The organism is Clostridium sp. chh4-2 (assembly GCF_002899675.1).
Lineage (GTDB): Bacteria > Bacillota > Clostridia > Lachnospirales > Lachnospiraceae > CHH4-2.
The window spans coordinates 1-57,671 of sequence record NZ_PKUU01000010.1 but is presented as its reverse complement, the minus strand read 5'-3'; the positions used below and the strand labels follow the sequence as shown (position 1 = coordinate 57,671).

General features: G+C 45.6%; 51 protein-coding genes, 3 tRNA genes and 1 rRNA gene (1 of these 55 running past the window's edge). 29 read left to right on the top strand and 26 right to left on the bottom strand.

Going from position 1 to position 57,671, the window contains the following annotated elements:
* The 17 genes from C0033_RS12330 to C0033_RS12250 all read left to right on the top strand — a co-directional run.
* A protein-coding gene (locus tag C0033_RS12330) for an SLC13 family permease (protein ID WP_180994705.1) crosses the window boundary here: on the top strand, positions 1-828 show its 3' portion. It extends 327 nt beyond the left edge of the window; 828 of the gene's 1,155 nt are visible here — the last part of the coding sequence; its start codon lies off the left edge, out of view; it ends in the stop codon at positions 826-828.
* A gap of 308 nt (positions 829-1,136) precedes the next feature.
* Entirely contained in the window at positions 1,137-2,066 is a 930-nt protein-coding gene (locus C0033_RS12325; RefSeq protein WP_103228171.1) for a DUF6017 domain-containing protein, read from the top strand.
* A 36-nt stretch (positions 2,067-2,102) separates the two neighbouring features.
* On the top strand, positions 2,103-2,576 hold the full coding sequence (locus C0033_RS12320) for a PcfB family protein (protein WP_103228170.1): 474 nt from the start codon (positions 2,103-2,105) through the stop codon (positions 2,574-2,576).
* A complete protein-coding gene (locus C0033_RS12315) occupies positions 2,573-4,354 on the top strand; it encodes a VirD4-like conjugal transfer protein, CD1115 family (RefSeq protein ID WP_103228169.1) in 1,782 nt (593 codons plus the stop codon). The genes C0033_RS12320 and C0033_RS12315 overlap by 4 nt, the downstream gene beginning before the upstream one ends.
* Before the next feature lie 67 nt (positions 4,355-4,421).
* Complete coding sequence (locus C0033_RS12310; RefSeq protein WP_002604482.1) at positions 4,422-4,637, top strand: Maff2 family mobile element protein; 216 nt, start codon at positions 4,422-4,424, stop codon at positions 4,635-4,637.
* Between the two features lie 73 nt (positions 4,638-4,710).
* Positions 4,711-5,574 carry a VirB6/TrbL-like conjugal transfer protein, CD1112 family gene (locus tag C0033_RS12305; RefSeq protein WP_242984487.1) on the top strand — a complete coding sequence of 288 codons (864 nt, stop codon included), beginning with the start codon at positions 4,711-4,713 and terminating at the stop codon, positions 5,572-5,574.
* 10 nt (positions 5,575-5,584) lie between these two features.
* A complete protein-coding gene (locus tag C0033_RS12300; protein WP_103228168.1) occupies positions 5,585-6,133 on the top strand; it encodes an MT-A70 family methyltransferase in 549 nt (182 codons plus the stop codon).
* 1 nt (position 6,134) lies between these two features.
* Complete coding sequence (locus tag C0033_RS12295) at positions 6,135-6,527, top strand: PrgI family protein (RefSeq protein WP_103228167.1); 393 nt, start codon at positions 6,135-6,137, stop codon at positions 6,525-6,527.
* Positions 6,487-8,883 carry a VirB4-like conjugal transfer ATPase, CD1110 family gene (locus C0033_RS12290; protein WP_103228166.1) on the top strand — a complete coding sequence of 799 codons (2,397 nt, stop codon included), beginning with the start codon at positions 6,487-6,489 and terminating at the stop codon, positions 8,881-8,883. The genes C0033_RS12295 and C0033_RS12290 overlap by 41 nt, the downstream gene beginning before the upstream one ends.
* Positions 8,880-9,836: a site-specific DNA-methyltransferase gene (locus tag C0033_RS12285; protein WP_103228165.1), complete on the top strand. Its 957-nt coding sequence runs from the start codon at positions 8,880-8,882 to the stop codon at positions 9,834-9,836. The genes C0033_RS12290 and C0033_RS12285 overlap by 4 nt, the downstream gene beginning before the upstream one ends.
* A complete protein-coding gene (locus C0033_RS12280) occupies positions 9,833-11,803 on the top strand; it encodes a C40 family peptidase (RefSeq protein WP_103228164.1) in 1,971 nt (656 codons plus the stop codon). Before C0033_RS12285 ends, C0033_RS12280 begins: the two co-directional genes overlap by 4 nt.
* A 20-nt stretch (positions 11,804-11,823) precedes the next feature.
* A complete protein-coding gene (locus C0033_RS12275; RefSeq protein WP_074089157.1) occupies positions 11,824-12,090 on the top strand; it encodes a DUF4315 family protein in 267 nt (88 codons plus the stop codon).
* Complete coding sequence (locus C0033_RS12270) at positions 12,080-12,829, top strand: DUF4366 domain-containing protein (protein ID WP_103228163.1); 750 nt, start codon at positions 12,080-12,082, stop codon at positions 12,827-12,829. The genes C0033_RS12275 and C0033_RS12270 overlap by 11 nt, the downstream gene beginning before the upstream one ends.
* Positions 12,826-14,901 carry a type IA DNA topoisomerase gene (locus C0033_RS12265; RefSeq protein WP_103228162.1) on the top strand — a complete coding sequence of 692 codons (2,076 nt, stop codon included), beginning with the start codon at positions 12,826-12,828 and terminating at the stop codon, positions 14,899-14,901. The genes C0033_RS12270 and C0033_RS12265 overlap by 4 nt, the downstream gene beginning before the upstream one ends.
* Positions 14,898-15,266: a cysteine-rich VLP domain-containing protein gene (locus C0033_RS12260; protein ID WP_103228161.1), complete on the top strand. Its 369-nt coding sequence runs from the start codon at positions 14,898-14,900 to the stop codon at positions 15,264-15,266. The genes C0033_RS12265 and C0033_RS12260 overlap by 4 nt, the downstream gene beginning before the upstream one ends.
* A gap of 125 nt (positions 15,267-15,391) precedes the next feature.
* Positions 15,392-18,421 (top strand): antirestriction protein ArdA, encoded by a 3,030-nt coding sequence (locus C0033_RS12255; RefSeq protein WP_103228160.1) that lies wholly within the window; start codon positions 15,392-15,394, stop codon positions 18,419-18,421.
* 4 nt (positions 18,422-18,425) lie between these two features.
* Positions 18,426-18,635, top strand: a complete 210-nt coding sequence (locus tag C0033_RS12250; RefSeq protein ID WP_002584960.1) for a transposon-transfer assisting family protein — start codon at positions 18,426-18,428, stop codon at positions 18,633-18,635.
* Positions 18,636-18,836: 201 nt separating this feature from the next.
* Here the strand turns inward: C0033_RS12250 and C0033_RS12245 are convergent, their stop codons facing one another.
* From C0033_RS12245 to C0033_RS12235, 3 genes are all read right to left on the bottom strand, one after another.
* Positions 18,837-20,171, bottom strand: a complete 1,335-nt coding sequence (locus C0033_RS12245) for a relaxase/mobilization nuclease domain-containing protein (protein WP_002584959.1) — start codon at positions 20,169-20,171, stop codon at positions 18,837-18,839.
* On the bottom strand, positions 20,132-20,461 hold the full coding sequence (gene mobC, locus C0033_RS12240) for a plasmid mobilization relaxosome protein MobC (protein ID WP_002584958.1): 330 nt from the start codon (positions 20,459-20,461) through the stop codon (positions 20,132-20,134). Before mobC ends, C0033_RS12245 begins: the two co-directional genes overlap by 40 nt.
* 201 nt (positions 20,462-20,662) lie before the next feature.
* Positions 20,663-21,019, bottom strand: coding sequence for a helix-turn-helix transcriptional regulator (locus C0033_RS12235; protein WP_002584957.1), 357 nt, complete (start codon positions 21,017-21,019; stop codon positions 20,663-20,665).
* A 398-nt stretch (positions 21,020-21,417) separates the two neighbouring features.
* Here C0033_RS12235 and C0033_RS12230 point away from each other — a divergent pair, with 398 nt between their 5' ends.
* The 9 genes from C0033_RS12230 (at position 21,418) to C0033_RS12185 (ending at position 28,629) form a co-directional block, all read left to right on the top strand.
* The gene (locus C0033_RS12230; RefSeq protein WP_003431289.1) at positions 21,418-21,603 is read left to right on the top strand and encodes a cysteine-rich KTR domain-containing protein; all 186 of its coding nucleotides are present in this window, start codon (positions 21,418-21,420) and stop codon (positions 21,601-21,603) included.
* 16 nt (positions 21,604-21,619) lie between these two features.
* Complete coding sequence (gene rlmN / locus C0033_RS12225) at positions 21,620-22,603, top strand: 23S rRNA (adenine(2503)-C(2))-methyltransferase RlmN (protein ID WP_002584956.1); 984 nt, start codon at positions 21,620-21,622, stop codon at positions 22,601-22,603.
* 473 nt (positions 22,604-23,076) lie between these two features.
* Positions 23,077-23,514 carry a sigma-70 family RNA polymerase sigma factor gene (locus C0033_RS12220; RefSeq protein WP_103228159.1) on the top strand — a complete coding sequence of 146 codons (438 nt, stop codon included), beginning with the start codon at positions 23,077-23,079 and terminating at the stop codon, positions 23,512-23,514.
* Complete coding sequence (locus C0033_RS12215) at positions 23,498-23,740, top strand: helix-turn-helix domain-containing protein (protein WP_003431293.1); 243 nt, start codon at positions 23,498-23,500, stop codon at positions 23,738-23,740. The genes C0033_RS12220 and C0033_RS12215 overlap by 17 nt, the downstream gene beginning before the upstream one ends.
* A 497-nt stretch (positions 23,741-24,237) precedes the next feature.
* Entirely contained in the window at positions 24,238-24,492 is a 255-nt protein-coding gene (locus C0033_RS12205; RefSeq protein WP_103228158.1) for a DUF6870 family protein, read from the top strand.
* A gap of 96 nt (positions 24,493-24,588) precedes the next feature.
* A complete protein-coding gene (locus C0033_RS12200; protein WP_006774445.1) occupies positions 24,589-26,271 on the top strand; it encodes a recombinase family protein in 1,683 nt (560 codons plus the stop codon).
* A gap of 32 nt (positions 26,272-26,303) precedes the next feature.
* A complete protein-coding gene (locus C0033_RS12195) occupies positions 26,304-26,486 on the top strand; it encodes a hypothetical protein (protein ID WP_180994704.1) in 183 nt (60 codons plus the stop codon).
* A 105-nt stretch (positions 26,487-26,591) separates the two neighbouring features.
* A complete protein-coding gene (locus tag C0033_RS12190) occupies positions 26,592-27,728 on the top strand; it encodes an enolase C-terminal domain-like protein (RefSeq protein ID WP_180994703.1) in 1,137 nt (378 codons plus the stop codon).
* A 49-nt stretch (positions 27,729-27,777) separates the two neighbouring features.
* The gene (locus C0033_RS12185; protein WP_103228155.1) at positions 27,778-28,629 is read left to right on the top strand and encodes an MBL fold metallo-hydrolase; all 852 of its coding nucleotides are present in this window, start codon (positions 27,778-27,780) and stop codon (positions 28,627-28,629) included.
* Positions 28,630-28,805: 176 nt separating this feature from the next.
* Here the strand turns inward: C0033_RS12185 and C0033_RS12180 are convergent, their stop codons facing one another.
* From C0033_RS12180 to C0033_RS12125, 12 genes are all read right to left on the bottom strand, one after another.
* Positions 28,806-29,738, bottom strand: coding sequence for a transporter substrate-binding domain-containing protein (locus C0033_RS12180; RefSeq protein WP_180994702.1), 933 nt, complete (start codon positions 29,736-29,738; stop codon positions 28,806-28,808).
* 50 nt (positions 29,739-29,788) lie between these two features.
* The gene (locus C0033_RS12175; RefSeq protein WP_103228153.1) at positions 29,789-31,045 is read right to left on the bottom strand and encodes an amidohydrolase; all 1,257 of its coding nucleotides are present in this window, start codon (positions 31,043-31,045) and stop codon (positions 29,789-29,791) included.
* Positions 31,046-31,059: 14 nt separating this feature from the next.
* Positions 31,060-32,043: a D-isomer specific 2-hydroxyacid dehydrogenase family protein gene (locus tag C0033_RS12170; protein ID WP_180994701.1), complete on the bottom strand. Its 984-nt coding sequence runs from the start codon at positions 32,041-32,043 to the stop codon at positions 31,060-31,062.
* The gene (locus C0033_RS12165) at positions 32,043-32,786 is read right to left on the bottom strand and encodes an amino acid ABC transporter ATP-binding protein (protein ID WP_103228151.1); all 744 of its coding nucleotides are present in this window, start codon (positions 32,784-32,786) and stop codon (positions 32,043-32,045) included. Before C0033_RS12165 ends, C0033_RS12170 begins: the two co-directional genes overlap by 1 nt.
* 12 nt (positions 32,787-32,798) lie before the next feature.
* Positions 32,799-33,467 carry an amino acid ABC transporter permease gene (locus C0033_RS12160; protein WP_103228150.1) on the bottom strand — a complete coding sequence of 223 codons (669 nt, stop codon included), beginning with the start codon at positions 33,465-33,467 and terminating at the stop codon, positions 32,799-32,801.
* A gap of 71 nt (positions 33,468-33,538) precedes the next feature.
* Positions 33,539-34,702, bottom strand: coding sequence for a pyridoxal phosphate-dependent aminotransferase (locus C0033_RS12155; protein ID WP_103228149.1), 1,164 nt, complete (start codon positions 34,700-34,702; stop codon positions 33,539-33,541).
* A 413-nt stretch (positions 34,703-35,115) separates the two neighbouring features.
* Complete coding sequence (locus C0033_RS12150; RefSeq protein WP_103228148.1) at positions 35,116-35,967, bottom strand: DUF4179 domain-containing protein; 852 nt, start codon at positions 35,965-35,967, stop codon at positions 35,116-35,118.
* Positions 35,964-36,650, bottom strand: a complete 687-nt coding sequence (locus C0033_RS12145; RefSeq protein WP_347501101.1) for an RNA polymerase sigma factor — start codon at positions 36,648-36,650, stop codon at positions 35,964-35,966. The genes C0033_RS12150 and C0033_RS12145 overlap by 4 nt, the downstream gene beginning before the upstream one ends.
* A gap of 386 nt (positions 36,651-37,036) precedes the next feature.
* On the bottom strand, positions 37,037-40,033 hold the full coding sequence (locus C0033_RS12140) for a glycosyl hydrolase (RefSeq protein WP_103228147.1): 2,997 nt from the start codon (positions 40,031-40,033) through the stop codon (positions 37,037-37,039).
* 4 nt (positions 40,034-40,037) lie between these two features.
* Positions 40,038-40,895, bottom strand: a complete 858-nt coding sequence (locus tag C0033_RS12135; RefSeq protein WP_103228146.1) for a carbohydrate ABC transporter permease — start codon at positions 40,893-40,895, stop codon at positions 40,038-40,040.
* Positions 40,895-41,821: a sugar ABC transporter permease gene (locus C0033_RS12130; RefSeq protein ID WP_103228145.1), complete on the bottom strand. Its 927-nt coding sequence runs from the start codon at positions 41,819-41,821 to the stop codon at positions 40,895-40,897. The genes C0033_RS12135 and C0033_RS12130 overlap by 1 nt, the downstream gene beginning before the upstream one ends.
* Positions 41,822-41,837: 16 nt before the next feature.
* Entirely contained in the window at positions 41,838-43,175 is a 1,338-nt protein-coding gene (locus C0033_RS12125; RefSeq protein ID WP_103228144.1) for an extracellular solute-binding protein, read from the bottom strand.
* A gap of 212 nt (positions 43,176-43,387) precedes the next feature.
* Here C0033_RS12125 and C0033_RS12120 point away from each other — a divergent pair, with 212 nt between their 5' ends.
* Genes C0033_RS12120 through C0033_RS12110 form a run of 3 tightly spaced genes read left to right on the top strand, consistent with a single transcriptional unit; the run spans position 43,388 to position 47,881 of the window.
* Positions 43,388-45,214 (top strand): histidine kinase, encoded by a 1,827-nt coding sequence (locus C0033_RS12120; RefSeq protein ID WP_103228143.1) that lies wholly within the window; start codon positions 43,388-43,390, stop codon positions 45,212-45,214.
* A 32-nt stretch (positions 45,215-45,246) separates the two neighbouring features.
* Positions 45,247-46,773, top strand: a complete 1,527-nt coding sequence (locus tag C0033_RS12115) for a response regulator (RefSeq protein ID WP_103228142.1) — start codon at positions 45,247-45,249, stop codon at positions 46,771-46,773.
* Positions 46,763-47,881: a glycoside hydrolase family 88 protein gene (locus C0033_RS12110; RefSeq protein ID WP_103228141.1), complete on the top strand. Its 1,119-nt coding sequence runs from the start codon at positions 46,763-46,765 to the stop codon at positions 47,879-47,881. The genes C0033_RS12115 and C0033_RS12110 overlap by 11 nt, the downstream gene beginning before the upstream one ends.
* A 120-nt stretch (positions 47,882-48,001) precedes the next feature.
* Here the strand turns inward: C0033_RS12110 and C0033_RS12105 are convergent, their stop codons facing one another.
* The 11 genes from C0033_RS12105 to C0033_RS12055 all read right to left on the bottom strand — a co-directional run.
* Entirely contained in the window at positions 48,002-48,580 is a 579-nt protein-coding gene (locus C0033_RS12105; protein WP_347501100.1) for a class I SAM-dependent methyltransferase, read from the bottom strand.
* A gap of 245 nt (positions 48,581-48,825) precedes the next feature.
* Positions 48,826-51,696, bottom strand: coding sequence for an InlB B-repeat-containing protein (locus C0033_RS12100; RefSeq protein ID WP_103228139.1), 2,871 nt, complete (start codon positions 51,694-51,696; stop codon positions 48,826-48,828).
* 258 nt (positions 51,697-51,954) lie between these two features.
* Positions 51,955-53,415: a Na+/H+ antiporter NhaC family protein gene (locus tag C0033_RS12095; protein ID WP_103228138.1), complete on the bottom strand. Its 1,461-nt coding sequence runs from the start codon at positions 53,413-53,415 to the stop codon at positions 51,955-51,957.
* Positions 53,416-53,435: 20 nt separating this feature from the next.
* Entirely contained in the window at positions 53,436-54,704 is a 1,269-nt protein-coding gene (locus C0033_RS12090; protein WP_242984486.1) for a pyridoxal-phosphate dependent enzyme, read from the bottom strand.
* Positions 54,705-54,731: 27 nt separating this feature from the next.
* Complete coding sequence (locus C0033_RS12085; RefSeq protein ID WP_103228137.1) at positions 54,732-55,106, bottom strand: RidA family protein; 375 nt, start codon at positions 55,104-55,106, stop codon at positions 54,732-54,734.
* A 92-nt stretch (positions 55,107-55,198) separates the two neighbouring features.
* Positions 55,199-56,101: a LysR family transcriptional regulator gene (locus tag C0033_RS12080; RefSeq protein ID WP_103228136.1), complete on the bottom strand. Its 903-nt coding sequence runs from the start codon at positions 56,099-56,101 to the stop codon at positions 55,199-55,201.
* A gap of 16 nt (positions 56,102-56,117) precedes the next feature.
* Positions 56,118-56,768 (bottom strand): trimeric intracellular cation channel family protein, encoded by a 651-nt coding sequence (locus tag C0033_RS12075; RefSeq protein ID WP_180994700.1) that lies wholly within the window; start codon positions 56,766-56,768, stop codon positions 56,118-56,120.
* A 314-nt stretch (positions 56,769-57,082) separates the two neighbouring features.
* A tRNA-Cys gene (locus C0033_RS12070) sits at positions 57,083-57,153 on the bottom strand.
* 46 nt (positions 57,154-57,199) lie between these two features.
* Positions 57,200-57,271, bottom strand: a tRNA-Glu gene (locus C0033_RS12065).
* 61 nt (positions 57,272-57,332) lie between these two features.
* Positions 57,333-57,405: transfer RNA gene (locus C0033_RS12060), tRNA-Asn, on the bottom strand.
* 110 nt (positions 57,406-57,515) lie between these two features.
* Positions 57,516-57,671 (bottom strand): 23S ribosomal RNA (locus tag C0033_RS12055); the annotation flags it as partial.

Sequence of the window (57,671 nt, the reverse complement as noted above, 5' to 3'; positions counted from 1 at the left end):
GGAACAACAACACTCACCATACTCATTCCTCTCATCATTACAGTATGCAAAGAAAATGACCGTCCGGTCAGCAAATTCATGCAGAGCTGCGCGATCATCGCTCAGGTTTGGGCAGGCTTGATCCCTTTAGGCGGCAATGCCGGCGGCTACAACATGATTAACCAGGTGATCACAGAGTTAGGCGGAACCGGGGAATTTACTTTTTTCACCCAGATGATCGCTAAACTCCCAATAGGAATTGCGGTTGCCGCAGGAGCCGTATTCGTGAACCACCGATTTGCCCCTACGATTGATGCGGACTACACTGCACAATCCAGGGAAGAGAAAAAAGTCAATCTGACTGAAAAACAGGAGAAAATCACGATCATCATTTTCGTTCTCACCATCTTAGGGCTGGTATTCATGTCCCTGACAGGAGGCGACAATGTGGTTCCGCCGCTGATCGGCGCGCTGGCAATGGTTCTGTTTGGGATCATCGGCCCGAAAGAAATTCCAAACCACATGGGGCTGACCGTAATCATGATTCAGGTCGGCATGCTGCCTCTGGCAACCGCTTTAGCGAAAACAGGCGGCGACAAGGTCATTGGAAATATCGTTAATACGCTTCTTGGCGGGTCAGACAACAAATACTTCGTGCTGTTCGTCTTCTTTGCGGTAACTTCTGTGTTAACCCAGTTTATGTCCAACAGCGCCGTGAATAACATTTTCCGCCCCATCGCAGTCATTACGGCAATCACAAATGGATGGAGCGCAACCGCGCTTGTGCTGGCAGTTCTCATCGGCTCCAACCGCCCCGTCAATATATGCACAACAAGGAAAATGCCGTAACCATGCGGCTTTCAGCACCTTAAAGACAATTAAACAACCCCTATAATTACACCTAAAACGCCGTAGCAAGGTTGGACAAGCCTTGATATGGCGTTTTTAAGTGAATAGGATATGTCGCCGCAGCTTGAAAAGAGTTGCGGTTTTTTTATGCCCGAAAACAGGCGGTAACGTGGAACGTTAGGCGCGAAAAAGCCCTTGCAATACAAGGCTTTTCAGACGCAAAAACGGCAAAGGCATACTGCAATACCAAAAACGCCAAAAACGGCTTTCTAATATTCCACGCAAACCGAGAAAGGAAGTGATAAAAAATGGCAGTTTTCCGAGTTGAGAGAAATACGGGCTATACCGTTATGAGCAACCACCACTTGCGCAATAAGGAACTCACCTTAAAGGCAAAAGGCTTGCTTTCGCAAATGCTGTCCTTGCCCGAAGATTGGGATTATACACTTGCGGGCTTATCTCACATCAACCGCGAGAAGATCGACGCAATCCGCGAAGCGGTCAAAGAACTTGAAAAAGCCGGATATATCGTCCGCAGCCGGGAACGCGACGAGAAAGGACGTTTGCGCGGCGCGGATTATGTCATATATGAGCAGCCGCAGCCCAAAGAGCCGGAAGCAGCTACCAGCAGCGAAAAGCCGCCTACATCGGATTTACCTACATTGGAAAATCCAACGTTGGAAAAACCTACGTTGGAAAAACCTACGCAGGAAAATCCAATGCAATTAAATAAAGATATATCAAGTAAAGAACAATCAATTACTGATCTATCAAGTACCCATTCCATTCCTTTCCATTCCCCAAACCCCTTGCCCTTTGCACAGGGCGAAGCGGCTACGCTGCCGGAAAGGAAAAGAACGGAAGCGAAAAGCAATAGCGCAGTAGAGATTTACAGGGAGATTATCAAGGACAATATCGAATACGACCATCTCATTCAAAACTGCAAAATCGACGCAGACCGCCTAAATGAGATTGTTGACCTTATGCTGGAAACCGTCTGCACAGCCCGAAAGACAATCCGTATCGCCGGGGACGACTACCCCGCCGAACTGGTGAAATCCAAGTTTATGAAGCTGAACAGCAGCCACATTGAGTTTGTTTTGGACTGCATGAGGGAAAACACAACCAAAGTGCGCAACATCAAGCAGTATCTAAAAGCGGTGCTGTTCAACGCGCCGAGTACCATTGACAGCTACTATACCGCCCTTGTCAATCACGATTTTTACGGCGGCGAATGAGCATAGCCACACTTTACCGGGAAAGGAGTTGATACCTTGCAGGAGGAAGTAACCCAAAAAACGATTGCCCTATACGTCAAAGTGGGAAAAGGCGCGGCGCGGCTTACCGAACAGGCGTTGCAGAAAGCAATCCGAAAGTTTTTGGAGCAGAAAAGCAAGCCCGCGCATGGGAAACAGACCATGCGCCAGCTTATGAAGCAGAATGCGGGCGTTTCCAACATCGAGATCACCGACGCGAATATCAAAGCCTTTGAGAGTACGGCGAAGAAATACAACATAGATTTTTCGCTGAAAAAGGTTAAGGGCGAGCAGACCCGTTACCTTGTGTTTTTCAAAGGCCGGGACGCGGACGTTATGACCGCAGCGTTTCAAGAGTTTTCCGCAAAGAAGCTGAACCGGGATAAAAAGCCATCTATCCGCAAAGCCCTTGCCGCTGCAAAGGACAAGGCAAAACAGCTTAACGCCGCCCGCGACAAGGTAAAGAAAATGGACAGGGGGCGCGAGATATGAAGCAGATTAACTACAAAAAGCTGATACTTCCGAATATCCCCTATGTGTTCTTTGTCTATCTCTTTGATAAAGTCGGACAGGCGGTGCGGCTTGCCCCCGGCGCGGATATTTCCGCAAAGATACTGAATATCACGCAGGGATTTTCCGCAGTCTTTGAAAACGCCTTGCCGAGCGTGTACCCGCTGGATTTGCTTGTCGGCATTATTGGCGCGGTGATTATCCGCTTGATAGTCTATGTCAAAGGGAAAAACGCAAAGAAATACCGCAAGGGCGCGGAGTACGGCTCTGCCCGATGGGGAAACGCCGAAGATATTAAGCCCTACATAGACCCGGATTTTCAAAACAACATCATTTTAACGCAGACGGAACGGCTTACCATGAACAGCCGCCCGAAGCAGCCGAAGTACGCAAGAAATAAAAACGTCGTCGTGATCGGCGGCAGCGGCAGCGGAAAGACAAGGTTTTTCGTCAAGCCTAATTTAATGCAGCTTCATTCTTCCTACGTCTTGACAGACCCGAAAGGTACCGTCCTAATCGAGTGCGGGAAGCTGCTGCAACGGGCGGGCTACCGCATTAAGGTACTGAATACGATTAACTTCAAAAAATCCATGCACTACAACCCCTTTGTGTATATCCGCAGCGAAAAGGACATTTTGAAGCTGGTAAACACGCTGATAGCGAATACCAAAGGCGAGGGCGAAAAAAGCGCGGAGGATTTTTGGGTAAAGGCAGAACGGCTTTTGTATTGCGCGTTGGTGGGCTACATCTGGTACGAAGCCCCCGCAGAGGAAATGAACTTTATTACCCTGTTGGAACTTATCAACGCCAGCGAAGCCCGCGAGGACGACGAGGAATACCAAAGCCCCGTCGATCTGTTGTTTGCCGACTTGGAGGAACGCGACCCCGACCATTTCGCGGTGAAGCAGTACCGAAAATATAAATTGGCGGCGGGCAAGACCGCAAAATCAATCCTCATTTCTTGCGGTGCGCGGCTTGCCCCCTTTGATATAAAGGAACTCCGCGATCTTATGTCCTACGACGAATTAGAACTTGATACGTTAGGCGACAGAAAGACCGCGCTTTTTCTCATAATGAGCGATACGGACAGCACTTTCAATTTTGTTATCGCTATGCTGCAATCGCAGCTTTTCAATTTGCTTTGCGACAAGGCCGATGATGAATACGGCGGCAAACTACCTGTTCATGTGCGGTGTTTGCTGGACGAGTTTGCCAACATCGGCCAAATCCCGCAGTTTGAAAAACTCATTGCTACAATCCGCAGCCGGGAAATCTCGGCTTCTATCATTCTGCAATCGCAGAGCCAGCTAAAAGCCATTTACAAGGACGCGGCAGAAATCATACTGGACAATGCCGACAGCACCTTGTTTTTGGGAGGACGTGGGAAAAATGCAAAGGATATTTCGGAAAACTTGGGACGGGAAACAATCGACAGTTTCAACACTTCCGAAAATCGCGGCACGCAGGTTTCTCATGGCCTCAATTATCAGAAATTGGGAAAGGAGTTGATGACACAGGACGAAATCGCAGTTATGGACGGAGGAAAATGTATTTTGCAGTTGCGCGGCGTGCGCCCCTTTTTCAGCGATAAGTACGATATAACGCAGCACCCGAACTACAAATACCTTTCCGACTTCGACAAGAAAAACGCTTTTGACGTTGAACGGTATATGTCCACCCGTCCGGCAATCGTAAAGCCCGACGAACCCTTTGACATATACGAAATAGATTTGTCCGACGAGGACGCAGCCGCCGAATAAAAACGGCGGCATTTTTATTTCCAACAACATTTTTTGAGCCGTTTTAGCGGCAGAAAGCGAGGTTTATATGGATTTTTTCAACAGCGCAGTTGACGTATTGCAGACTTTGGTAATCGCGCTTGGCGCAGGACTTGGCATTTGGGGCGGCATTAACCTCATGGAGGGGTACGGCAACGATAACCCCGGCGCGAAATCGCAGGGCATGAAACAGCTTATGGCGGGCGGCGGCGTTGCCCTCATTGGGCTTACCCTTGTCCCGCTGCTCTCCGGCCTGTTTGGATAATGCCACAAACTAACACTACCCGCCGCGCTCTCCCGCTTCACGCGGGAGAGCGCGGGAAAGGAGGGATTAGCTTTTGATATGGCAGATGATTGAAGATTGGTTTCGCGGCATTTTGACAGACGGAATACTCTCTAATCTCTCCGGGCTGTTCGACAGCGTAAATACAGAGGTTGGAGAAATCGCAACGCAAGTCGGCACAACCCCTGCCGGGTGGAACGCGGGCATATTCAACATGATACGCAGCCTTTCGGAAAACGTCATTGTGCCGATTGCGGGCGTTATCATTACCTTTGTCATGTGCTACGAACTAATCCAGCTTGTAATTGAGAAAAACAATCTGCACGATCTCGACACTTGGATTTTCTTCAAGTGGATTTTCAAAACCTTTGTTGCGGTGCTGCTGGTAACAAATACTTGGAACATCGTCATGGGCGTATTTGACATTACACAGAGCGTCGTCAACGACAGCGCGGGCGTTATCATATCCGACACAAGCATAGATATTGCAACCGTTATCACCGATATAGAAGCAAAGCTGGAAGCTATGAGCGTCGGCGGGCTTTTGGGACTATGGTTTCAATCGCTCTTTGTGGGGCTTACGATGAAAGCGTTGTCTATCTGTATTATGCTGGTGGTATACGGGCGCATGATTGAAATATACCTTGTAACGAGTATTGCCCCTATCCCCGTTGCGACAATGGTAAATCGTGAATGGGGCGGCATGGGACAGAATTACTTAAAATCCTTGCTTGCACTTGGTTTTCAGGCTTTTCTAATTCTCGTGTGCGTCGGCATTTACGCGGTTTTGATACAGACAATCGCGGCAACCGACGATATATCCGGCGCGATCTGGTCTTGCATGGGCTATACCGTCCTTTTGTGTTTTACGCTTTTCAAGACGGGAAGCCTTGCAAAATCCGTATTCAGCGCGCATTAAGGGGGCGCAGATGAAGAAATACAAAATCATTTACGCCGATCCCCCGTGGAGATACGCGAGAAGCAAGGTACAGGGCGCAGCAGAAAAACACTATCCCACTATGAGCATTGAGGAACTTTGCGCTTTACCCGTCAAAGAAATTGCGGATAACGACTGCATTTTATTCCTATGGGCGACGTTCCCGCAGCTTAAAGAAGCGTTGCAGTTAATCAAGGCTTGGGGATTTACCTATAAATCTGTTGCCTTTGTATGGTTAAAGCAAAATCGGAAATCGCCCACTTGGTTTTATGGCTTGGGTTTTTGGACGCGAGGAAATGCGGAAATCTGCTTGCTTGCTACCAAAGGACACCCAAAGCGACAATCAAACAAGGTACATCAATTTATTATTTCCCCTGTTGAGCAGCACAGCAAAAAGCCGGATATAACGCGGGAAAAGATACTTGCCCTTATGGGCGATCTCCCGCGCATTGAACTGTTTGCAAGACAGCATACCCCCGGTTGGGACGTGTGGGGAAATGAAATTGCAAGCGACATACGGTTTGCCGGAAAGGAGGTTTGAAATGGCATATGTAACCGTCCCAAAGGATTTAACCAAAATCAAAAGCAAGGTAATGTTCAACCTTACCAAACGACAGTTAATTTGTTTCAGCGCGGCGGTGGCTATCGGGCTACCGCTATTCTTTTTGACAAAGGACAGCGCGGGAACGACAACGGCGGCTTTGTGCATGGTGCTTGCCATGCTGCCTATGTTCCTACTCGCTATGTACGAGAAGAACGGGCAACCGCTGGAAGTGATTATACGGCAATTTGTGGAAGTGAAGTTTCTTCGCCCCAAAGAGCGACCTTATCAGACCAACAATTTTTATACTGCCCTTGCGCGGCAGGAGCGATTAGATAAGGAGGTACGGGCGATTGTCAAAGGAAAAGGGAAAGACCCAAAACGAAAAGCGTAAACTTACGCGGCAGGAAAAGAAACAGATCGACGCGCTTATCCGGCAGGCAAAGGGCGACGGGAAGCCCCATACGGCGCAGGGCAGCATACCTTTTGAGCGAATGTATAAGGACGGGATTTGCCGCCTTGCAAACGGGCGGTATTCCAAGTGCATTGAGTTTGAAGATATTAACTATCAGCTTGCGCAGCCGGACGATAAGACCGCCATTTTTGAAGCCCTTTGCGATATGTATAACTCTTTTGACGCTTCGATTGGCGTGCAGCTTTCCTTAATCAGCCGCCATGCGAACAAGGAAGATTTTAAGAGCAGTATCACGATTGCCCCGCAAAATGATGACTTTGACAGTATCAGAGCCGAATACACCGAAATGCTGCAAACGCAGCTTGAACGCGGCAACAACGGGCTTATCAAGACAAAGTTCCTCACCTTTACCATTGAAGCAAAGGACATTAAATCGGCGCGGGCGCGGCTTGCCCGTATCGAAACGGACACCCTCAACCATTTTAAGGTAATGGGGGCGGCGGCGCGGGTGCTGGACGGGAAGCAGCGTCTTGAAGTGCTGCATGGGCTTTTCCACCCGGACGGGGAACGTTTCAACTTTGCGTGGGAATGGCTACCCGTAAGCGGCCTTTCCGTCAAGGACTTTATCGCCCCGTCCTCTTTCCACTTTGGCGACGGGCGAATGTTCCAAATGGGCGGGAAGTTTGGCGCGGTTTCCTTTTTACAGATCGTCGCGCCGGAACTTTCCGACCGTATGCTTGCCGACTTTATGGAAGCGGAAAACGGGATTGTCGTCAATTTGCACATTCAGAGTATCGACCACAACGAAGCGATCAAGACCATTAAGCGGAAAATCACCGACCTTGACCGCATGAAGATTGAGGAGCAGAAAAAGGCAATCCGCAGCGGCTACGATATGGACATAATCCCGTCCGACCTTGCCACCTATGGCGGCGAAGCGAAAAACCTTTTGCGGGATTTGCAGAGCCGGAACGAGCGAATGTTCCTTTTGACGCTGCTTGTCCTGAATATCGCAGACACCAAGCAGAAATTGGACAACGATATATTTCAGGCCGCAAGTATCGCGCAGAAATACAACTGTATGCTCACCCGCCTTGACTACCGGCAGGAACAGGGGCTTATGTCCTCTATCCCACTGGGGGAAAACCTTATCCAAATCCAGCGGGGCTTGACGACTTCCAGCACCGCTATTTTCGTCCCCTTTACGGTGCAAGAGCTGTTCCAAAACGGCGAAGCGTTGTATTACGGCTTAAACGCCCTTTCCAACAACATGATTTTGTGCGACAGGAAACGGCTAAAAAACCCCAACGGCTTGATTTTGGGTACACCCGGCAGCGGCAAGAGTTTTTCCGCAAAGCGCGAGATCACCAACGCTTTTCTCATTACGGCAGATGATATTATCATTTGCGACCCCGAAGCCGAGTATTACCCCCTTGTGGGGCGGCTAAAAGGACAGGTTATCAAGGTTTCGCAGAACAGCACGCAGTACATAAACCCGATGGATATAAACCTCAATTACAGCGAGGGCGACACGCCCATAGCCTTAAAGAGCGATTTTATCCTTTCCTTTTGCGAACTCATTATGGGCGGCAAAAACGGGTTGGAAGCGGTTGAAAAGACCTTGATTGACCGCGCCGTAATCAGCGTGTACCGCAGCTACCTTGCAGACCCCAAGCCGGAGAATATGCCGATTTTGGGCGACCTCTACAATGAAATCAAGAAGCAGCCGGAAAAGGAAGCCCAGCGTATCGCGTCGGCGTTGGAACTCTATGTAAACGGCAGCTTGAACGTGTTTAACCATAGGACAAACGTTGACATTCATAACCGCCTTGTCTGCTTTGATATTAAGGAACTCGGCACACAGCTTAAAAAACTCGGTATGCTCATTGTGCAAGATCAGGTTTGGAACAGAGTTACCATAAACCGCAGCGAGGGCAAGGCGACGCGGTATTACATCGACGAGTTTCACTTGCTGCTCAAAGAGGAACAGACCGCAGCATACAGTGTCGAGATTTGGAAGCGTTTTCGCAAATGGGGTGGTATTCCGACAGGTATCACCCAAAATGTCAAAGATTTATTATCGTCCCGCGAGGTGGAGAACATCTTTGAAAACTCGGACTTTGTGTATATGCTCAACCAAGCGCAGGGCGACAGGGAAATCCTTGCAAAGCAGCTTAATATCTCGCAGCAGCAAATGACCTATGTAACCCACTCCGAAGCGGGCGAGGGGCTTATTTTCTACGGCAACGTGATTTTGCCGTTTATTGACCGTTTCCCGCAGGATACGGAACTGTACCGCGTCATGACGACCAAACCCGGCGAGGTGTCGGCATGAGGATAGAAACGGATAAAATCTATTGCGGCGACAGCTTGCAGGTGCTTCAAACCTTGCCGGAAAACGCAGTTGATTGTTGCGTAACGTCCCCGCCCTACTATGCCTTGCGGGACTACGGCGCAGACGGGCAGATCGGACGGGAAGCAACGCCGGAAGAATATGTTTCCCGCATTACGGCGGTATTCCATGAGGTAAAGCGGGTGCTTACACCAGAGGGGACTTGTTGGCTCAATATCGCGGACACTTATTGCGGCACAGGCAGCAAAGCCGGACACCAAGACCCCAAATACCCCAAAGGCAGGAACGGGCAGCAAGTGGCGTTCAACCACCGCGCCCCCGGCTGCAAGCCGAAAGATTTAATTGGTATTCCGTGGCTTGTAGCCCTTGCCTTGCGGGGCGACGGTTGGTATTTGCGCAGTTCTATCATTTGGTACAAAACAAACCCCATGCCGGAAAGCACACGGGACAGGCCGACCCGCTGCTATGAGTATGTGTTTCTGCTCACCAAATCGAAAAAGTATTACTACGATTGGCAGGCGGTAGCGGAGCCGATAGCTCCCGCAACGACGGGGCGGCTGAAAAGCGGCGTTGGCAAAGGCAACAAGTACAGCGTTACCGTTCCAGGGCAGAACCAGCCGCAGAAAATCAACTGCACCCGCAAAAAGGGCGCATACGCCGACGAGATGATTTCCCCCGTCCGCAGCCGTCGCAACGTTTGGCAGATCAACAATGTTGCGTATCATGGCGGGCATTTCGCAGCTTTCCCGCCGAAACTTGCGGAAACGTGCATTTTGGCGGGCTGTCCCGTCGGCGGAATTGTCCTTGACCCCTTTTTAGGCAGCGGCACAACCGCAGCGGCGGCAAAAAACCTTGACCGCCGCTATATCGGCATTGAATTAAATCCCGACTATTGCGACCTTGCAAAACAGCGGATTGGAGGTGAAAGCCCATGAGCAAGGAATGGAAAGCTCCCGACAAAGTAACGCAGAAAATGACCCGCGACGGTGCGGTTGCGGAAAACCTCACGACGGGCGAAGCGTCCAGTATCAGCGAAAGGCCGCAGGAGGAAAACTATGCAGCCCCCACAGGGGCGGCAGCGGAAAAGGCTTTTCAGCATATCGGCGCAGAGGTTGAGCGACACGCGGCAAAGGGTGCAGAGAAAAAAGCCCTTGACGCAGCGCAGCTAAAAAACCATACTTCCCGCTTGCAGTTTTCCGAAGCGGAACGGGCATCGCCGAAATTGCAGAAATCTATCCGTAAATCCGAGGAAGCGGCAGACCGTTTAGACAAAGCGCGGGCGGCTATCCCCAAGCAGACCAAAATCAAGAAAGAGCGCGTTTTTGACGAAGCGAAAGGCAAGGCAAAGACGCGCCTTTCCTTTGAAAAGACCGATAAGCCCCCAAACGGCAAGTTGCGTCATAACCCCTTATCCCGTCCGGCGCAGGAGTTAAACAGCACCGTACATGGGAAAATCTACGAGGTAGAGAAAGAAAACGTCGGTGTGGAAAGCGGACACCGGGTAGAACTCGCGGGCGAGAAAGCGGGCGGCATGGCGGCGCGGGCAGCAAAGCGCAGCATACGCAGCCATAAGCTGAAACCCTACCGGGCAGCGGCGGCAGCGGAGAAAAAAGCGGTAAAGGCAAACGCCGATTTTCTCTATCAAAAGGCGTTGCACGATAACCCCGCCCTTGCGCACTCAAACCCCATTTCCCGTTTTTGGCAGAAGCAGCGCATTAAAAAGCAGTATGCAAAGACGTTGAAAGCGGGCGGCAAGGTCAAAAAGACCGCCGAAGCCACCGCAAAGGCGGCGAAGAAAACCGCGCAGGAAACCAAACGGGCGACGTTCTTTGTCGTCCGGCACTGGAAAGGCTGCTTGATTGTGGGCGGGATTGCCTTTATCGTGCTGCTGCTTTTCGGCGGCTTGTCCTCTTGCTCCCTCTTTGGCGGCAACAGCGGCAGCGGCTTGATTGCGTCGTCCTATCTCTCCGAGGACGCGGATATTACGGGCGCGGAAAGCGCGTATGCCGCTATGGAAGCCGAGTTACAAGATATGCTGGATAACATCGAGCGCGAATACCCCGGCTACGACGAATACCGGGTAAACGCGGACGAGATCGAGCATGACCCCTATGTGCTAATCTCTATCCTTTCCGCGCTGCATGAGGGCGTGTTTACCCTTGATGAAGCGCAAAGCACCCTTGAAATGCTCTTTGAGAAACAGTATATCTTGACCGTTGAGGAAGAAGTACAGGTACGCTACCGCACCGAAACGAGGACGGACAGCGAGGGCAACGAATATGAGGTTGAAGTACCCTATAACTATTACATTCTTCATGTGGATTTGGAAAACTTCAACCTTTCCCATGTCCCCGTCTACATCATGGGCGAAGAACAGCTATCCATGTACGCTATGTATATGTCGTCGCTGGGAAACCGCCCCGATTTGTTCCCGTCGTCCGGCTATGTATCAAAATACTATGAAAACCCGCCCGCCGATTATGAAGTACCCGCCGCGCTCCTTAATTCCGATGAAAAGTTTGCGCGGCTCATTGAGGAAGCGGATAAATATGTCGGCTTTCCCTATGTGTGGGGCGGCAGCACCCCGGAAACCTCTTTTGATTGCAGCGGCTTTGTGAGTTATGTATTGACGAACAGCGGCCTATACAATACGGGCAGACTTGGGGCGCAAGGGCTTTACAACATTTCAACCCGCGTTTCCAGCCCGCAACCGGGCGACCTTGTGTTTTTCGTTGGTACATACGATACCCCCGGCGTTTCCCATGTGGGGATTTATGTGGGCGAGGACGGGGACGGAAGCCCCGTCATGCTGCATTGTGGCGACCCCATCCAGTATTCAAGACTGGACACCAGCTATTGGCAATCCCACTTTTACGCCTACGGGCGGTTAAATTACAACTAATTTGAAAGGAGTAAATGACTATGGCGAACACAAAACTTGACCGTATCGAAAGGGATATTGAGAAAACGAGGGCGAAAGTCCTTGAATACCAAAAGAAGCTGAAAGACCTTGAAGCGCAGAAAGTCGAGGAAGAAAACGCGCAGATCGTGCAAATGGTTAAGGCGGTACACCTTGACGGGACGCAGCTTGCCGCGTTCCTCTCCGCTTACGCCAGCGGCGAAATCACCTTGCCGCAGCCGGAAGCGGCCTACCCCGCCGAACAGGAGGACAGCGACGATGAAGAATAAAAAGCTAATCCGAAAGTTTACCGTACTGCTTGCCGCGCTGGTTGTCATGTGCGGCTTTTCTGTTACCGCATACGCGGGCGGCGGGTCTGAAAGCGACTTGCCGCCTACCCCTGTAACCGAGGAAACGCCCCCGCCGGAAACCGAGCCGGAAGAAACGACGGGCGGCTATGAGCCGCAGCCCCTTACCCCGGACGGTAATATGTCCCTTGTGGACGATATTACGGGCGAAGCGTCCGGCGACAAGCAGTTTATCACCGTCGTTACCAAAAGCGGCAACTATTTTTACATCATCATTGACCGCGCCGAGGACGGAGAAAACACCGTCCATTTCCTTAACCAGGTGGACGAAGCGGATTTAACCGCCCTTATGGAGGACGGGCAGACCGAAGCCCCCGTTTGTAGCTGCACCGATAAATGCGTTGCCGGAAGCGTCAACACCGATTGCCCGGTTTGCAGCGTCAACATGAGCGAGTGCGCGGGCGTGGAAGCCGAGCCGGAGCCGGAAGAAACCGAGCAGCCGCAGGAGGAAGAAAAAGGCGGCGGCATGGGTATTCTGCTTGTGGTGCTGCTTGTTGCCGCAGCGGGCGGCGGCGCGTTCTATTACTTTAAGATTATGAAGCCCAAAAAGGACGCGGCAAAAGGCAGCAGCAGCCTTGACGACCTTGATTTTGACGAGGACGACGAGGAAACGGAAGAAGTCGAAACCGAACAGACCGAGCAGGAGGACGATAATCTATGAAACTTGTAATTGCAGAAAAACCGAGCGTCGGGGCGGCGATTGCCGCCGTTATTGGCGCGAATGAAAAGCGCAGCGGATATTTTGAGGGCAGCGGCTACCTTGTGTCGTGGTGTATCGGGCATTTGATTAGCCTTGCAGACGCGGCGACCTACAATGAACAATTCCGTAAATGGAAGTACGACGATCTCCCCATTGTCCCGCAGGAGTGGCAGTTTTCCGTTGCCAGCGGCAAGGAGCAGCAGTTTTCTATTCTCAAAGACCTTATGCACCGCAGCGACGTTACCGAGATTGTCAACGCTTGCGACAGCGGGCGCGAGGGAGAACTCATTTTCCGCTTTGTCTATGAACAGGCAAATTGCAAAAAGCCCTTTTCCCGCCTTTGGATTAGCAGCATGGAAGCAAGCGCAATCCGCGAGGGCTTCTCTAATCTCAAAGACGGGCGCAGCTATGACAACCTGTATCAATCCGCGCTTTGCAGAGCAAAGGCCGATTGGCTCATTGGCATTAACGCGACCCGCCTTTTCTCTATCCTCTACCATAAAACATTGAATGTCGGCAGAGTGCAAACGCCCACCCTTGCTATGCTGGTAAACCGCGACTATGCGATCAGCAGCTTTAAGAAAGAAAAATATCATGTCGTCCGGTTGGACGTTGGCGGCGTTGCCGCCCTTTCCGAAAGGCAGGACGACGAAGCGGCGGCGCAACAGATGAAAGCGGCTTGCGAGAAATCGCAGGCCGTTTGTACTTCCCTCAAAAAAGAGAAAAAGACCGCAGCCCCGCCGAAACTGTTTGACCTTACTTCTTTGCAACGGGAAGCAAACCGCTTATATGGATTTACGGCGAAACAGACCCTTGACTATGCGCAAGCCCTCTATGAAAAGCGGCTTTTGACCTATCCCCGCACCGACAGCAAATATATCACTTCCGATATGGAGGGCAGCACAAAAGAACTCATTACCGGGCTTTGTTCTCTGCTTCCCTTTATGCAGGGCGTGAAGCTGCAAGCCGACCTTACAAGGATTTGCGACAACAGCAAAGTAACCGACCATCACGCCATTTTGCCGACAGCGGAGTTTTTGAAAAACGGTTTTGCGCCCCTTGCCGAGAGCGAGAAAAAGCTAATGACCCTTGTATGCGCAAAACTGCTTTGCGCCGTTGCCGCGCCCTATACCTATGAAGCAGTTACGGCGGTTTTCACTTGCGGCGGCTATGCCTTTACCGCAAAGGGCAGGACGACGCTTTGCGAGGGTTGGCGCGAGATTGAAAGACTGTCCCGCGCCGCGTCCGGGGAACAGGACGAGGACGCAGAGCCGGAAGCGGTTTTGCCCCCGCTTGCCGAGGGACAGGCCTTTGAAAATCCGGCAGCGGAGATCTCCGAGCGTTACACGCAGCCCCCAAAGGCATTTACCGAAGATACGTTGCTTTCGGCTATGGAGAACGCGGGCAAGGAGGAAACGCCGGAGGACGCGGAACGCAAGGGATTAGGCACCACCGCGACGCGGGCGGGTATCATTGAAAAGCTCATTTCAGCGGGCTTTGCCGAGCGCAAGGGCAAGAAGCTAATCCCCACAAAGGACGGGTATAACCTTGTCGCCATTCTGCCCGAAAGCCTTACGTCCCCGCAGCTTACGGCAGAATGGGAAACGCGCCTTACCGGGATTGCAAAGGGCAGCGACAGCCCCGCCGACTTCATGCGCGGGATTGAGGAAATGACAGCGGGGCTTGTTAAAACCTATTCCGCGATTTCCGAGGATAAAGCGAAGCTGTTTACCCCGCAGCGGGAAGCAATCGGCACTTGCCCCCGTTGCGGCGCAGCGGTTTACGAGGGCAAGAAAAACTTTTATTGTTCCGACAGGGCTTGCAGCTTTGTCATGTGGAAGAATGATCGCTTTTTTGAGCAGCGCAAAAAGGCTTTCACAAAGGCGATTGCCGCCGCCCTTTTGAAAGACGGAAAGGTAAAAATCAAAGGTATGTACTCCACCAAGACGGGCAAGACCTTTGACGGGGTTGTGCTGCTTGCCGACACAGGCGGCAAGTATGTAAACTTCCGCGTCGAGCAGAACCGAAAATGATAAGGCTTGATGAAAAGCAGTACCGCGCCGTAAAGAAAATGACCCGCGCCGCTTGTGCAAACAACGATTGCGGGAATTGTCTGCTGCTGGACGACGGGGAAACTTGCGTTTGTGTGCAGAGTATCAGCTATTCGCTGCTATGCCGCTATTTCCGCGAAGCGGTATTACCCGCCGACAGGCAGCTTTGCGAACAGATCACCCGCAGCGGGGAAACCGATTTGAAACGTTGCGCGGTATGCGGCAGCACGTTTGCGGCGGGCAGCAACCGGGCGAAATACTGCCCCGATTGCGCGGCAAAGATACGCCGCAGACAGAAAGCGGAGAGCGAGAGAAACAGGCGTTTACGGAGTAAAACAACTACATAGCAAGCACAGCAAACGAGTACCCGTTTGCGAGAAATGCCCGCGCTTCCCATAGAGAGCGCGGGCATTTTGCTTGTTGGGATAGTCCCAAACCCTTATATGACCGAGAAAGGACGTGATGAAACAATATGCCGTACACCTCATACGACCATGACAAATTAGAAGCCGCCGAAACCATGCGGATAGAACGCCGGATATATTTTGAAGCAAAGGACGGGGATATTGCCCCTTATGCTTCCTTGCCGATTGCGCAGCTACTTTCCATGCGCAGCGAAAGCGCGGCGGCAGAACAGACGTTTTTTGACGACCTTAAAGAACGCGCCGCCGCATGGGAAGAACAGGCGGGGAAAACGCTTTTGCTGGATAAAGCACTTGAATATGTGAGAACGCCGCACGTCCAGCACACCGCGAACGAGTGGCAGAAAAACGAGTATAACCGCCATACCCGCAGCAACCGGGTATATCAGATGAATTACTACATTTACGAGAATACCCGCTACAACCAAGAAGCGCAGAAATCTATCCCGTATTCATGGACGCTTACATGGAGCGTGCGAACCAACAGCCCAAGCAGAACCCAAGCGAAGATCGCCGGACAGGACAGAAAAGTTTTCACCGATAAGGCGGCTATGGAAAAGTATCTGAATGGGCGTATCAAAGCGTATGACCGCTTGTTTACGGAAATCTCCCCGCCTATCCCGCAGGAGTACGCCGAGTATTTCAAAGTAAACGGTATGCTTATGCCGGACTACATCATAGAGGGCGAGGAACCCCCGCAGCAGCAACAGGCGGCAGCTATCCCCGAAAATACCGGGCAGGAAAAGGAGCGTGAACACATGAGCGAACAGTTTTCTATTATGATAGGCAACCGCAGCCGCTTTGAAGCGGGCGACCCAAGCGGCTATTGGTTGGATATGCCCGCCACAAAGGAGCAGTTACAGGGCGCTATGCAGAGCGTCGGCATTACCGCCGATAACCCGCAGGATTTTTCCATTCGCGGCTATTCCGACGACCCGGAGAAACATATTGCCTTGCCTTATGAAATGGTATGCGCCGCCGACGTGGACGAACTCAATTTCCTTGCGGCGCGGCTGGAACAGCTTGACCCCGCCGAGGTTGGCAAGCTAAACGCAGCTTTGCAGCAGAAAAACGGGCTTGCAAATATTGGACAGGTAATTGACTTCACCTACAACGTGGATTTTTACGTCCATATCCCCGAAGTACATACCTACCGCGATTTGGGCGACTATTACTTAAATCAATCCGGCATGGTACAAATGCCCGAAGAATGGAAAGGCGGCATTGACCTTACTACTTTCGGAAGAAATGCCGCCGCGCAGGAAAAAGGCGCGTTTACCGAATACGGCTATATCGTGGAAAGCGGCGACGAGTGGGAACGGCAGTTTGAGGGGCGCGAAGTGCCGGAGGAATATAAGATTATGAGTTACCCGCAGCCGGAGCGCGGCGAACAGGACAAAGCCTATATGGACGCAGCCGAAACGCAGCAAGCAGCCGTACAAACCGCAGAGCCGCAGCAGCCCCGCCCCGTCGTCCCCATTATCCTTACTTCCGAAAAGCCCGCCGAAAAGGTAAAGGAGATTACCGCCCGTTTGGAGCAAGGCGTACAGGCGATTTTTGACAGCGACCGCTACAAAGAGTTTTTAACCGCTATGTCAAAGTTCCATGATTACAGTCTGAACAATACGATTTTGATTGCCATGCAGGGCGGCAATCTGGTAATGGGCTTCCGTCAATGGGAAAAGGAGTTTGATCGCCATGTAAAGAAAGGCGAGAAAGGCATTAAAATCTTTGCCCCCGCACCCTACAAGGTGAAAAAGCTGGTTGATAAAATCGACCCCGAAACGAGAAAGCCCATGCTTGACCGCGAGGGAAAAGCGATTAAGGAAGAAAAGGAAATCACCGTCCCCGCCTTTAAGGTTATAACCGTCTTTGATATTTCGCAGACCGAGGGCAAGGAGTTTCCCGACCTTTCCGTTAAACCGCTGCTTGCCGATGTGGAGCAATACGAGGATTTTTTCGCCGCCCTTGAAAAAGCGTCCCCCGTCCCGATTGCATTTGAGCAGATCACAAACGGCGCAAACGGGTATTTCAGTTTAACCGATAAGCGGATTGCCATTAAAGAGGGTGTAAGCGAGTTACAGGCGGTAAAGACCGCCATTCACGAAATCGCCCATGCGAAGCTGCACGATGTAGACTTGAACGCCCCGCCGGAGGAACAAAACCGCGTTGACCGCCATACCCGCGAGGTAGAAGCGGAAAGCGTCGCTTACACCGTCTGCCAGCATTTCGGCCTTAATACGTCCGATTACTCTTTCGGCTATGTGGCGGGTTGGAGCAGCGGCAAGGAAATGACCGAACTAAAAGCGTCCCTTGAAACGATACAGGCCACCGCAAAGGAACTCATTACCGAGATTGAGGGGCATTTTACCGAGTTGCAGCAGCAGCGGCAAGCCGAGCAGGAGCAGCAGCCCCCCGTATTTGACAAGTTACCGCCCGAACAGCAGCAAGCCTTGTCCGATACTGTAAAAGATACCTTGCAAATGCTGGTTGACGCAGACAAGCGGATTTACGGCGACGTTACAGGCAAGACCCTTGAAGCAATCGCGGCGCAAGGCTATTCCTACAAGGACGGGCAGCTTGAAAAGCAGCAGCCGGAAGCGACCCCCGACAGCCTTATGACGGGTGAAACCGTTAGAACGCCGAGGGGCAATTTTCATATTACCGATATGACCCGCGAACAGATCGAAGCGGCGGGCTTTGGTTTTCACCATGCGTCGGAGGACGGGAAGTATCTCATTATGGGGAATGGCACACAGGCTTATGCCATAGCCGCCGAGCAGCCGCAGCGGGATAATCCCTTAAAGCACGTCGAGGACACCATAGAGCAGAACGACAACAATTTTGACGGGCTTATCAACAATACGCCGCAAACGCCCACCGTTGCAGATTTTGAGCAGCGGGCAAAGGCGGGGGAAGCGATTTCCGTTACCGACCTTGCAAAAGCGGTAAAAGCCGAGAAACGGGAACAGCCGCAGAAAAAACCGTCCATTTTGAAGAAGCTGGACGAATACAAGAAACAGGCGGCGCAGCAGCCGAAAGATAAACAGAAAGAGCATAAAAAGGATTTGGAGGTTTGATAGCATGAATACCCGCTTTACCATTGAGGAAGAAAACATTGTTGCGATCTACGCCGAGGACAGCCGGGAAACAACGCTTGAAAATATCCTTGCCGCCATGCCCTACATGGACGAGGATATGCGCCAGCTTGCCGCCGCAGCGGTGAACAAGCTGCAAGCCATGACGGACAGCGAGTTTTCCGAAAGGGAGTTTATCTTGACCGACGAGGAATAGCCCATAGAGAACAGGGGCGCGGTTGCCGATTTCCGGCACCGCGCCCCTGTTCTTTTTTTGTCCTTGCGTGGACAATTAGAAAGCCGTTTTTGCGGGTTTGAATATACTTTATCGTCTATGTCGTTTTCATGCGCTGGAAGCCGCAGAAACACAGGCGTTTTCAGCCCTTAACATTCCACTTGCCACCCCATGTTTTGCGCCTTATCGCTCCTGCTCCCGCGCCCTGCTTTGGGACGGGTAAAGAATACTATCGACGTTCTTTTTGACAACGCCGTATTCCTGCATTTGCTTCTTGGCTTGCCGATAATCTTCATACAATTTGGTTTTCCTGTCGTTTAAGCTTCTATACTCCTTGCGCAGCGCGGCGAGATCGGGCAGCTTCTTTATCTGCATTTCCTTTAATGCCCTTGCCGCAGCTTCAAACAGGATAATTTCGCTTTCATGCCCCCGCAGATACTTTTCCTTGTCCGGCGATTTTCGGTATTCATCGTAAATCGGTTTTAACTGTCGGTATGTGGTGGTGTGCTTGATAAGCAGCGACAAATCAGACATACGCTGTTCCACTTCCTTAACCGCCTTTGCCGCCGCGTCATGAGCGGTCATAATATCGGCTATCTTGCTTTCAAGTTCGCTATAATACTCAATCTTGTTTTCGGTTAGGAAGTTCATGCTTTTAGCAGCCTGTTTCAGATTATGGATTTTTGCCCACCGTTCATAGCCCGCCGACTGTTGGGCTTTGATACTGTTTTCAAGATCGACGACAAGCCGGATTTTCTTATCTTCCCGCAGCGTTTTTGTTTTGGCAACATACACGCCCTTGATACGCTCCTTTATCGCTTCTTCCGTATAGGCCGCGCCGAGCGTCTTTGTGCGGGTAAACCGTTCCTGTCCGGCAGCGCGAAAGGAAATGTATTTGCCCTGTTTGATTTCATACCCCATTTCCTGCAAGCGGCGCAGCAGTTCGTCAAAATCTTTCACTTGGGGAATGAGAGTATCTATCGCCGTTTTCAGCTTTGCTTTGTAGCTTGTCCCTTGCTTTTCGGCGGTGTATTCTGCATAGCTTTTTCCCTTGTCCTGTCCCGGTACGACGACGGATAGCCCATGCTCTTTACATATCCTGTCGCTGGTGCGCCGGATAAAGTGATAGCTTTGCTTGTTGGAATGGTACTTTTTGTAGTCAACGAAGCTAACCGCGTTGAAAATCAAGTGATTATGCAGATGGTCTTTATCGACGTGAGTTGTCAAAACAAACTCATACTTGCCGCCTAATACCGCCCCGGCAAGTTCCATGCCGATTTTGTGCGCTTCTTCCGGTGTGGTTTCTCCCACCGCAAAGGATTGTATCAAGTGCCGCCCTAAATGTGTGCCGCGATCTCCGGCAGCTTCCCGCGTCCATGCAAACTCAATATCGGCGGTTTCCAGCCCGCAGCCGAAAGAGGACGCAAGCAGCTTCCCGTCTGTCTTTTCGGGATTTAAGATATAGTCTATCGCAGCCTTTAAGGTTGATTTAATAGGGTGCGTCTTTGTAACCGCCATATCTCGTCCACCGCCTTTTTAATGTCCTCTATATCCTGCCTGTAAACCGTCCCCGTCGCATTGGCGCGTTTTGCAATTTGGTTGATGTTCCGGCTCACCGCTTGCAGTTCCCGGATATATGCTTTTGTGTCGCTTCGGTCAACGACAAGAATATACCCGTCTATCGCCATTTTACGGAAGTATGCCCCATACTGCTTTATGGGAAGCTGCTTCATCTTCTCGTCGATCAGCCGCTTTTCTTCTTCCGTAACGTAAAACTTCATCTGTATATTTCTCTTTCGGTTTTCCATTTCCGCACCGCCTTTCGGTATAAGGGTTTGGGATTATCCCAACAAGCATTTTCCGCAAACGGGTACTCGTTTGCTGTGCTTGCTATCTACTCCATACCCCCACCGAAAGGCGGTATTTGTTGCGCGTTCCTTTGATTTTGGACGCAAAAAAAGATTGCAGCCGCCATGCGCTGCAATCTCCCGATTTCTCATATTGTGAGGTTAATCCTCTGCTTTTTCGACTTCCGTTATCTCCCTTGCTGTTGCGGTTACAATCCGTATGCCTTTATCGCTCATACCGTCCAGCAGCGCGTCAAGCTGCCGCCGCCCGGTGGATTTCTCCGCATTGCTGTTCGGGAAGAAAAATTGATCTACCGAAATATGATACCGGGTTACAAGGTCATAGAATACCTGTAAACTCGGCTGTTGTCCCTTGTTCTCGATATTCGCAAGGTAGCGCGGGGAAATATATAACTCGTCGCTTACCTTTTTGCGGCTCTCGCCGTATTCATTTCTCGCGGCTTTTATAGCTGCCCCGAAAGCCTTAAAGTCGTACAATGGTACGGGTCTTTTTGCCATTTTCATTCACCCTGTTACATTTTACAGTTCACCTTTCTTTTTGGATATGTCCACACAATTCATATCATTAGGTTAAATACTTCCTGTTGTGTATTGACAGTAGACTGATTTTCTGATAAAATAAAATTTATGTAAAAGGAGGCGGCGTTTATGTTGCATAGCATGCGTATTAGATAAGCATTGAAAAAAAGGATTTTCCCATTTTCAACATGGGCTTTTTTGTCATGCTTATTTTGCGGATGCTATACAAAAAACTAACGACGTATAGATATAGTATAGACATAGTGTAAGCTATGCCTTAGTTTTGTTGTACTGCTCTGTGCATTATAAATGCAGGTCAATGCTCATGTTGAGGATTGACCTGCATTTTTTTGTGTAAAAAGGACGAGTGAAATATAATGCTTAAAAAATATTGGATAAAATGTCCGATTTGTAACGGAAAGACGAGAGTTCAAGTATTTCATAATACTGTATTAAAAGATTTTCCTCTTTTCTGCCCTAAATGCAAATTGACGCATATCATTGATGTAGAAAAATTAGAGATTGTAATCAAAAATACAGAAAAACAAACTTTTATTATTTAGAAGAAAGGATATAAAAATGAAACGTTTACCTAAATATACGCCTGCGGAAGTACGGAATGATCCATACGGATTTACTTACAAAGAAATGTCGGAAGTTATTGGCGAGAATGAAGCAAAAGCCTTATATGAAGAATTATATAAGCAATTACCACGCAAAAAAAATCTATCAATGTTGGTAAAAAATATTTGCAAAAGCAGTGATACTGAAAAGTATGTTTACGAACTGAAAGACAACAAATACATTGAAACGGTTTTTATCAAGCGGCGAGATGGTGGAACTGTTTGCGTGAGCACACAAGTCGGTTGTCCTGTTGGTTGTATTTTTTGTGAGTCCGGGCGAAATGGCTTTGTTCGTAATCTAACATCGTCAGAAATCGTACAACAGATTATATTGTTGCGTCGAAAAGTAAACCGTATCGTTTTTATGGGTATGGGAGAGCCTTTATTCAATTATGACAACTTGATAAAAGCAATCCATATTCTCCGAGATAGATATGGGCTCAACTTTCCAACCGACGGCATTACCATATCAACAGTTGGTCCGGTCGATCAATTAAAAAAATTGCGCGAGGAACATCTTAAAATTCAGTTGACAATATCTTTACACGCAGCAACACAATCTGCAAGAAATCGTATTATTCCTCACATGCGCATATATGCTATTGAAGATGTTGTTAAGCAAGCCTTATCCTATTCTGAAAGGCATAATCGCAAAATTGTCTTTGCGTATTTGCTTTTACCGGGTATAAATGACCGGCCCTCAGATGTAAGACAACTTGCAAAATGGTTTCGGGGCAAAAAAGTTATGATTAACGTGTTACAATACAACCCAACAAGCAATTCAAGAATTAAAGCACCACAGAAACGGGAAATAGTTGCATTCAAACATCAATTAGAGCAAGCAGGACTTGAAGTTACTATGAGAGTTTCTCATGGCAGAGAGATTAACGCGGCTTGTGGACAGTTAGCTAACACATATAATAAATTCAAAAAAAAATGATTAAAAGTGCCAGACGCATAGACGCAGAGCCGATAACGCATTAGGTCAAAAAACCTATGTGTTATCGGCTTTTTTATTTAATATTGCGCAAAAGCCGCTGTTCCCTATTATAGAATGGATTGCGGGTAGTGTATTAAAGTCGCCCTTTTTTAAGGATACGGCGGTATCGGGGAGGTATCGCCGTGTCCATTTTTATTTACTGTAACCCGCCTAATGCTTTGCGGTCAAAAAAAGCTATGCTCCGCAAGCGGGATATTCCGGCTATGAGTATGAACTGTCAATACATCTAAATACTTCTTACATTTCCTTTGCGCTCGTCCGCGTCTTGCGGACGGGCGCATTTTGCTTTTTTCAACTTTTTTCTGAAAAACGCACTCAAGAGCCATCTCCCGAACGGGTACGGAGCGAAAGGGGCAGAGAGGACAAGCCCTTAACTCCCGTCCTCTACTCCACGCGGGAAGGAGGTGAACTCTATGGAGCTATCTTCTTCCGACAAGGAAAGAATACAACATCAGTACGACGCATTAGCAAAGAAAACTTTGGTTGGCGAAGCGAAAAGCCACCGCCGCACTCTTGCGAAACGCGCAGCACGCGAAGTACCTTTTTCGGATTTGAGCGAAAGCGAACTCGCGCAGCTTTTCACGACGGACGAATACGAAAGCGATTATTACCGTTTTCAAGTGTCCGGCTTTGATGTACTCGTCAAAAATGAACTGCTTGCCGAAGCCCTTAACGCTTTGCCCGAAAGGAAACGCGATATTGTTCTCTTGTCCTACTTCTTGGATATGAGCGACGCGGAAATTGGCGAACTGCTGAATGTTGTACGCACGACAGTTTTCCGGCATAGGAAATCCGCGCTTGCGAAGATCAAACAGTATTTGGAGGGAAAAGCAGATGATGAACACCGTTAGGAAATCTGAAAATCTGTTGCCGTTCCCTGTCATTTCCGCAGCGGCAAACGGCGACACAAACGCCATGTGCGCGATCTTGAAGCATTACGAGGGTTACATAGCGAAACTTTGTACCCGAACGCTGAAAGACGACGCGGGCAATACTTACTCCTATGTGGACGAAGAAATGCGTAACAGGCTGCAAGTGCGCCTTATTACCCGCACTCTTGCGTTTCATGTAGGCTAACTCTTTAAGCCCATGCGGGGAGCGTGTACCCCTTTCCACGCTTCCCGTTATGGGCTGTTTGTCGTTCCGTAAAAGCATATCGGAAACGGTATGCTTTTACAGGCTGACAAAGCCTTATTGTTCCTTGATAAAGAAAGCCCGCAAGATAACGGCGGCGCAGTATAACAGGCAAACGAATACATACCGCTTATATCGAGCCGAACAGCGGGTACGCCAGAACAGCTTTTCACACAGGGAAAGCCGAGCGAGAAATACCGCGCTGCAAAACAGGTTTAGCAGCTTGTGGGCGACGACATATAGGCGGGACGAAACGCCTTTATAGCCATAGTCCGAGCGTTAAGAGCGTCGCAGGCATTGGGTAAAGCTGCCTTAAATGAGCAGGGGTGAAACTCCCGCGGTGCTGCCGCTGACAGCCGTTCGTTTCTGCCTTATTTCTCATATCGTACAAGCCGGAGCGCATATTCTGTATTATGTCGCTATACCGGGAGGGAAAGAAGATGATTAACAAGGTACAGCTTCAACAAATGAGAAGCGTTGATATAACACAGGTAGACCGTAGCACTTTGGTTGATATTCGGAATATCCATATCGACAGTTCTTTGCCAGCGGCAAAGAAAATGCAAAGTTACTTTGAGCAGATCGTAAATCCTTACTGTTTTCTTTGCGGCGACACACCCGTAAAAATACGGTTTGTGGCAGAGGATAAAACATTGAAACAATCATTGTGCGACTACTTTTTAAGTCTGAAATGACTTGCCTACTTTCCCTACCCCAAAGGGTAAAGACCTTGTGATTATGGGGCTAAAATGGTATAATAGACCCGTAATTATAGGGGGAAAGGAGGTATTATGCCCCGCATACGCAAAGACAAAACGGCACGCAGCTACGCAGAGCCGTTTTGGAAAATCGGGCTATACATTCGACTATCCAAAGAGGACGATAACGAGGACGAAAGCGAGAGTGTTATCAATCAAGAAAAGATACTCCGCGACTTTGTAGACAGCTATTTTGAGCCGGGTACTTTTGTCATTGTAGACGTGTTTGCCGACGACGGATTGACAGGCACAGACACAGCGCGACCAAACTTCAAACGGCTTGAGGGCTGCATTGTCCGTAAAGAAGTAAACTGCATGATTATCAAATCCCTTGCACGCGGTTTCCGCAACCTTGCCGACCAGCAGAAGTTTTTGGAGGAGTTCATACCGATTAACGGCGCAAGGTTTATTTGCACAGGCACGCCATTTATTGATACCTACGCTAACCCCCATTCGGCAAGCGGGCTTGAAGTACCTATAAGGGGAATGTTCAATGAACAGTTTGCCGCCACCACTTCCGAAGAAATCCGCAAAACTTTCAAGATGAAACGGGAGCGCGGCGAGTTCATCGGTGCATTTGCCACCTATGGTTATAAAAAAGACCCGAACGACAAAAACAGCCTATTGGTAGATGAAGAAGCAGCGGAAGTTGTGAAAAGCATTTATCATTGGTTTGTGAATGAGGGGTACAGCAAAATGGGGATTGCCAAAAGGCTTAATCAAATGGGAGAGCCTAACCCCGAAGCCTACAAAAAGAAAAAAGGATTGAAGTACAACAATCCTAATTCCGGCAAAAATGACGGGTTGTGGTCTGCCAGCACGATTGCAAGGATATTGCAGAACGAAATCTATACGGGCGTAATGGTACAGGGCAGACACCGCGTTATCAGCTACAAAGTACACAAGCAGATCAGCGTCCCGGAAGATGAATGGTTTGTCGTCCCCAACACACACGAAGCGATCATTGACCGAGAAACATTTGAGAAAGCGCAAGCCCTACATAAGCGCGATACAAGAACGGCACCGGGCAAACAGGAAGTCTATTTAATGTCCGGCTTTGTCCGTTGTGCAGACTGTCAAAAAGCCATGCGGCGAAAAACCGCCCGCAATATTGCCTACTATTCTTGCCGCAGCTACACAGACAAAAAGATTTGCAGCAAACATTCTATCCGGCAGGATAAATTGGAAAACGCGGTTTTGGCAGCTTTGCAAATGCAAATTGCCCTTGTAGATCAGCTTGCAGAAGAAATTGAACGTATCAACAACGCGCCTGTAATCAATAGGGAAAACAAACGGTTATCCTATTCATTGAAACAGGCAGAAAAGCAACTAAAACAGTACAATGACGCTTCCGACAGCTTGTACCTCGATTGGAAAAGCGGCGAAATCACAAAAGAGGAATACCGTCGCTTGAAAGGCAAGATTGCAGAACAGATACAGCAGCTTGAAGCGAATATCTCTTATCTGAAAGAGGAAATGCAAATCATGGCTGACGGTATCGGAGCCGACGACCCGTATCTAACCGCCTTTCTGAAATACAAAAACATTCAGAGCCTAAACCGGGGAATTGTAGTTGAACTTATCAAAGCGGTTTGGGTGCATGAGAACGGGGAAATAACGGTTGACTTCAATTTTGCCGACGAGTACCAGCGAATTATTGATTACATCGAGAACAACCACAACATCATTACGGTGATTGAGAGCAAGGCGATATGACGGGCTTTCTACTCACCGCAAAACAAAAGCTAATGTTGTGCATAAATAAACGGCTCTACTGCGCCATGTGCACCCCGATGGCCTCAACGGTAACGGTTCTTGGTTATGAACACGGTAAATACAACACAAAACAGTACTGGCTCGGCGGCCTTTTCTGCTGGCTGATCTACCTCATTGTATTCATGATCTGGATTCCATTTATGTTTCCGCTGTAAAATGAACCCGGAACTGAAAAAGAGCTGTAATCATCAAAAATAATCAGAAAGGAACCGCTGTATATGATTTATAAAATTGACGGTACAATCGAACAAACTATTTCAATGAAAATAAACGAGGATCTGGCATTTCCCGACAAGATCAAGATTAACAAAGCAGTTTTATACAGCTTCAACAGAAAACCCAGAGAAAAGGTCTGGAAAGACGGAACCGGGAAAGTCAGCCGCGACTGGGCATTTCCCAATTGGATGAAGATTTACGATGAAGACGGAAACTGCGGGGAAGGTCTTGTCTCCCCTGCCGTCTGGCAGATATTCATACCCATGATGCTGCAGGATGAAACGCCCAGGACAAATCTGGAATGGAGAAAGCTTTTCTATTGGAAAGAGCGGGCCGGAGCACAGTTTTTCGGCGCCATGTATCAGACGGAAATGCTGATCTATGATTTAATCGCCAAAAAGCATGAAATTCCGCTCCACCGGATGCTGGGAGCATCAAGAGACTGGTGTGATGTATACAAAGGCGGCGGATCTGTACTGCGTTCTGACCAGGAGCTGGCAGAAGAATTGCTGTCTATTAAAGAAGCCGGCTTTCGCGGCACAAAATTTAAGATCGGGATCGGGGATGTGGAACGGGATGTGCGCAGAATGGAGCTGGCCCGTAAAACGCTTGGCGATGATTTTAAGATAGCTGTGGATGGCAATCAGTCCTGGGACGCCGAAACCTGCATGCGGTTTGTACGGGCCGCCCATCCGTATGGAATCGAATGGTATGAGGAACCCATTCAGGCACAGGAAATGGAGGAAATTAAAACATTTGCGAACATGATGAAGGCAGAAAATATCGAAGTCCCCATTGCCATGGGCGAATCCGCCAAATCTTTCGATACCTTCAAATCCTACATCCGTTCAGGCGTAAAGGTGCTTCAGCCCGTACCATTTCTCTATACACTGGCAGAATCTCTCCGAGTTATGGAATACGGCCGCAGCCAGGGATGCCGGATCACCAGCGGCCAGGGATATCTGCCCGGCGTATTGGTAGGAACGCTTATGAAAGAAGGGGAATTGATCGAATTCCATAAACCGAACCAGGATTACGTTGAAGATTATTACTCCGTCCACAGCGATCTCAGGGACGGCAGAATGTACCTTCCCGATATTCCCGGCATCCCGGTACGGGTTAATTTTGAAAAGCTTGAAAAAGACGGCTGTCTGGCCGGAATCCAGTATTTTTACCGTTAATTGTAAGGATACTGACCAATTATGAACTTTAATTTAAGGAGGAATTAACATGGAAGAAAAAAGATTTTTTTACGCGCCGGTAAAAGAGAATCGCGCCCTGAAAGAGATTGATAAAATCTGGGAACATACGGTAAAACCGTTCCGCGTGGCTCCCCATGTCTGGAGCATCGGCTGCAATGACGATGTCAGTGTTCATCTGTTAGATTCAGGCGAAGGCCTGATATTGCTGGATACAGGAATGGAACAATATCTTCATCTGGTAATCAACGCCATCTGGAGCCTGGGATTCAATCCTAAGGATATAAAAATGATTCTGCTGGGACATTTCCACGGCGACCATACCAACGGGGTCAGACTCTTAAAAGAGATGACAGGCGCAAAGGTCTATCTATCAAAAGAGGATGAAGAACAGCACCAAATCCATAAGGATGATACCAAACCAATGCGGACCCTTCCTTACCAGGTAGATGCATTCTACAATGATAATGAACCCATTCAGCTTGGACGCTTCCGTATCGAAACAAAACTCGTTCCAGGCCATACGCCGGGCTGTACCGCATTCTTTTTCGATGATACGGACGATGAAACCGGCGAAACCTTTCATGTAGCGATGCACGGCGGCCTGGGCGCCCCCACCATGAAGCCGGAAGCGCTGGCCCGCAATAACTACTCTGAAGATTTGGCCCATATCTTTATCAAAGACTGCTATGAACTGGCAGACCGCCATGTGGACATCGCCTTAGCAAGCCATCTAAACCATGGCAATATTGAACCAAACATACCGGAAGATTCAAACGATTACCGTGTATTTATAGCGCCTTACGCCTGGCATGATATTCTGATCGACCGGGCAGACTGCGTCAAGAGTTATTATCCTGATAAATATCCTAATGTGAATTAAAACCTCTAAAAATACATATTGTTATATTATCCGGGTTTTTAAAAAAGACTGCGGAATATCTCCCGGGAAATACCAGGATGGATTGAAAGAAGAAGGAAAAACTATAATTTAACACCAGAAGCCCCGGTTAGCTGCCCCGGGGCTTCTGGTGTTAAATCTATCTTGTGATCCCCTGCTTACTTTGCAGGCTCCTGGGTCACATCCTGGCCGAACCACTTGACGGATAGTTCTGCAAGGGTTCCATCCTCTTTCATGTCCTTTATGATGCTGTTAATTGTTTTCATAAGCTGCTTGTTATCCTCTGTTTTCGTCAGCGGATAACAGATGGGCAGCACCTTATACTGTGGGTCAAACTGCTCCAGATCCATTCCCAGATCGTCAATTCCGATCTGAGCCGCCGTCTTAATCATAAAGGCTCCGTCATAGGTTCCGTTGTCCACGGCCGGAAGCAGTACGCTCTGAGTGTCCAGATATCCGATCTCCATTCCCATAGCCTTTTCCTCATTCATATCCTCCAGCACAAGTCTGGGATTGGTTGCCGCTTCCACACAGATTTTCTTGCCCTTAAACCAATCCAAACTGTCAGGAGCCGTTCCCTTTTTTACCACAAATACATAACCGTCATAGGCATATGTGTCGGTAAAATCATATTTTTCCAACCGTTCCGGATTAGTTGTCACCTCATTGGCAATGGTGGTAATATCGCCATTGTCCAACATACCGAACAAGGCCTGGAATTCCGCTACCTTCCACTCCAATTCAAAGTTGCCGCGCTTTGCAATTTCATTCCATACATCTATGTCGTATCCTTCCAGACCGCCGTTTTCCTTGCTGCCCTCTGCCGTCTGGGTCCATTTGGCCAGTACACCGGTAGAGCCAAGGATAATCTTCTGCTTTTCACCCGTCGGCTGGGTGCTCTCTGATGCAGCTTCGCCCGCTACAGAAGAATCCGCAGCAGTGGTTTTCTCAGCTTCCGTGGTTTTTCCGGCTTCCGCCGTTGTCTGAGGCGCCGTATCCCCGGCCGCCTCCGCCTTGCCGCAAGCCGAAAGCGCCAGCACCATTCCACATGCACACAGGGCTGCCGCCCATCTCTTCACATTTTTTTTCATAATCGCACTCTCCTTTTTCATATATTAAAACCCGGACTGTCCGGACTTTATCAGATACTGCGGTTCACCAGGTCCTCCAGCGAAATAATATCCCGCCTGAAACGGACCGGCTCCCTATTTTCCAAAAATTCTATGGCAAATGCCGCTGCCGCCGCGGTTCCGCTGATTAATCCACGCTCATCCACATCAAACTCCGGAGTATGGTGATTGGCCCCTGAGCCCAGCTTCTCATTGCGGATGCCTACAAAGGCCAGCACACCCGGATACAGTTTCAGCAGCATATTCATACTCTCTGATGCCATCCAGGGCTGAGCACGGACTAGCGGCTCTTCTCCCAGACAGCGTTTCACCGCACGCTTTGCAATGCGGCTGCAGTCTTCGTTATTATAGACTTCATACAGCGGCTTGTTCAGCCGGATGATCTCATAACGGCAATGGTAAAGTTCCGTCTCACACTCCAGTATCCGTTTGAATTCCCGAATAAATGTCTCACCCGCCTCCTCTACCTGAAAAGTGCGGATTGTTCCCGCAAACACAAGATCCTCAGGAATCACATTCATCACATTTCCGCTGATCAGTTTCCCAATGGAAAAGGAAAGTCCCGCATAAGGGCTGACCTCCCGCATACGCAGGGATTCCAGCGCTCCGTATATGGCATGAAAACAGCCAATGGGACTGACGGCCAGATCCGGCCTTGAACCGTGCCCTCCCACTCCTATGACGCGCACTTCAAATCCATACGCTCCAGCCATCACCGGCCCCGGTTCTGCGGAAATGGTCCCGGTATCCATATCCCACCGTACATGGGCGCCATAGCAGCCGTCAATCCGGGTAGGATTAGTTTCTTCGAGGTATTGGAGGATATATTTCATATTTCCAGTGCCTTCCTCTCCCTGCTCGAAACACAGGATGACACACCCGAAAAACTCTTCCCTATGGGAATTTAAAATATCCGCCTCCGCCAGCAGCATGGCGGTATGGCAGTCATGGCCGCAGGCGTGTGAGACGCCGGGCACATGAGACACGCACACCTTGGGTCCCGCCAGATTCTGCGGATTTTCTGCTATGGGCAGGGCATCCATATCAGCTCGCAGCAGTACGGTTTTTCCGGGCTGTTTTCCCTCTATAAACCCCAGTATTCCGCCATTATCCACATCGGTATATGGAATGCCCATACGCATCAGTTCCCCGCGTATATATTCCAGGGTATTGGTCTCCTGGCCTGACAGTTCCGGGTTTTCATGAAGATGTCTCCTGACCCCGGTCATATATTCAAACCTCTTGCCTGCTTCTTTTAAAATATCCATTAATTGCCTCCCCGTTAAGCAGTTTTTTCTTTCTCCTTGCAGGTGTCCAGATATTCACAGCAGTTCTGCAGGGAGCGTTTTACCATATCCTTAACTGCCTGATCCGTATAAAAGGCTGTATGCGGCAGAAGAATTACGTTTGGCATGGCGTTTAATACCGCCATCTGACGGTTGGGGATAATTTTCTGTTTCTGGTCCCGGTAAAAGATCTCCCGGTCATTTTCCACCACGTCCAGTCCGGCGCCCCCTATCCTGCCGCTTTCCAGCCCGTCAATCAGAGCATCCGTATCCACCAGAGTTCCCCTGGCCGTATTGATAAGAACCGCTCCCGCTTTCATTTTCCCAATGGCTTCCCGGTCTACTATGTGAAATGTGGACGAGTCTGCCGGCACATGAAGAGACAAAATATCACTCTGGGCCAGCAGGGTGTCAAAGTCCACGTAAGTCAGGATTCCTTTCAGTTCAGGGGAGGGGTGACGCGTATGGGCAAAAATCCGGCATCCGAATCCGCTCAGGTGCTTTGCCGTAACGGCTCCGATGTTTCCGGTACCCAAAAGACCCACTGTAAGATTCCCCAGCTGACGCCCCCGCACGGCCGTCAGGCTGAAATCTCCGCCTTCACTGCGCTTCATAATTGTCTTCACGTTCCGCAGCACCATCAGAATCAGCATGATCGTATAATCCGCCACGCTGTCGGGGCTGTAAGTAATAGATCCCACTCCCAGACCCGCCTTGGCAGCATATTCAGTATCAATGTGCTCCCTGCCAATCGTTCGTGTCACCAGGTATTTCACGCCGCCCGCCACATAGCGGTCAATCATTTCCGCCGTAACAGGCGCATCGGATGTAATATTAACACAGTCACATCCATAAGTAAGTCCTGTATTCTCCGCAGTGGGGCACTGAGGAATATCCACAACCTCTGCTCCATATTGAGGTGCATATTGTGTGAAAAATTCCTTTTCATCTTCCCTGCAGTTAAAAACCGCCACCCTCATCATGCAACTCCTTTTGTTACCCGTTTCAGGAACTGTCTGGCCCGTTCCGTTTCCGGGGAATCGAATACCTGGCTGGGTATCCCTTCCTCCACCACAACGCCATTGTCCATGAACACCACTTTATCCGCCACTTCTCTGGCAAACTGCATCTCATGTGTAACCACCAGCATGGTGATTCCCGTCTGCGCTATCTTCTTCATTACATTCAGCACATCTCCCACAAGCTCCGGGTCCAAAGCCGCGGTTGGCTCGTCAAAAAGGATTACTTTGGGATTTAGAGCCAGCGCCCTGGCGATTCCCACCCGCTGCTGCTGGCCTCCTGAGAGCTGCGACGGATAGAAATCCATCCGGTCCTCCAGACCAACTTCAGTCAGGAAGTGTTCTGCCGCCTCTACGGCTTCCTTTCTGCTCTTCTTCTGCACGGTGACCAGACCTTCCATCACATTCTGCTTTGCCGTCATGTTTTTAAACAGATTATAATTCTGGAAAACCATGGTGCTGTGCTGGCGCAGATTATAAATCTCCTTTTTTGTGTGGCTTCGGCTGTCCACCGAAATATCATCCAGGCATACCATACCGGCCGTAGGAACTTCCAGATAATTGGCGCAGCGCAGCAACGTGGTCTTTCCTGATCCGCTAGGACCTAAAATGACTACTACCTTTCCGGTAGGTACCTCCAGGTCCACAGACCGCAGCACTTCATTTTCTCCAAAATATTTGTTGATCTTTTCAAATCTCAGCATAATTTTACCTCCTTATACCCGTCTGTTCAGACTCTGCTCCAACAGCTTCTGTATAGATGTGAATAAAATGTTAAGCGCCCAATAGATAAACAATACCGCCAGATATGTCTCCATAAAGCGCAGGTTCTTGGAACTTATCATCTTTGCCTTCAGCATCATTTCCGTGATTCCAACCATAGAAGCCAATGCAGTCCCTTTGAATATTTCCAGGAAATTGTTAGAAAGCGGAGGCACCGCCATGCGGAAAGCTTGAGGCAGCACCACCCGCCTCATGGTCTGGGCCGTGCTCATACCGATGGAATATCCCCCTTCGAACTGCCCCCGGTCCACGGATAAAATCGCCCCGCGAATGGTTTCCGACATGTAAGAAGAATATGCCAGGCTGAGGCAGATAATTGCGTGCCACTCAGCTCCCAGCCCCTTTATACCCGGAATATTGGGAAACAGGCCGTAAACAAAGAAAAACAGCTGAACCAGCACCGGCGTACCCCGAAAAAATGACATCCAGATTTTTAGCATAAACCCAATCACCGGATTTTTGCCCAGTGACAAAAATGCCAGGATCATCGCCAGAATCATGGCAATTACAAATGTGCCTGCCGTCAGAAACAGAGTGTCCCCCATCTTGCTTAAAATCGGCAGAAATGCCTCCACAAATTTTTCAAAACTAAATGCATACATAACAAAATCCTCCTTTGCCCCAGAGACCTTTTTCTGCCGCCAAGAGCGCTTGACAACCTGCTGCTATCCAATCAAAGATGGGTTGTAAATGCCTCCATCCGCCGCACTCCTTCCCGGATATCTTCCTCCGAGACCACATAGGACAGCCGGATATAGCCCTCCCCGCCCGGACCAAAAGCGGAACCGGGCACCACTGCCACATGTTTTTCCTCCAAAAGCCGGACGGCAAACTCTTCGGAAGTCAACCCCGTATCCGTTATATTGGCAAATACATAGAACGCGCCTCTCGGCATGCGGCAGCTGATCCGCGGTACGCCTTCCAAACCGTCCACCAGAATATCCCGTCTCGCTTTAAATGCCTGAATCATATCTCCAACAAAATCCTGAGGACCGTTAAGCGCCTCAATAGCCGCATACTGGGAACTGGCACTGACACTGGATATAACGCCTTCCTGGTTAAATGTCATCAGCCTTATAATTGCCTCCGGCCCCACCGCATACCCGACCCGCCAGCCAGTCATAGCATATGTCTTGGAAAAGCTGTCAATCACCACAGTGCGCTCCCGCATGCCGGGAAACGTAGCGATACTGACCACCGGCACCGCAGGATCGTAATTAAACTCCTCATATACTTCGTCGGAAAGCACATAAAGATCATGGGCTACAGCCAGTTCAGCAATCTGCTTTAATACGTCCGGTCCGGTTACGCTTCCCAAAGGATTGGATGGAGAATTCAGCAAAATCGCTTTCGTCTTCCCTGTGACCGCCTTCTCCACCTCAGCCGGATCAATAACAAAATCCCGGCTTTCCTTCAATTCCACACAGACCGGAACGCCTCCGCAGCTGATGATCTCTCCTAAGTAATTGGAAAACAGAGGAGAACCCACAATTACCTCGTCTCCTTCATTAAGTATGGTATGCAGTGAAAGATAAAGGGCCTCCATTCCGCCGTTTGTCACCATAATCTCAGTTTTGGGATTCGCATCAATGCCTTTTTTTCTCCGAACCCGGTGCGCAATAGCACGCCGCAGTTCCAAAAGCCCGGCATTCTCCGTATAGCGGTTCTCCTCCCCTTCAAGCGCCCGGCACCCGGCTCTCACAATATGGGCGGATGTATGAAAATCCGGCTCTCCTAACGTAAATCGAATACAATCCTCCTGTCCTACCGCCATATTAAAAATCCGTCGGATTCCAGATGGCGGTATAGAACGTGCATTTTTCGCTAATTCCTTCATATAACAGAATTCCTCCTAGCTCAAACAAAAAAACAGGGGCTGCCTCTTGGGCGACCCCTGCGTCTGTTTGCTTTCTATGTATGTTTTCTATGGAGTGTATCATACGCATAACGCGGTACATTGTCAATCGTTTTATCAATAACCTCTTATTCTTATTATTTTCTCAGAAGAAATAAAATGAAAGCTATAATATTCGGTTGATATTTTTATAAAGTTCCTTCTTTTCTTAATTTTCCGGCATACTTGTTCAATTTGTTGCTCAATTATCTGAGCCTGGTATTTAAAAAAGCTTTGAAGTTTATAATGGCAAAAGGAAATAGAGATGGACGGAGCGCCTATATAGAAGAGCTCCGTCCATCTCTATTCCCTTTTCTCTAAACATAATTCAGTCTATTCACCAACTAACATACGAACTATTGAACATCGATAACCTCTCCGGCCATCTCCCCAAACTCCTCTGCACTCAATGTGCTGTCAAAAGAAAGCATCGTATAAGCCGTCCCCTGATCTTCCCATGAAATTAACTTTACCACGTTATCCGTAACTGTATCCGCTCCATAAGAAATATACAGCCGCCCCGCATCCATAGCAGCCTGTTCCTCATCGGAAACTTTGTAATTCGCTGGCACAAACCGATAATTACTCTTGGTATATTTTAAAGCAACGCCATTATGATTGAATACCTGATCCGGCGTTTCCGTATCCTCTGTAAAAGAAGCATCTTGGATGCTGAGAGTGATGTCAGCCATGCCGCTCTTCGTGTAGGAAATCGAAAGCCCTTCTGCCTGTTTTAATGTATTTCCATTCTCATCATATGCTTTTTGATGTTTTGGCACTCCATTGGAAAAAGCAAAGCCATTCGTAAAACTTTCCGGAGCTTTCACGGTATATCCAAGCTTCTGCTCCATTTCATCAACCTTAGCATAATCATAAAATGCTTCTTTTCTGCTGCTTTGACTCGAAGTCGATGCAATCACTCCTGCGGCAACTGCCGTAATACTTCCTAATGTACACACAATACATGCTGCTACGATAATCTTCTTTATACTGCAACGTTTCATTCGATTTCCCTCCCGGATTCTACTATGGACAGACTGCTGCATACTCCTCACATTCCAGGAAGATACCAACAGTTTCTCCGCCTCGCGGTTCAGAGCATCACAAATTTTCAAATCATCCGCCTGCTCACTGCCGCCTGCTTCCCTTTCATTCTGATTCACTTTACTCCGCCTTTTCTCGCACCAATCATTTTCAGAGTATTTCATTGTGGTATCTCCTTTCCAAATGCCCGGACTTCTGCTTCCAGCACCTGTTTTAACTTGTTTCTGGCTGTATAAAGCCTTGATTTAACCGTTCCTTCCAGACAATTCATCACACCGGCGATCTCTTTCGTGGACATTTGATTATAATAATAGAGTACGATAACCGTCCTCTGCTTCACAGGAAGTTCCTTCACCGCCCTGCAGATTTCTTTCGCCTCCCAGTTTTTCATGGCTTCATCCATCACGTCCACCGGGCTTTCCTCGTCCTCTCCAAATACTTCATCGACGCTCGTTTCCCTCCTGGCCTTTTTACAGTATCGCCAGGCCTCACGCGTCAACGTTTTATAAAGCCATGTCTCAAAATACTCCGGTTCACGGATTTTCTTCCGATTCACCCAGCAGATCACAAATGTCTCCTGCACAATATCCTCACTGTCCGACCGGTTTCCGGAAATCAGATAAGCGATACGGAGCGCTTTGGAATAATATTTTTCTATGAGCCTGTCAAACGCCTCCTGACTGTCACCGATCATCTGCTCAACCAGGCAGACAGTTTCTTTCTTGGCAGTTTCAGGCTTATTCTGTGCAGGCTTTTCCTCCGGGAAATACATTTCCTGCGGGGAACCTTTTTCCCGCTGGCACTGTGCCTGGCTGTTCGTCATCTTTCCGCTGCTTTCCAACGTCATCTCTTCTTTCCTCTTGTCATGTTCTTTTTAGGTGCACCTACTATATAGAGGAGGCGTAAAGAAAAATGGTTCATTTTAATAAAAAACCGCTTCGCTCACTCAACTAAGTCTATCCTGACCATAAATTAAAAACCTCGGAAAATCAAGGTTTCCGAGGTTTCTATGAAAGGCGGCAGCCAAATTTAAACAGATTGCCGCTAAAAAGTGCTGAAGAAAACTATACTAAAAATACTTATCTTTATTATAAGCTGAAATCTATAGTCTCGTAAATATTATTTTACAAAATATATAACCCGATTATGAATAATAAGATAAAGTTCTTCTGTTAAATATACTGTTTTTTGAAGACTATCAAAATCAGCTTCTATATCCATTGGCCTTTATAGTTATGTATATACAATTGCTGCATAGTCTTCTATCTCTGTATCTTCCCCCTGATAATTTTTATATGCATGTTTACTGCGGTCAAAATACTGTCCTTCAAATAATCCTATCAGCGTCGTAGACAATACCAGTTCAAGTTCATTTTCGCCTTTATTCAATATGCCTTGTGGAATCTCGTATTCATAAGGAGCATATACACAGGTCCCAATGCTTTTTCCATTTAATTTCATTTCCAATGCATCCTGCATCCAGGAGTCTTTAATTTTAACAATTCTCTCTGTTCCATTTGCGCTAATTATTGTTTTTGCATGAACTGTTCCTGCATAAAATGGAAGCCCAATTTCCTTCATATTTTTAATTCCACCTACTGTCAGCATCTCACAAGTATGCAGACCACTATCTGCTGAATCTTTGCTTTCCTCAATGCGGACTCCAAAGTTTCCTATAAGATAAATCGGATTTCGAACGCCATCAAAAGTCTCTTTTGTATGTACAAACACTTCAATGCAATTTTTTCCCGGATAGATTAAATTTGTTACCATGGCGCATAAATTAGAACGATTATAGACTTCTTTCTTCTGAAATTGATCCTCGGTAATCTGGACACCGTTAAGCATGAGCTTCCATTCTCCACTTATCGTTCCCGGTTCTATGAGAAGCCAGACTGCTTCCTTTCCCGGCAGCATGCCGTCCCAATGGAATATGGTCCGATAACAGTAATTCCCTGGTGGAAAAGTCAGCTGCTTCACACATCCAAAATTTTTGCTTGTGCTCAGAGGTATATTAAAATCACCATGTTCCAATTGCTCTATTAAAGTCATGGATTCTACTACTGCGCTTTGTCCATCTTCTCCAAGCATCTGCCATCTTCCAAAACGCATTGCATTTGGATGCCCGCATGAAAGAAGAAATTGCTGATTCAAATCGCAAATCAATGCCTCTTTCTTTTCTGATGACATTTTTAAAATATCATTTTTATTAATAATTCGCGATTCCAATGGCGAAAATTCAAACCTTGCATGTATCTTATCATCAGTCAGGCATTCATATTGTACATATTTGACTTCATTACTCAAATTAGTCATAAAGTAAATTTGTTCATGATTATGATTTTCCAATTCTATTGCAATAAAATCCTTTAATGTATCCGAATGAGAAGAACTTATAGAATAATCTTTTAGCCCAGCAGATACTTCCAGTACTTCCTCTTCATTAACCACAAATACGGTATGTTTACCCCAAGACGAATATTCGCTTGTCCATATTGCATTTCCTTTGGTATCTGTTTCAGGCACTTCTCCTATAAAGCAAAGACGTCCGCCTTTTTCTGAAAATTCCTTTAACTTATCTGCGCACTCTGCTTCCAGAACACAAGCTGGCGGTATAATAATCTGCAAAAAGCCTTCTTCCTGTATAAATAATTCAGCTTCTCCGTCTCTTCCCATCTCTTGTACCACACCTTGAGCTAAAAGCCTGGGATCAATAATATAATAATCAATCTGGTGTTCTAAAAGTATCCTTTGCAGTTTAGCATAAGAAGTTTTTATCTCTGCCTTTCTGCTGCTGTCTTCACTCCATATTGATGCCACGGGATCTAAAATTAATGTCTTTATGTTACGTTGATATCCACGAAGCATTTTCCCTGCTCTTTGTGCGTATTTGGCCAGTATATTCATATGATTCCACCATGGCATCTGATAAAATGAAGAAGGTGGCGCATCATGCTTTGTTAGTCCATCCGTCGTATAAAAAAATGCATGTGCTATATAAAAATCGATTCCTTGAATAACCAGCCAGTCAAGAATCCACTTCATATCTTGAAGTGTCATTCCCCAACCAATACTATGAAAAGCTTCACACAGTGCTGATGGCTTCTTATAAAAATGGGCGCAGGACGCTGCCAACTTTCCATTGGCTCTATATTTCCCTGGTACAATATTAGGGCTGCTTCCTACCTTCTGGTGCCCCACTTCCATTCCTGGAATATGACAAAACTCCATCTCTGCTGCACGCATTATCGGCTTTTCTCCAATTAACATAAGGCCGTTTTCCTTGCACCAATGGTAAACCTTTTTATCATAGCTCTCCATAAACGCTTCTGCCGCGCCATTCCAGTAAGCATATCTGGCTTCTTTGGTTCCCTTTCCCATATCAATTCCCATTATGGCAGGAAGCCATTCTATAATATTAATACCCGATAACTCCAGAATTTTTTTAGGAAGTAAAGGAGACCATGGCTGTTCTGGTGGAAATGCCGTCACTTCATCCGTAAAAATCCCCTTAACTGTTTTTCCAAACTGATCCCCAAACCGTTTTTTATACACCTCATGTGTAGTTTTAAGATAAAAGTCGATTGCGTCTGGATTCATTGTATCTACATAATTGCCAAAATACTTAAAATCTTTTAATACTGCCTCTGTCACTATTAAAACGCGCCAATCTCCTTCCGGAACTTCCCACATAAGCCGCTTGGCCTGTTCTCCAGTAAAATAACGTTTTTTATTATAAGCAGTCAAACCACTGATTTGGAAAATTTCTTGTCGGAAAGCTGTCCCAATATTTTCACTTAGGTCTATATAATCAGACCAAAGGGTATCTCCATCTGTTACAGCATACGCTCTGGCAAATAAAACTTTTCCCCATGAAAGATCCTTTGATATAAGGCTTCCGCCCTCAAACTGTTCATCATATAAAATAAGCTCTTTACATAGATACTCAGGATGTTCCAGAATTACATCCCCACCTGTTACTCCACTAGGATAAGGGTATTCATCATAAAGCCATACATCCATATTTAGTTTGGCGGCCGTTCTCACAGCTAATTCTACTCTTGCGAAATAAATTGAGCTAAGATACGGAATTTTCATTCCTTGTCGGGGATGTATGATAAAACCTTGAATGCCCTGACGATGCATTTCCTCGATTTGCCATACAATTTCCTCTTCTCTCATATCGCCATTCCAAAACCAGAATGGCTGAATTCCATACTGTAAATCCATATTCTCACCCCTTAATGCCGGTTGAAGCTATGCCTTCCACTAAATATTTCTGCATGGTAAGAAAAATCACAAAAATCGGTACTAACGATAAAGTTGCCATGGCAAACATAGCTCCCCAGTCAGATCCGGAAGCAGGATCAGAAAAAAGTTTTAGTGCATAAGCCACCGGATACTTTACCGGATCGCTTAAATAAATCAAAGATGATAAAAAATCTTCCCACTTCCACATAAAAGCAAATATTGCGCTTGTAACCAGGGCCGGTTTAATCAAAGGTATTATAATCTTAGTAAAGATCGTATAAATACTGCATCCGTCAATTTTAGCCGCCTCATCCAATTCAATTGGAATGCCCTTAATAAATTGCAGATTAAGAAAAATGAAAAAGCCTTGTCCTAAAAAATATGGCATAATAATTGGAAGATAGCTTCCTACCCATCCAATCTTATTAAATAATATGTACTGTGGTATCATAATAACCTGAAAAGGAAGCATCATGGAAAGCAGCATACATGAAAACCAAAAACTTTTTCCTTTAAAATTGCACCTTGCAAAACCGTATCCTATAAGTGCTGATGATATCACTGCACCAACTGTAGCCGTTCCTGCAATAATAAAAGAGTTTTTAAAAAACAAACTAAAACTATATCCTGCAAACCCTTTCCACCCAACCGCATAGTTCTCAAACTTCCATTGGCTTGGAAATAGATTCTGGGCTGTCCTCATAATTTCATTGCTACCTTTAAAGGAACTAAGTATCATCCAAATCACCGGATAAATCATAACAATAGCAAATCCGAAGGTAAAGATATGGTATGCAATGGATGCTGCTTTCCTTTTCGCCTTATAATTATTCATCTCCATCACCTTTCCGATTCATAATATACCCATTTATTCTGAGTTTTAAAAATTATATAAGTCAATATTGCCACAAATATGGTCATTGCCCAAGCCATCGCACAACCATAACCCAGCTTATTAAAAGTAAACGAATTCTGATACATATAGACTGTGTAAAATAATGTAGAGTCTCTGGGTTTTCCCTGCGTAATAATATAACTCTGTGTAAATGCCATAAAACCATTAATAATCTGGTTAATCAGATTAAAGAAAATAGTGGGTGTAATCATTGGAAGTGTAATTTTAAAAAACTTATGAAAACTGTTTGCACCATCCATAGTAGCTGACTCATAAAGAGCGACAGGAACCTGTTTTAAACCAGATAAAAAGATTAACATAGAAGAGCCAAATTGCCAGACTGCCAATAAAATCAATGTCCAAATTGCCGTATCCTGGCTTCCCAGCCATGACTTGTCACAGGGAATTCCAACTGTCTGAAGAAGCGCATTCACCACACCGTCACTGGCAAACATTCTTTTCCATAGAATTGCTACCGCTACCGATGATCCTATAATAGACGGAAGATAATAGACCGCCCGATAGAACTTTGAAAGCTTGGTTGTTTTTACCAAAAGCATTGCTACCCCAAGCGCCATAATCAGACGTAAAGGTACAGAAAAAACAGCATAATAAAGTGTTACAAAAAACGTTTTCAAATATTTTGGATCATTTGTAAACATTTTGATATAATTTTCTAATCCGATGAATTCCGGACTTTTCAATACATTATATCTTGTAAAAGATAATCCAAATGACATTAACATAGGCAAGGCAATAAAGCTAAAAAAACCGATTAGGAAGGGCAGGATCAGAATATATCCTGCCACACCCTCTTGATTTAGAAGCTGGCCAAACGTCTTTTTTCGTGTGTTTTTTTTATTAACGTTCATCCCTTACACCTCTCCTTTATTTCGCTGCTTCGGTCAAAATTTCATATGACTTCTCAACAAATTTCTCTGCAATTTCCTGTGCTGTTCCGTCTCCATAGCGAAGCTGTTCCACATAAGTTAATGCTACTGCCTCAACCTCTCCTCTTCCTGCTGGGGCCGGATCATCAATAGGTGTTGCAATTTCTCCTATTTTATTAATATAATCAAAGGTTTTTGCTGTATCTGCATCAACTTTTTCCTTTATATTTTTTGCAATATCTGTGTTAACCGGAACCCCTCTTTCGCCTAACAGGATTTCATTACATTCCTCAGAATTTATAAACCAATCAATAAACTTAGCCGCCTCATCTTTAGACTGGGACGTTTCTGATATTGCAAAAAACTGTGCCGGTTTTAAAAACATAGCTTCAACATCAGATTCTTGTGGACTTGGAAACATAGACAATTCCAAATTTGCTCCGCCTGAAGCATTTTTTAATGCAATAAACTGGTTTGAAAAGGAAAAACAGTTCCAAGACGTTCCATCTGTTATTGGATTAGTCTCAACTACACTAGGATTTTTTTCTGCAATTAATTCCGGGGTGAGCGCTGACTCGGCTCTAGCAAATTGATCTACATATTCAAAATGTTCCAAAGTGGAAGTCAGGTCATTGGCCGCCAACTCATCAAAAATATTGGAATCATTGCTTCGGGCCATCATAATCAGTCCATTGAGACCACCCTCATAATATGTTTTTACACCGGTTTTTTCATAAATAGTATTTCCGATTTCAAGCAATTCTTCTGTTGTAATATGCTCTGGAATGACTACGCCTGCCTCGTCGGTAATATCCTTGTTATATATTAAAGACAGAGCATTGCTTCCAAGGCTCATTGCATAACACTTTCCATCAATGCTGCCGCTTTCAATTATACTTTGCGGAATTTTTTCAGTTTGAATAACTCCAGATTCTAAATAAGGCGTAATATCTGCCAATTGGTTACTTTCTTGATACTGTTTCAGATATGAATGATCCATTTGAATAATATCAGGTAAATTTCCTCCTGCTGCCATCGCAGAAAGTTTATCCCAATATCCAGACCAGTCTGTAAATTCAATGTCAATTTTCACCTCTGGATTCTGTTCCATATAAAGATCCACTGCTTGTTTTGTCATATCATTTCTTGCTTGATTTCCCCACCAGCAGACTTTTATAGATGTACTTGCTTCATTATCTGCATTCTTTTTCGTATCTTTTGTACTTTCCACTGACTCAGGAGAAGTCGTATCTGTGTTTTTTGGAGAACTACATCCACTCATTATCCCCATTACTGCTGCCATAGATAGCGCAAGTACAAACTTTGTTTTTTTCATCTTAAATCCCTCCGTCTTTTTTGATGATCTCATTATATTCCATTTTTTCTTCTTGGGAAATGGCACAAAATCGTCTCACCTGTTCAAAAAATCGTTTTCATTTTCAGAACTATTGTAACCGCTCAACGCTTGCTTTATAATAAATGTCATAATACGGAACTGAAATCAGGAAACATTATCATTCAAAAATAGAGGGAAAGGTTCAATATTTTATGAACGAGCATACAAAGCAATCGTCTCCTACCCGGTATCAATTAATAGGTACAAGTATTAAAAGATTTATAAATAATATGCCATTAATTGCAAAGTTTACTTATATATTTACTGCCAGCTTTCTCCTTTTAATTGTTGCTTTTACTTTATGTATATTTATCGTTACCAAGACCAGCAACCAAATGCTTTACAAGTCAACGGCAGCCTCATTATCTCACTCAGCCACTTTAATCAAAACAGAACTTAAAAATGCAGAAGACCTTTCCTTCCAGCTTCTTTCCAGTGAAGTTTTACAAAAGAATTTTTCTTATATCAAAGATCATCCAAATACGTCTGTATCCCGCCATTATTATACGGAAGCTTATCAGGAACTTATTAAATATAGTACTTCTTTCCCCAAAAATCATATTCAGTATGTCTATTTATCTAATGGTTCCTATGGCGTTACATCTGATACGCTTGCTTCTTATGGTGTTCCAGCCGACATATATGATACTCTCTGTAAAAAGGCAGAAATAGCAGAAGGAAAGCCTGTATGGGTTCCTGATTATGCAGAACAGCATGGCTTATTTCTCTGCCGCAGTATCAGGAGAATAAAAAATACAAAGTTAGATACAATCGGCTTTATTATCATATGTATGGATATAGAACAAATGTCAATAGATGCCACACAAATTGACAGTGAATACGAAAATTCTTCTTACCTTATTATGGCAGACGGTCTTCCAATATGCAGAACAGGCGACCTTAAAAACCAGAATATCTCATACCTAATGGATTCATTTTCGGAGTCCTATAAAATAGTAAAACTTCAGGAAAAAAGTTATTTTTCTGTACGAGGAACAATTTCACCTTATGGTTGGGATTATATCAGCTTAATACCTTATGATTCTATGATGTCACAGTTTTACACAGCGATCCAGTTCATGATATTTATTCTCTTATTTATGTTGGCAGCTGTATTTATTCTTTCAAAGCGTATGATCTCCTCAATTATCCACCATTTTGATAATCTTATCTTTAAGATAAAAACGTTTCAGGTGGATGAACAAAATTTATTGCAATTTAATTATGATTATTCCCTGCGCAAAGATGAGATCGGCCAGCTCCATCAGCAGTTTGATCTTATGGCTACCCGGATTCAAAAATTGGTTAAGGATAATTATCTCAATGAATTATTAAAAAAAGAAGCGCAGCTAAAAGCCCTGGAAACCCAGATAAATCCACATTTTCTTTATAATACACTGGAATCTATCAACTGGAGAGCCAAAACTCTGGGAGATAATATCATCTCTTCGATGGTAAAATCTCTGGGAACTTTACTTCGATCTACTTTAAACCGTAAAGCAAAGACCTTTACGATTTCCCAAGAGTTAGAACTGGTCAATGCTTACATAACTATACAAAAAATACGTTTTGAATCGCGGCTTCAGTTTACTGCTATGATTGACGAGGGATTAAACCATTTAGAAATACCATTTCTATGTATTCAGCCTTTAATTGAAAACGCCATTCGATATGGTTTGGAGGAGAATACAGATGTTTGCTATATTTACCTGTCAGTTCAGCAGTCTGATGGACTCTTATCTATAACAGTAAAAAATACAGGTTCTATATTTGAAGATGATATAATGCAACAATTAGAAAATGATACCCTTACCCCATATGGTTTCGGAATCGGTTTGCTCAACATTGATAAACGTATTAAGCTCATGTTTGGGAATGAGTATGGACTTTTTCTATCAAATGATGACGATTTAGCTGTAGCTACTATTTTGATTCCAGCACGCTGCGTTCAAAAAAAGAGAATGAGTAACGCTGATTAAAATCATCAAGCCCTTAAATAAGGAGGCTGCTTATGTTAAAAATGATTATTGCTGATGATGAACGTATTATACGTGAATCTATCTACAACTTAATTCAATGGGATAAACTAGGAATTGAAATTATTGGTTTATGTGAAAATGGTATAGAGGCATATGACATGATACTAGATGAGTCACCCGATATTGTATTGACTGATATTAAAATGTCGGGAATGTCAGGCTTAGAAGTTATCAGCCGCATTCGTGAAAATGATCCCGATATTCAATTTATCCTGCTGTCTGGTTATGATGAATTTGAATATGCTAGAGAAGCGATGAAATATGGTGTTCGTCACTATATTTTAAAACCTTGCGATGAAACAGAAATACTTCCTTCTATTCAGGAGGCTATACAAGAATGCTACCACAAAAGAATATTTCGGCAAACAGAAAAACAGCAGAAAATTTTTCGTGAAACCATGTCGAACAATATCATTGTAAATATTGTAAATGAATTTATCTCCTCAGATAAAACACTGGAACAAATTTTAACATCCTATGAACAATTTTTAAATTTTGAAAACGAGGGATACTGCCTTTATTATATATACTATCTTGAAGAAGCAAGTTTGAACAATTTCTGGAAAATGGTAAGACAGTACGGACAAACTCACTTTCCATATATCCCTGTTTATGGTATATATGGAGCCTGTACTTTAATCCTCTTTTTTCAGGATTATGTCACTGGACATCAAGAGTTCGAAGAATTTTTACGTTCCATTCAATTTGAAAATAAAATTGTAGATGTGGAGCTGAAATCCGAACATTATAAGAATCTTTTCTCTCTTTTGGAAGAAATTCTTCCACGTTTAAAACGCTCCGGTGCAATTTATTTACCTGATAATGACCGAATGGTTCCATCGTTCAATTATCATAACCTGTTAACGCGCACTGAAAAGTTGTTAACATCCATTACCACTACCTCCTCCCCAGAGTTCCTTGAACTCCTTGAGATTTTAGGAAGTGTTCATGAACCGGAATTTTTCAAACATCTAGTTTCAGGAATTTTATGGAAAATTTGCAGTCATAATTCCTCCTGTTCACCGCTGGATTCTGCTGAATTTTTAATACATATGGACACTGTCACTGATACAGAACAACTTCAAGAGCTGGTTAGGAAAAAACTAAATGAACTTTTTGAACACCCAATTCACAACGTAACTTCCTACAGCTATTGCATTAATCAGGTAATTGAATATGTAGATCAATATATTTCCAACCCAAATCTAACGCTGAAATGGATATGTGAAAAAAAATTATACATGGACATGAACTATGTAAGCAAAAAATTCCAAAAAGAAACAGGCCAGAAATTCTCTAAGTATCTGACAGATCAACGTATTCAAAAAGCAAAGGAATTAATCGCCCGACATGATGTAGATAAAATACAGACACTGGCTAATCTTGTAGGATGCGGAAACAATCCTCGTTACTTTAGCCAGATCTTCAAGAAAAAAACAGGGATGACCCCTGGATTTTATATTAAAAAATTATATGGAGGAACAAATAATGACAACTGAGATATTAATGGAAAAGATTAACCTAATAGCTAATCGGCTAGTGAATCTTGGAGGAGCAAACTACGAAGCAGATAAAACCGGAGACAAGAGTGAATTTAGCAAAGGTAATATCGCTCGGGACTTTGGTATCGAAGAGTGGGATTGGCCTCAGGGAGTTGGTCTATATGGCTTAACTAGTCTGCAACAATACCTAGGTGATAATCGTTATCAAAAATTTTTCAATGACTGGTTTACAAGAAATATGGAAATAGGACTCCCCTCTAAAAATATTAATACAACCGCTCCATTTTTATCCCTGCTTGCCAATCTGGAATCTTTTCACAACCATGATTATGAAATTCTCTGTTATAATCATGCCCAATGGTTAGTAGAAGAGCTTCCTAAGACTTTAGAAAATGGTTTTCAGCATGTTACATCTGCCATAGGAGATCGTAATGGAGTAATTCTTCACGAAAACGAGCTTTGGGTCGATACCCTTGTAATGGCTGTTCTTTATCTTAACCAAGCGGGACACCACTTTAAACGGCAAGACTGGATTGATGAATCTATCCATCAGGTTCTAGTACATATCAAATATCTCTATGACAAGAAAACAGGATTGTTCCACCATGGCTGGACTTTCAGCACCCGCGATAATTTTGGCGGCATCTTCTGGGGGCGTGGAAACTCCTGGTTTACATTTGGCATAATGGACTTTATCCAGTCTTTTGACAATGATTTGAATAGTGGTCTGCGGGAATATTTCATTGACACCTATCGCTCTCAGGTAAATGCTCTTATCTCTCTCCAGTCTCCATCCGGCTTATGGCATACCGTTTTAGATGATCCTGACAGTTACGAAGAGGTTTCCGGATCATCCGCGATTACTGCCGGTATTTTAAAAGGCATCCGTACCGGTGTTTTAGACAAGTCCTACTGCAAATATGCAAACAAAGCAATCGATGCTATATGCAGCAATATAAGCGAAGATGGAACCGTACTAAATGTATCTGCCGGAACTGGTATCGGAATGAATGCAGAACGCTACAAAAATGTAAGTATTAAGCCAATGGCATATGGACAGGCACTGGCACTAATTGCATTAACCGAAGCCCTAGCAGCTTTATAAATAACAACATTTGTCTCAAAAGCCCTTTTCCCCGATGTTCTCATGTTTCAGAATGGAAGAGGGCTTTTCCCTGCTTCCGGGTCTATGGTCATTAACCTCTGCACTAAGGATTTTCTTAGTCTATCTCATTTTCCTCACAATTATATTCAGCCATTTTTCATCTTCTCTCCCCGGACGAACATCCGAAGTCACCCACATATCCTCTGTCATAAATAACCCCACTTTATCCAACAGGTCTTTCATCTTATCCTCTGTCATATCCGTAAAGTGCCGGCCTTTCCGTTCACTTTCCTCTGTTCCATATTTAAACGACATATAGATAATGCCTTTAGAGACCAGCGCTTTTTCCATCCTTTTCATTACATCCGCCAATTCATCCTTTGTCAAATGTAAAATCGAAGAGCAGGCCCAGATCCCATCATACACCCCAACCGCTTGTAACTCCTGAAACAACATCTGTTTTACTTCAATCTGCGCGTACTCTGAAGCCATCTTAACAAGTTCTGAGGACCCGTCTATAGCATCCACCTGGTATCCCTTATCCAGAAAATACTTGGTGTCCCGCCCTGATCCACAGCCAAAATCCAATACTCTTGCTCCTGGCTTAATATAACTCAGAAACTTATCCTGAAATTCCGTAAATTCAAGATTTGCTGTGCTGTCTGCGAAAGCTTTTGCATGTTCATTATAATATTTCAAAGTATTACTCATTGTAAGTTTCCTTTTTCACTTATACAGCAGCATCGCGATATTGCCCTGCTGAACCCGTTCATAATGTCCTCGATGCTAAAATGGCTGATATTTTCTTTATTATACCATAATATCTCCCATAAGATTTATATATTCCTTAAAATATCTCTGCTCTCCGCAAGTACGCAAGTACAGAACTAAATCTCTCATTAAAAAAGTCAACAACACGAAGGCATGGGAGACCTGCATAGATATCAGCGGCATGGTGGCACAGAATATCTGCATGGATACCAGCAGCATGGTAGTTCAGAAAAGTAGTCGAAACTTGAACAACACGAATCCATACACGGACAGCAGCAAACTCTCCAAACTGCATAAAGTATCGTATCCCCAGGCAGGGGACCAACGATTGTTCCGGGAATATAGCCAATTCCCGTTCCATCCCGCCGGGTATTCCATCCGACAAATACAAAGCACGGCCATACAGGAATCAAATTCGAAATTCTGATCTGCTGTCCTTCCTGAAATGATTCAGGACGAGGGATTCCACAAGCGCACGATCCACCGCCGTCATTTGCATCATATGTGATGGTGAAGCTAACCATTTCCCATCGTGCATACAGGGTGATATCTCCAGTGGTTCCCTGAACAATACGCGTAACCTGGTTTCCTCCTTCCGGTGCGTCAAACCAGCCAATAAACCGGTATCCGGTAATCTTTCCCGGCGGCACAAGCACAATATCCGGTTCCGTCACCTTATAGACATCCGGATTGGTATTGGAAGCTCCCCGCAGATTTTCATAATGAATCGCATATTGTATAGGCACCAGCAATACCTGCGTAAGATCGCTGCTGAGCCTCACCTCCCATCCCTCAAAGCCGGAAGGAGGCTTCAAAAAAGCTGCCCGGTCATTTTCATTCAGGAGCATATAAGGAGGAGACGCCTCTCCAATTACAATAGGCCTGCCCTCGCTGTTGGGACTCACATATTCCGAAGATTCGATTTGAATTTTCGATCCGGGAGCCAGTTCTCCCTCTATCCGGACAACAGCATTTTCATCAAAAATATAAACTCCATTTGTAATGTCCCTCAATCCTACCGTATAAAAGTTCCCTTCATTATAAATGCCTCCCCCCACATCCGCATTGTTCCGACTGACCATGCCGCCGGTAATCCGTAAGACCGCATCATTGTAAAATCCTCCTCCATAAACGGCCTGATTGTCCATAATACTGCCGCCGCTCATGAAAAAAATACTGCGATCGTGGCACCAGACTGCACCTCCATATCGGGCGGAGCGGTTATTGTGAATAGATCCGCTTAAAAAGTCAATCCGTGACTGTTCAGACATGCTTATTCCACCGCCGTATAACCGAGCGCTGTTATCCGCAATCTCCGCCTGTCCTGAAATAGTCACATTCCCCGGAACAACACAGATTCCGCCGCCATGGCTTCCAAAGCTGCTCACACGTTCGTCCGCGCGGTTACCAATGATCTTTACCTGATCCGTAAGAAGAAGCGTACCAGAATCACTGTTAAAATATATACCTCCGCCATTGCCTTCCCGTGAAACGTTTCCAGTCACCGCCGCAGAACCGTGAAGCGTCAGTGTATCACTGTTTCCCCCGTGCCAGATCCCTCCTCCGCTGTTAGTGTCCGCAGTATTTCCGGATATCTGACCGTCCGTAATATCCGTGATAACCGCCCCCAAAGAAGAGGAAAACCGCAGTCCGCCCCCCTCCCTGCCGGCCCGGTTTCCAGAAATCGTATCTTTTATTAAATGAATCTGTGCAGAAGTCCCCTCACGGCTGTTCGCATAGTAAAAACCGCCTCCGGAACCGCCTGCAGTATTGCCTTCAATTGTACTTTCCTGTACATCGATAACGCCGCCGGCGCTGCTCATCAGCAGCCCCCCTCCGTTTGTCGCAGCAGTATTTTCTGAGACAGAGCTTTTGCTCATACGGAAAGAAAATTCACCCGGACCGCCGGTTAAATAAATACCGCCACCTTGGGCCAAGGCATCATTTTGCATAATTTGTGTCCCATTAAGCGATATGATTACGGGCCGTTCCGCTGTGGAGTTCTGGAACCAAACACCTCCCCCGGACCCTGCCGCTCCATTTTGCGCTGTATTCTCCGATATGACAGTTTCAAGAAACGTAACAGCTCCTCCTGAATTAGTAAGAAGATAGATACCGCCTCCCGTTCCTCCGGTATTATGCGTTATAGAAGAATTTGCAATTAGGAACTCTGCGCTGCCTGTTGGCGTTATACAGCAGATGCCTCCTCCGTTTTGGGCAGCGGTATTTCTATCTACGGAGACGCCATCCGTCACGCTCATATGGTCTCCATCATTTGTTCCATAGAAATAGATCGCTGCCCCGTGGACCGCAGTGTTGCCCGAAAAGATAAGAGATCCACTCAAAGACAAAAAGGAAGGGCTGCTGCCTCCGGCCCGATAACCGGAAAAGCAGATTCCTCCGCCCGTAGATGACGCAGCATTGTCCACGATCTGTACATCCCCCGAGATGGAGAGCGTGCCGCCCACCCCCTGAATCGTAGAATAATAATAAATGCCGCCCCCATTAACAGCAAAATTATGGTCAATCATAGACCGATCCGATATAGAGATGATATCGTCCGGACTGCTTAGTGAAACTGAAATACCCCCTCCATTGGTCCGGGCAGAGCAGCCGGTGACTCTCGCATCTCCGGCCATCTGCAGCTTATTCATATAACTGCCGCCCCCATAGAGCCAGACACCTCCGCCCGATCCATAGGAAACATTATCTTTCAGAACAGCCCCATCATCCATATAAAGAGAACCACCCGTTACATATATGAGAGCACGCGCTGCAGCGCTTGTTGGATCATGCAGTTGTGACTGGCCGTCAATAACAATATTAGCCAGCCGCAGAATACCGTCGTTCTGTATCCGGAATAAGTAACTGTCGTATCCCGGTGCTTTGGAAATCGTATACGTTCCGGGAATGAGGCTTTCTATTGTAACATCATATAGAATGTTAATCTGGGAAGTGAGTGAGAAATCGGCTGTTATCTGTATGAAAGGTTCTTGAATGTTCAGCGCAGCCGACAGCTGCGCCTGACTTGATACTTGTGCCATATGGTTTCACCTGCTTTTTTATTGATATACCATTTTATGCGGGAATTGGACAACGTGATACTTTCAAAAGTGCAAAACAAAAACCTCGGGAATCTTGATTTCTCAAGGTTCCTGAGGTTCTAATAAGAAACGCGATTCGAACTATACCGCTGCCAAAAAAGCAAGTGAAAATCAAGGAGAAATGCAATCTGTCCAACTTATGTCTGCAGCTGATTTTTATCAAACACATGAACTGCTGCATTTACTCCGAAAATCCGGTTACCTGTCTAACATTGCTTTCTGCATATCAGGATCATTTTCCAAGCGGGCTGAAACATCAACAAAACCGACATCGTCATAAATACGATCCACTTTATATCTGATAACTGTATAAATCAATACGATGACTGGAGTCAAATAAAGTAACGGAATATAGGGAATAAAGGAAGTTGCTGTTACACCCAGGGCTCCGCAGACAAAAATTGTATTGTTGTTCCACGGAATGAACATAGCCCCGTAAGTTCCGCCTGCCTGTAAATCTCTGGAACAGTTTTTTGGAAGCAAGTTATATTTTGGATAGATCGGATTCATCAATGTTCCGGTCATAACAATTGCAAAATTCTGGCTAAGGGAAATTGCATTGCCAACAAAACCAAATAAAATTGTAATGAACGCAAGTCCTGTAATAGAACGAATTCTCGAAGAAACAGCCTCTGCAAGTTTTTTCAACACTTCAAGGTAATCCAGCATACCTGCCACTGTAAATCCGAATAGCGTAATGCCCGCAAGCCCCCACATGTCTGCAACGCCTCCACGATTTAATAAAGTAGACAGTGCTTCGCTGCTTGTTTCCAGAGAGAAACCACTATAGAATACATTGACTGCTTCCATAGGATTCATTCCCTGATAAAAAATTGATACAAAGATTCCCATAACCGCACCACCTAAAATTGCAAGAAGGGAAGATTGTTTCATTGCCAAAAGCCCCCCTGTTACAAGCATAGGCAAAAATGCAAAGAAGCCCATGTTGAAATTATCCTGAAGTCCCTGCATTAACTGTATCGTAGACTCATTCGTAATGCTTCCTGTGTAGCGCAATCCAACGATAAAGAAGAAGATCAGAGAAATAATATATCCCGGAACCTGATCAAAGACCATATAGCGGATATGTTTGAACATATTAACTCCTGTAATAGAAGTTGACAGTATATTGGTATCTGAAACCGGTGACATTTTATCTCCAAAAAATGCACCGCAGATAACAGCTCCGGCAGTAATTCCCGTTGGAATTCCCATGCTGTTTCCAATACCCACCAATGCTACTCCGGCTGTTCCCACTGTTCCGTTCGACGTACCACAAAACAGAGATACAACGGAACACAGCAGCATAGAAGCCACCAAAAAAATCTTTGGACTGATAAATTTTAATCCATAATAGATTAAAGCAGGAGTTGTTCCTGATGAAATCCAGGTTCCAATCAAGGCACCCGCTGCAAGAAGTACAAGAATTGCTGCAACTGCTTTATGTGTAAATTCGATTGCAGCACGTTCCATCTCTGATGATGTATGTCCAAAATAAATTCCAACCGGAATCAGGAATACCCACAGCATGAAGAACATAGAACCCATATCACCCTTGATAACAACCTTTTGAATTGCAATTGCTGCACATATTACCAAAAAAATACAAACAGCCGCCCCTAAAGACATCTCTTTTCGCTTTTTATTATTGTTTTCCATCGCCCCCGATTCCTCCTCTTTTAGTCCATAACTTGCAAATGGTATGTATCCTTTAAAATTCTATAGATGTCTTCCATTTTCGCATTGCTTTCCGGAATTTCCGGAAGATATGAAGCCGTTACTTTCGTATCTTTTACTCCACTGGCAGTAATTAAGAGTACAACCTTCTCGCCTTTCTTAATTTTTCCTTCTGCCATCAGTCGTTTTAAACCAGCCAGCGTAGATGCGGATGCCGATTCACAGTACACACCCTCTGTCTGAGCGAGTTCTATCTGTGCTTCGTTAATTTCTTTATTTCCTTCTAAAGAAATTGCCAGACCATTTGATTTCTTTAAAGCATAAAGAGAGTGATAGGTTCCCCATACTGTAGACATTGAAGAAGCCACGCTCCCCCAGCTTTCAACCGGTTCAATAATTTCTTTATTCTCATTGTATGCTTTCGCAACAGGACCATAATCTTCAACCGATACCATCTGTGGTATTTTATCAATGAATCCCATCTCTTTTAATTCTGAGAATCCCTTCATAATGCCAAATAACGCATCACCATAACAGATTGGAACTACAATCTTGTCTGGAAGTTCATCCATATTTTTATATAATTCATATGCAATCACTTTATACCCATCGATTGCCCAAGGATTGCTTCCTACGATTGGGACTACATAGTTGGTTGCAGGATACCAACCCTTTTCGTCAACCATATTTTTCAAAACCTTCCATCGGTCAGGAGTTGTTTTTACACCGATCAGAGAGGCTCCATAAATCTGCATAAATGTCTCCAGTGTCTGATTCACACCAGTTACGGTCATGATGATACAAGGAAGTCCCGCTTTCGCTGCAAATGCTGCTCCTGAAGCTCCATTGTTGCCTGTTGATGCATAAATAACACCAGGCGCTTTCAGTTCAACTGCCTTATTAATCAACACAGCATTTAATCTGTCCTTATGTCCCCATGTAGGATTACGTGTCTCATCCTTGATGTATAAATCAACTCCTAACGTTTCACCGAGCCGATCTAATTTTGTTAATGCCGTATTTCCAACTCCAAGATCTACAAGCTTTTCTGTACCTTTAAATGGAAGCAGCGAACGATAAGTCTCCAAATTTGATCCCGGAAACATTTTCATAAATGTTTCCTTCTTTCCGTCTGTTTTAGGCAAATCATAAACAGGTGTAAGATTAGATGCAAACTTATCTGTATGACACTTTAGACATCCTTCAAACATATCCTCAGCTTCATATTCCTCTCCACAATATAAGCATCTCACTTTTCCGGTATAATACATGGCTTTCCCCTTTCTATGTCCAAATGATTAAATATATGCAATAGCCTCAATCTCTACCGCGGCCCCCTTTGGGAGAGCTGCGACTTCTACGCAGGAACGTGCAGGCGGTACATCCCCAAAGAACTTACTATATGCTTCATTCACGTCTGCAAACTGCTTTAAATCTGTTACAAAAATTGATGTTTTTACAACATTTTCAAGGCTTCCGCCTGCCTCCTTTAAAATTGCTTCAATATTTTTAAGAGACCGAGCCGTAAGAACCTTGATATCCCCTTCTGGAAATGATCCTGTTTCCGGATCAATTGGAAGCTGTCCAGATACAAACACGAATTTGCCTGCTGTAACGCCTTGCGAATATGGTCCAATTGCAGCTGGTGCATTATTTGTAACAATCTTACTCATAATAAAACCTCCTGTTTACAATTATTTTTATGATAGAATAATTGTAAACAAGAGGTTTCTATTTGTCTAACGAATAATTCGCATGATTTTAATCATATTTTCGAATGTTTGTCTATTTGTCTTTTTAATTCCGGATACATTTTAAACCACTCTTGTAAAGCAATAGAATTTAATTTTTTCTTGTTATACACAAAATATATATTCATATATTTTATAGTCAAACCCGAAATTGGAATATGAATCAGCGTTCCTTCGTTCAGTTCATTCCTGATCATAATTTCCGGGAGAAAGCAGCATCCGATTCCGGCCTTGCAAAACTTCTTTGCACTGTCCAGCATATTGCAATGGATCAGAAATGTCTTGCTCTCCGGCAGAAAATTATCTGAAACATATGACAAATAATTCTGCCAGATGTCAGAATAGATCAAAGGTAAATTTCTCAGCTGTTCTTTCGATATTCCTTGCTTATATGCTGAATATTGATCTGCCGCACCAACAAACAGGATTTTGGTTTTACAGAATGGAATACTATGCAAATTAGCATTATCTATTTTGTAAGAGATCAAGGCAACATCATACACCTGATTCTGAAGCATCGGAATAATCTCTTCACTATGCGCGATGATTAGATTGGTTGCTATTTTCGGATGTATTTTGCTGAACTCTGTAAGCATACTTTCCAATGTATAACTGAAAATCCATTGTACACTTGCAATGTTCAGACAATCCTCATATGTACTTACCATGTGAATATCTTTTAAGGCATTCTCATTAAGGGTCTGAATTTGCTTTGCATAATTTAAAAACATCTTCCCCGCTGGTGTTAGTCTTATTCCGGTCTTATCTCTAATCAGCAGTTGTTCACCCATATATTCTTCTAAAGATTTCATTCGATTAGAAACTGTAGATTGTACAATATGCAAAACATCTGCTGCCTTCGAGAAGTTACAGCATTTCGCCACCTCAATAAAAGTACGAATTTCTTCTATATCCATCACACATCTCCTATCATCAAATTCTTCTCACCTTCGGAAGATTCAGTTTTTTCTGTGTAGAAAGCATGCGAATGAAAACAACCAATAACACACTAAATATTACTGCTGCCGTTTCATTCATCTTACTTCTTATGAGAGCTATATAACATACACCACCCGAAATTGCTGCAACCGCATAGATATGCTTGGAAAAAATAACCGGCACTCTCTTCACGATTACATCTCTGAGTAAGCCTCCACCAACGCCGGTCAGCATTCCCATAAAAGCCAATAAAAAAATATTGGTTGAATAACCAGCTTCCAGCGCAGCCTGAACACCACATACTGCGAAAAAGCCAAGCCCCACAGAATCTACCACATTATTTAAACGCTCAATCTGATCCATATGACTATAGTAATACTTTCTTTTCGTGTATGCAACGCTAAAGACAATCAGCGATGTGAATAAAGATAAAACAATTCCCTGATAATCAAAAAAATTAGCTGAAGGAACTGTACCAAGCAACGTATCTCTCAAAGTACCGCCTCCCAATGCTGTGATTAGTCCCAAGAACAGAACCCCGAAAAGATCCACCGCTTCTTCCACTCCAATCATCGCACCGGATATAGAAAATGCTATAATACCCGCTTTCTCCATCCAAAACAGCATACCTTGAAAATTATTCATATCAGTCATTTCCTCCTGTTTCTATAATGGCTCAAATTGATTATAAAAGCAGGTGTTGTATTCGTCAATCAGATAAATAGAATTATAATCATTTGATTTTCGAATGATTATTGCATGAATGGAACGTTTAATCCAAAACTAAAATAGAACATATAATGCATTACATTAAAATTAGTATTATAATCCACAGTGGTAGTTGCTTTAAAATAAGCATAAAAAATGCGGGCAATCTTAGGATAATTGCCTGCGGGAAGGTTTAACACTATTTACAGCAAAAACCTCAGAATCCGTATAATTCTGAGGTTTTAACTTAGAGGCGACAACCAGATTTGAACTGGTGATAGAGGTGTTGCAGACCTTTGCCTTACCACTTGGCTATGTCGCCATATTAAATTGTAAAAAGTTGAACTTCAATAGAATTTCAACTCAGATGACCCCAACGAGATTCGAACTCGTGTTACCGCCGTGAAAGGGCGATGTCTTAACCGCTTGACCATGGGGCCGGAATTTTTTATATAATACTATATTTTTTTACTTCTGTCAACCCATATTGAGCAGTTAAAGCTCCCTGAGTAGGACTCGAACCTACGACACCGCGGTTAACAGCCGCGTGCTCTACCGACTGAGCTATCAAGGATCATAGGGTATGTACCCTCAAAACCACACACTGAATCATATCTATCGGTATCTCTACCTTCCATCCGTTACGGCTTCTGCCGCTTTCCTCTTTTTCTTACCTAAACCAACTTGGTTAAGCCCTCGACCGATTAGTAACAGTCAGCTTCACATGTTGCCATGCTTCCACCTCTGCCCTATCTACCTCGTCGTCTTCAAGGGGTCTTACTACTTGCGTATGAGATATCTCATCTTGAGGGGGGCTTCACGCTTAGATGCCTTCAGCGT

Bases quoted from the DNA above. Each gene is read 5' to 3' on its own strand.
- rlmN (WP_002584956.1), top strand. From the start codon at position 21,620: ATGAAACGTTTACCTAAATATACGCCTGCGGAAGTACGGAATGATCCA.
- C0033_RS12140 (WP_103228147.1), bottom strand. From the start codon at position 40,033: ATGGATTTACAGTATGGAATTCAGCCATTCTGGTTTTGGAATGGCGAT.
- C0033_RS12180 (WP_180994702.1), bottom strand. From the start codon at position 29,738: ATGAAAAAAAATGTGAAGAGATGGGCGGCAGCCCTGTGTGCATGTGGA.
- C0033_RS12075 (WP_180994700.1), bottom strand. From the start codon at position 56,768: ATGAATAATTTTCAAGGTATGCTGTTTTGGATGGAGAAAGCGGGTATT.
- C0033_RS12090 (WP_242984486.1), bottom strand. From the start codon at position 54,704: ATGTATTATACCGGAAAAGTGAGATGCTTATATTGTGGAGAGGAATAT.
- C0033_RS12080 (WP_103228136.1), bottom strand. From the start codon at position 56,101: ATGGATATAGAAGAAATTCGTACTTTTATTGAGGTGGCGAAATGCTGT.
- C0033_RS12175 (WP_103228153.1), bottom strand. From the start codon at position 31,045: ATGGATATTTTAAAAGAAGCAGGCAAGAGGTTTGAATATATGACCGGG.
- C0033_RS12170 (WP_180994701.1), bottom strand. From the start codon at position 32,043: ATGAGGGTGGCGGTTTTTAACTGCAGGGAAGATGAAAAGGAATTTTTC.
- C0033_RS12230 (WP_003431289.1), top strand. From the start codon at position 21,418: ATGCTTAAAAAATATTGGATAAAATGTCCGATTTGTAACGGAAAGACG.
- C0033_RS12255 (WP_103228160.1), top strand. From the start codon at position 15,392: ATGCCGTACACCTCATACGACCATGACAAATTAGAAGCCGCCGAAACC.
- C0033_RS12110 (WP_103228141.1), top strand. From the start codon at position 46,763: ATGACAACTGAGATATTAATGGAAAAGATTAACCTAATAGCTAATCGG.
- C0033_RS12300 (WP_103228168.1), top strand. From the start codon at position 5,585: ATGAAGAAATACAAAATCATTTACGCCGATCCCCCGTGGAGATACGCG.
- C0033_RS12165 (WP_103228151.1), bottom strand. From the start codon at position 32,786: ATGCTGAGATTTGAAAAGATCAACAAATATTTTGGAGAAAATGAAGTG.
- C0033_RS12115 (WP_103228142.1), top strand. From the start codon at position 45,247: ATGTTAAAAATGATTATTGCTGATGATGAACGTATTATACGTGAATCT.
- C0033_RS12250 (WP_002584960.1), top strand. From the start codon at position 18,426: ATGAATACCCGCTTTACCATTGAGGAAGAAAACATTGTTGCGATCTAC.
- C0033_RS12205 (WP_103228158.1), top strand. From the start codon at position 24,238: ATGATTAACAAGGTACAGCTTCAACAAATGAGAAGCGTTGATATAACA.
- C0033_RS12190 (WP_180994703.1), top strand. From the start codon at position 26,592: ATGAAAATAAACGAGGATCTGGCATTTCCCGACAAGATCAAGATTAAC.
- C0033_RS12325 (WP_103228171.1), top strand. From the start codon at position 1,137: ATGGCAGTTTTCCGAGTTGAGAGAAATACGGGCTATACCGTTATGAGC.
- C0033_RS12315 (WP_103228169.1), top strand. From the start codon at position 2,573: ATGAAGCAGATTAACTACAAAAAGCTGATACTTCCGAATATCCCCTAT.
- C0033_RS12295 (WP_103228167.1), top strand. From the start codon at position 6,135: ATGGCATATGTAACCGTCCCAAAGGATTTAACCAAAATCAAAAGCAAG.
- C0033_RS12310 (WP_002604482.1), top strand. From the start codon at position 4,422: ATGGATTTTTTCAACAGCGCAGTTGACGTATTGCAGACTTTGGTAATC.
- C0033_RS12130 (WP_103228145.1), bottom strand. From the start codon at position 41,821: ATGAACGTTAATAAAAAAAACACACGAAAAAAGACGTTTGGCCAGCTT.
- C0033_RS12145 (WP_347501101.1), bottom strand. From the start codon at position 36,650: ATGACGTTGGAAAGCAGCGGAAAGATGACGAACAGCCAGGCACAGTGC.
- C0033_RS12085 (WP_103228137.1), bottom strand. From the start codon at position 55,106: ATGAGTAAGATTGTTACAAATAATGCACCAGCTGCAATTGGACCATAT.
- C0033_RS12120 (WP_103228143.1), top strand. From the start codon at position 43,388: ATGAACGAGCATACAAAGCAATCGTCTCCTACCCGGTATCAATTAATA.
- C0033_RS12280 (WP_103228164.1), top strand. From the start codon at position 9,833: ATGAGCAAGGAATGGAAAGCTCCCGACAAAGTAACGCAGAAAATGACC.
- C0033_RS12235 (WP_002584957.1), bottom strand. From the start codon at position 21,019: ATGGCAAAAAGACCCGTACCATTGTACGACTTTAAGGCTTTCGGGGCA.
- C0033_RS12125 (WP_103228144.1), bottom strand. From the start codon at position 43,175: ATGAAAAAAACAAAGTTTGTACTTGCGCTATCTATGGCAGCAGTAATG.
- C0033_RS12215 (WP_003431293.1), top strand. From the start codon at position 23,498: ATGATGAACACCGTTAGGAAATCTGAAAATCTGTTGCCGTTCCCTGTC.
- C0033_RS12270 (WP_103228163.1), top strand. From the start codon at position 12,080: ATGAAGAATAAAAAGCTAATCCGAAAGTTTACCGTACTGCTTGCCGCG.
- C0033_RS12160 (WP_103228150.1), bottom strand. From the start codon at position 33,467: ATGTATGCATTTAGTTTTGAAAAATTTGTGGAGGCATTTCTGCCGATT.
- C0033_RS12265 (WP_103228162.1), top strand. From the start codon at position 12,826: ATGAAACTTGTAATTGCAGAAAAACCGAGCGTCGGGGCGGCGATTGCC.
- C0033_RS12285 (WP_103228165.1), top strand. From the start codon at position 8,880: ATGAGGATAGAAACGGATAAAATCTATTGCGGCGACAGCTTGCAGGTG.
- C0033_RS12245 (WP_002584959.1), bottom strand. From the start codon at position 20,171: ATGGCGGTTACAAAGACGCACCCTATTAAATCAACCTTAAAGGCTGCG.
- C0033_RS12135 (WP_103228146.1), bottom strand. From the start codon at position 40,895: ATGGAGATGAATAATTATAAGGCGAAAAGGAAAGCAGCATCCATTGCA.
- C0033_RS12200 (WP_006774445.1), top strand. From the start codon at position 24,589: ATGCCCCGCATACGCAAAGACAAAACGGCACGCAGCTACGCAGAGCCG.
- C0033_RS12185 (WP_103228155.1), top strand. From the start codon at position 27,778: ATGGAAGAAAAAAGATTTTTTTACGCGCCGGTAAAAGAGAATCGCGCC.
- C0033_RS12260 (WP_103228161.1), top strand. From the start codon at position 14,898: ATGATAAGGCTTGATGAAAAGCAGTACCGCGCCGTAAAGAAAATGACC.
- C0033_RS12220 (WP_103228159.1), top strand. From the start codon at position 23,077: ATGGAGCTATCTTCTTCCGACAAGGAAAGAATACAACATCAGTACGAC.
- C0033_RS12100 (WP_103228139.1), bottom strand. From the start codon at position 51,696: ATGGCACAAGTATCAAGTCAGGCGCAGCTGTCGGCTGCGCTGAACATT.
- C0033_RS12275 (WP_074089157.1), top strand. From the start codon at position 11,824: ATGGCGAACACAAAACTTGACCGTATCGAAAGGGATATTGAGAAAACG.
- C0033_RS12095 (WP_103228138.1), bottom strand. From the start codon at position 53,415: ATGGAAAACAATAATAAAAAGCGAAAAGAGATGTCTTTAGGGGCGGCT.
- C0033_RS12150 (WP_103228148.1), bottom strand. From the start codon at position 35,967: ATGAAATACTCTGAAAATGATTGGTGCGAGAAAAGGCGGAGTAAAGTG.
- C0033_RS12155 (WP_103228149.1), bottom strand. From the start codon at position 34,702: ATGAAGGAATTAGCGAAAAATGCACGTTCTATACCGCCATCTGGAATC.
- mobC (WP_002584958.1), bottom strand. From the start codon at position 20,461: ATGGAAAACCGAAAGAGAAATATACAGATGAAGTTTTACGTTACGGAA.
- C0033_RS12195 (WP_180994704.1), top strand. From the start codon at position 26,304: ATGTTGTGCATAAATAAACGGCTCTACTGCGCCATGTGCACCCCGATG.